General features: G+C 44.2%; 52 protein-coding genes, 1 pseudogene and 1 riboswitch (2 of these 54 only partly in view). Of the genes and pseudogenes, 37 read left to right on the top strand and 16 right to left on the bottom strand.

Translation table 11 applies throughout. The features are described from left to right. Together MHI27_RS29815 and MHI27_RS29810 are read left to right on the top strand one after the other, a co-directional pair. Positions 1-557 carry the 3' portion of a helix-turn-helix domain-containing protein gene (locus MHI27_RS29815; protein WP_405176819.1) on the top strand. Its footprint begins 214 nt before the window's first position, so only the last 557 of its 771 coding nucleotides appear in the window; the start codon falls outside the window, past its left edge; it ends in the stop codon at positions 555-557. Between the two features lie 96 nt (positions 558-653). Then, entirely contained in the window at positions 654-2069 is a 1416-nt protein-coding gene (locus MHI27_RS29810; protein WP_405175268.1) for a hypothetical protein, read from the top strand. A 62-nt stretch (positions 2070-2131) separates the two neighbouring features. Here the strand turns inward: MHI27_RS29810 and MHI27_RS29805 are convergent, their stop codons facing one another. Then, positions 2132-3622, bottom strand: coding sequence for a peptide MFS transporter (locus MHI27_RS29805; RefSeq protein WP_405175267.1), 1491 nt, complete (start codon positions 3620-3622; stop codon positions 2132-2134). 361 nt (positions 3623-3983) lie between these two features. On the opposite strand from MHI27_RS29805, the gene MHI27_RS29800 reads away from it, so the two are divergent. From MHI27_RS29800 to MHI27_RS29785, 4 genes are all read left to right on the top strand, one after another. Then, the gene (locus MHI27_RS29800; protein ID WP_042192814.1) at positions 3984-4340 is read left to right on the top strand and encodes a nucleotide excision repair endonuclease; all 357 of its coding nucleotides are present in this window, start codon (positions 3984-3986) and stop codon (positions 4338-4340) included. 128 nt (positions 4341-4468) lie between these two features. Next, complete coding sequence (locus tag MHI27_RS29795) at positions 4469-5131, top strand: glycosyltransferase (RefSeq protein WP_143759242.1); 663 nt, start codon at positions 4469-4471, stop codon at positions 5129-5131. Between the two features lie 177 nt (positions 5132-5308). Continuing rightward, positions 5309-6031 (top strand): hypothetical protein, encoded by a 723-nt coding sequence (locus MHI27_RS29790; protein ID WP_042192810.1) that lies wholly within the window; start codon positions 5309-5311, stop codon positions 6029-6031. Positions 6032-6036: 5 nt separating this feature from the next. After that, complete coding sequence (locus MHI27_RS29785; protein ID WP_405175266.1) at positions 6037-7332, top strand: polysaccharide deacetylase family protein; 1296 nt, start codon at positions 6037-6039, stop codon at positions 7330-7332. Positions 7333-7355: 23 nt separating this feature from the next. Here MHI27_RS29785 and MHI27_RS29780 read toward each other — a convergent pair whose 3' ends face one another. Continuing rightward, complete coding sequence (locus MHI27_RS29780) at positions 7356-8417, bottom strand: endonuclease/exonuclease/phosphatase family protein (RefSeq protein ID WP_405175265.1); 1062 nt, start codon at positions 8415-8417, stop codon at positions 7356-7358. 156 nt (positions 8418-8573) lie between these two features. Here MHI27_RS29780 and rlmN point away from each other — a divergent pair, with 156 nt between their 5' ends. From rlmN to MHI27_RS29760, 4 genes are all read left to right on the top strand, one after another. Continuing rightward, positions 8574-9644, top strand: a complete 1071-nt coding sequence (gene rlmN / locus MHI27_RS29775; protein ID WP_042192804.1) for a 23S rRNA (adenine(2503)-C(2))-methyltransferase RlmN — start codon at positions 8574-8576, stop codon at positions 9642-9644. Between the two features lie 77 nt (positions 9645-9721). After that, a complete protein-coding gene (locus tag MHI27_RS29770) occupies positions 9722-10009 on the top strand; it encodes a DUF6509 family protein (protein WP_042192802.1) in 288 nt (95 codons plus the stop codon). Positions 10010-10226: 217 nt separating this feature from the next. Next, positions 10227-10706 (top strand): transcription elongation factor GreA, encoded by a 480-nt coding sequence (gene greA / locus MHI27_RS29765; protein WP_042131553.1) that lies wholly within the window; start codon positions 10227-10229, stop codon positions 10704-10706. Positions 10707-10857: 151 nt separating this feature from the next. Beyond that, positions 10858-11787 (top strand): AEC family transporter, encoded by a 930-nt coding sequence (locus MHI27_RS29760; RefSeq protein WP_076298012.1) that lies wholly within the window; start codon positions 10858-10860, stop codon positions 11785-11787. Between the two features lie 76 nt (positions 11788-11863). On the opposite strand, the gene MHI27_RS29755 is transcribed toward MHI27_RS29760, so the two are convergent. From MHI27_RS29755 to rpiA, 4 genes are all read right to left on the bottom strand, one after another. Next, positions 11864-12706, bottom strand: coding sequence for an aldo/keto reductase (locus MHI27_RS29755; RefSeq protein WP_076298011.1), 843 nt, complete (start codon positions 12704-12706; stop codon positions 11864-11866). Between the two features lie 58 nt (positions 12707-12764). Next, positions 12765-13973 (bottom strand): MFS transporter, encoded by a 1209-nt coding sequence (locus MHI27_RS29750; protein ID WP_076284942.1) that lies wholly within the window; start codon positions 13971-13973, stop codon positions 12765-12767. 235 nt (positions 13974-14208) lie between these two features. Further along, on the bottom strand, positions 14209-15177 hold the full coding sequence (locus MHI27_RS29745) for a Gfo/Idh/MocA family oxidoreductase (RefSeq protein ID WP_340973404.1): 969 nt from the start codon (positions 15175-15177) through the stop codon (positions 14209-14211). Positions 15178-15210: 33 nt separating this feature from the next. Further along, on the bottom strand, positions 15211-15879 hold the full coding sequence (gene rpiA, locus MHI27_RS29740) for a ribose 5-phosphate isomerase A (RefSeq protein ID WP_405176818.1): 669 nt from the start codon (positions 15877-15879) through the stop codon (positions 15211-15213). A 142-nt stretch (positions 15880-16021) separates the two neighbouring features. Between rpiA and MHI27_RS29735 the strand changes: the two genes are divergently transcribed. The 3 genes from MHI27_RS29735 to MHI27_RS29725 all read left to right on the top strand — a co-directional run bounded on the left by MHI27_RS29735 (position 16022) and on the right by MHI27_RS29725 (position 19288). Next, positions 16022-16969 (top strand): sugar-binding transcriptional regulator, encoded by a 948-nt coding sequence (locus tag MHI27_RS29735; RefSeq protein WP_405175264.1) that lies wholly within the window; start codon positions 16022-16024, stop codon positions 16967-16969. 116 nt (positions 16970-17085) lie between these two features. Next, positions 17086-17189: riboswitch (purine riboswitch) on the top strand. A gap of 171 nt (positions 17190-17360) precedes the next feature. Continuing rightward, a complete protein-coding gene (locus MHI27_RS29730; RefSeq protein ID WP_339799366.1) occupies positions 17361-17975 on the top strand; it encodes a xanthine phosphoribosyltransferase in 615 nt (204 codons plus the stop codon). Next, positions 17969-19288 (top strand): nucleobase:cation symporter-2 family protein, encoded by a 1320-nt coding sequence (locus MHI27_RS29725; RefSeq protein ID WP_076121591.1) that lies wholly within the window; start codon positions 17969-17971, stop codon positions 19286-19288. Before MHI27_RS29730 ends, MHI27_RS29725 begins: the two co-directional genes overlap by 7 nt. Positions 19289-19414: 126 nt before the next feature. Here the strand turns inward: MHI27_RS29725 and MHI27_RS29720 are convergent, their stop codons facing one another. From MHI27_RS29720 to MHI27_RS29710, 3 genes are all read right to left on the bottom strand, one after another. Next, positions 19415-20551 carry a glycerate kinase gene (locus tag MHI27_RS29720; RefSeq protein ID WP_405175263.1) on the bottom strand — a complete coding sequence of 379 codons (1137 nt, stop codon included), beginning with the start codon at positions 20549-20551 and terminating at the stop codon, positions 19415-19417. A 41-nt stretch (positions 20552-20592) separates the two neighbouring features. Next, the gene (locus tag MHI27_RS29715) at positions 20593-21861 is read right to left on the bottom strand and encodes a GntP family permease (protein WP_341051195.1); all 1269 of its coding nucleotides are present in this window, start codon (positions 21859-21861) and stop codon (positions 20593-20595) included. A gap of 161 nt (positions 21862-22022) precedes the next feature. Beyond that, positions 22023-23189 carry a sugar diacid recognition domain-containing protein gene (locus tag MHI27_RS29710; protein ID WP_405175262.1) on the bottom strand — a complete coding sequence of 389 codons (1167 nt, stop codon included), beginning with the start codon at positions 23187-23189 and terminating at the stop codon, positions 22023-22025. A gap of 281 nt (positions 23190-23470) precedes the next feature. Between MHI27_RS29710 and MHI27_RS29705 the strand changes: the two genes are divergently transcribed. From MHI27_RS29705 to MHI27_RS29615, 19 genes are all read left to right on the top strand, one after another. Next, entirely contained in the window at positions 23471-24826 is a 1356-nt protein-coding gene (locus tag MHI27_RS29705; RefSeq protein ID WP_256716183.1) for an MFS transporter, read from the top strand. Between the two features lie 67 nt (positions 24827-24893). Continuing rightward, positions 24894-25109, top strand: a complete 216-nt coding sequence (locus MHI27_RS29700; RefSeq protein ID WP_042192779.1) for a hypothetical protein — start codon at positions 24894-24896, stop codon at positions 25107-25109. Between the two features lie 27 nt (positions 25110-25136). Continuing rightward, entirely contained in the window at positions 25137-25823 is a 687-nt protein-coding gene (locus tag MHI27_RS29695; protein ID WP_405175261.1) for a hypothetical protein, read from the top strand. Continuing rightward, entirely contained in the window at positions 25820-27022 is a 1203-nt protein-coding gene (locus tag MHI27_RS29690) for a glutathionylspermidine synthase family protein (RefSeq protein ID WP_076284934.1), read from the top strand. The genes MHI27_RS29695 and MHI27_RS29690 overlap by 4 nt, the downstream gene beginning before the upstream one ends. Before the next feature lie 39 nt (positions 27023-27061). After that, positions 27062-27655 (top strand): hypothetical protein, encoded by a 594-nt coding sequence (locus tag MHI27_RS29685; protein WP_179085796.1) that lies wholly within the window; start codon positions 27062-27064, stop codon positions 27653-27655. After that, the gene (locus MHI27_RS29680) at positions 27652-28044 is read left to right on the top strand and encodes a DUF350 domain-containing protein (protein ID WP_042192771.1); all 393 of its coding nucleotides are present in this window, start codon (positions 27652-27654) and stop codon (positions 28042-28044) included. The genes MHI27_RS29685 and MHI27_RS29680 overlap by 4 nt, the downstream gene beginning before the upstream one ends. Before the next feature lie 123 nt (positions 28045-28167). After that, complete coding sequence (locus tag MHI27_RS29675; RefSeq protein WP_405175260.1) at positions 28168-29181, top strand: potassium channel family protein; 1014 nt, start codon at positions 28168-28170, stop codon at positions 29179-29181. A gap of 138 nt (positions 29182-29319) precedes the next feature. Next, complete coding sequence (locus tag MHI27_RS29670) at positions 29320-31368, top strand: catalase (protein ID WP_341129419.1); 2049 nt, start codon at positions 29320-29322, stop codon at positions 31366-31368. A gap of 173 nt (positions 31369-31541) precedes the next feature. Then, positions 31542-32681, top strand: coding sequence for a glycosyl hydrolase family 8 (locus MHI27_RS29665; protein WP_405175259.1), 1140 nt, complete (start codon positions 31542-31544; stop codon positions 32679-32681). Between the two features lie 31 nt (positions 32682-32712). Beyond that, the gene (locus tag MHI27_RS29660; protein WP_405175258.1) at positions 32713-34263 is read left to right on the top strand and encodes a hypothetical protein; all 1551 of its coding nucleotides are present in this window, start codon (positions 32713-32715) and stop codon (positions 34261-34263) included. Next, complete coding sequence (locus MHI27_RS29655) at positions 34260-35816, top strand: hypothetical protein (protein WP_405175257.1); 1557 nt, start codon at positions 34260-34262, stop codon at positions 35814-35816. Before MHI27_RS29660 ends, MHI27_RS29655 begins: the two co-directional genes overlap by 4 nt. Positions 35817-35844: 28 nt before the next feature. Continuing rightward, positions 35845-37095: a glycosyltransferase gene (locus tag MHI27_RS29650; RefSeq protein ID WP_042192761.1), complete on the top strand. Its 1251-nt coding sequence runs from the start codon at positions 35845-35847 to the stop codon at positions 37093-37095. A gap of 52 nt (positions 37096-37147) precedes the next feature. Then, complete coding sequence (locus tag MHI27_RS29645; protein ID WP_405175256.1) at positions 37148-39244, top strand: cellulose biosynthesis cyclic di-GMP-binding regulatory protein BcsB; 2097 nt, start codon at positions 37148-37150, stop codon at positions 39242-39244. Further along, positions 39234-40088 (top strand): diguanylate cyclase domain-containing protein, encoded by an 855-nt coding sequence (locus MHI27_RS29640; RefSeq protein ID WP_042192759.1) that lies wholly within the window; start codon positions 39234-39236, stop codon positions 40086-40088. The genes MHI27_RS29645 and MHI27_RS29640 overlap by 11 nt, the downstream gene beginning before the upstream one ends. Positions 40089-40295: 207 nt before the next feature. Then, the gene (locus MHI27_RS29635) at positions 40296-40544 is read left to right on the top strand and encodes a type B 50S ribosomal protein L31 (RefSeq protein WP_042131530.1); all 249 of its coding nucleotides are present in this window, start codon (positions 40296-40298) and stop codon (positions 40542-40544) included. A gap of 132 nt (positions 40545-40676) precedes the next feature. After that, a complete protein-coding gene (locus MHI27_RS29630) occupies positions 40677-41198 on the top strand; it encodes a YcxB family protein (protein ID WP_405175255.1) in 522 nt (173 codons plus the stop codon). A 92-nt stretch (positions 41199-41290) separates the two neighbouring features. Beyond that, positions 41291-42865, top strand: coding sequence for a diguanylate cyclase (locus tag MHI27_RS29625; RefSeq protein ID WP_405175254.1), 1575 nt, complete (start codon positions 41291-41293; stop codon positions 42863-42865). An 18-nt stretch (positions 42866-42883) separates the two neighbouring features. Next, a complete protein-coding gene (locus tag MHI27_RS29620) occupies positions 42884-43591 on the top strand; it encodes a DNA alkylation repair protein (RefSeq protein WP_081393116.1) in 708 nt (235 codons plus the stop codon). A 245-nt stretch (positions 43592-43836) separates the two neighbouring features. Beyond that, positions 43837-46557, top strand: coding sequence for a CHASE3 domain-containing protein (locus MHI27_RS29615; protein WP_405175253.1), 2721 nt, complete (start codon positions 43837-43839; stop codon positions 46555-46557). A 100-nt stretch (positions 46558-46657) separates the two neighbouring features. On the opposite strand, the gene MHI27_RS29610 is transcribed toward MHI27_RS29615, so the two are convergent. Continuing rightward, complete coding sequence (locus tag MHI27_RS29610; RefSeq protein ID WP_076297995.1) at positions 46658-47698, bottom strand: copper amine oxidase N-terminal domain-containing protein; 1041 nt, start codon at positions 47696-47698, stop codon at positions 46658-46660. A 157-nt stretch (positions 47699-47855) separates the two neighbouring features. Here MHI27_RS29610 and MHI27_RS29605 point away from each other — a divergent pair, with 157 nt between their 5' ends. Further along, entirely contained in the window at positions 47856-50423 is a 2568-nt protein-coding gene (locus tag MHI27_RS29605; RefSeq protein WP_405175252.1) for a DUF2339 domain-containing protein, read from the top strand. Between the two features lie 33 nt (positions 50424-50456). Then, positions 50457-51170 (top strand): HAD family hydrolase, encoded by a 714-nt coding sequence (locus tag MHI27_RS29600; protein WP_149645438.1) that lies wholly within the window; start codon positions 50457-50459, stop codon positions 51168-51170. An 86-nt stretch (positions 51171-51256) separates the two neighbouring features. On the opposite strand, the gene gdhA is transcribed toward MHI27_RS29600, so the two are convergent. Continuing rightward, positions 51257-52642 (bottom strand): NADP-specific glutamate dehydrogenase, encoded by a 1386-nt coding sequence (gdhA, locus tag MHI27_RS29595; protein ID WP_042192743.1) that lies wholly within the window; start codon positions 52640-52642, stop codon positions 51257-51259. Between the two features lie 239 nt (positions 52643-52881). On the opposite strand from gdhA, the gene MHI27_RS29590 reads away from it, so the two are divergent. The 3 genes from MHI27_RS29590 (at position 52882) to MHI27_RS29580 (ending at position 53967) form a co-directional block, all read left to right on the top strand. Further along, a complete protein-coding gene (locus tag MHI27_RS29590; RefSeq protein ID WP_042192741.1) occupies positions 52882-53160 on the top strand; it encodes a hypothetical protein in 279 nt (92 codons plus the stop codon). Between the two features lie 257 nt (positions 53161-53417). After that, a complete protein-coding gene (locus MHI27_RS29585) occupies positions 53418-53618 on the top strand; it encodes a cold-shock protein (RefSeq protein WP_019914790.1) in 201 nt (66 codons plus the stop codon). Positions 53619-53736: 118 nt separating this feature from the next. Further along, the gene (locus tag MHI27_RS29580) at positions 53737-53967 is read left to right on the top strand and encodes a cold-shock protein (RefSeq protein ID WP_042131520.1); all 231 of its coding nucleotides are present in this window, start codon (positions 53737-53739) and stop codon (positions 53965-53967) included. Positions 53968-54071: 104 nt separating this feature from the next. Here the strand turns inward: MHI27_RS29580 and MHI27_RS29575 are convergent. The 5 genes and pseudogenes from MHI27_RS29575 to MHI27_RS29555 form a co-directional block, all read right to left on the bottom strand. Continuing rightward, a pseudogene (locus MHI27_RS29575) lies at positions 54072-54533 on the bottom strand (VOC family protein). Positions 54534-54577: 44 nt separating this feature from the next. After that, positions 54578-55045: a VOC family protein gene (locus tag MHI27_RS29570; protein WP_405175251.1), complete on the bottom strand. Its 468-nt coding sequence runs from the start codon at positions 55043-55045 to the stop codon at positions 54578-54580. Then, positions 55042-55605 carry an NADPH-dependent FMN reductase gene (locus MHI27_RS29565; protein ID WP_405175250.1) on the bottom strand — a complete coding sequence of 188 codons (564 nt, stop codon included), beginning with the start codon at positions 55603-55605 and terminating at the stop codon, positions 55042-55044. The genes MHI27_RS29570 and MHI27_RS29565 overlap by 4 nt, the downstream gene beginning before the upstream one ends. A gap of 151 nt (positions 55606-55756) precedes the next feature. After that, positions 55757-56449 (bottom strand): response regulator transcription factor, encoded by a 693-nt coding sequence (locus tag MHI27_RS29560; protein ID WP_042192733.1) that lies wholly within the window; start codon positions 56447-56449, stop codon positions 55757-55759. A 16-nt stretch (positions 56450-56465) separates the two neighbouring features. After that, on the bottom strand, positions 56466-57671 hold the 3' portion of the coding sequence (locus MHI27_RS29555; RefSeq protein WP_341059219.1) for a GAF domain-containing sensor histidine kinase. Its footprint extends 471 nt past the window's final position; only the last 1206 of its 1677 coding nucleotides appear in the window; its start codon lies off the right edge, out of view; the stop codon is at positions 56466-56468.

Raw genomic sequence — 57671 nt, 5'->3', positions numbered from 1 at the left:
TAGTAAATGTACTCGAAAATACCACAGAACAATTTTTAAATCAAAATGAGCTTTCAGTAGCCGAAATTTCCGAAGTTGCCCCCATTCTTCTTACGGAACATGTGAACGAGGTATTTGAATATGTGAAGGATCCAGTATCGATACAAGATCTGCTATCCATCGCTCCATTTATAAGCGAAGAAGTACTAGATGAGTGCGCAAAAGTTACCTTTGAGCGAGAAGGAATTCATGCGCTGTTGTCTATTGCTCCGTTTATAAGCGATGAGATGCTGGATGAGTGTGCAAGAAGTACCTTTGAGAGAGAGGGAATTCATGCGCTGTTGTCTATTGCTCCGTTTATAAGCGATGAGATGCTGGATGAGTGTGCAAGAAGTACCTTTGAACGAGAAGGCATTAACGCATTATTGTCTATTGCTCCTTTTTTAAGTGACGAGGTACTAGATGAGTGCGCTAGAAGAGCTTTTGAACAAGAAGGGATAAAAGCCCTCGTGTCTATCGCACCATTTATTAGCGACGAGGTGATGGATACATTAGCAAAAGCGTCTCTTTCTATTTAAATGATAAACATTTAAGCGCCCATTTCTACCGAACATTAGCCTACAACCCTGCATAACATATAGCACTTGTAAGCAGGAGAAGGGTGTGGTTCAGAGATGGGCATCCAATTAACAGCGCTCCATTATGTATATTTGGCATTCATCGTGTTCATTATGGCACTTCTGATTAAGCGGCGGGATACAACGATGATCTGTATTGCAGGCATCTTTGTATTAGGCTGGCTCGCGACAGAAACGATTAGTGGTTCGGTCACAGGCGTATTCAACTCTTTTGTATATGCAACTAAGGAGCTAATGGGTACGATTATGATTATTTCGATCATTGTAGCCATGAGCAGAGTATTAACACGTACCGGAATAAACGAGACGATGGTTGCTCCGCTTACCCGTTTTTTACGTACGCCGTTTATGGCATTTTGGGGCATTGGCTTGATTATGATGGTGACATCATGGTTCTTCTGGCCTTCGCCAGCAGTGGCCCTGATAGGGGTTGTGCTGCTGCCCGTTGCTATTCGCGTAGGGTTGCCTGCACTTGGAGCAGCGATTGCGATGAATCTATTCGGTCATGGGATTGCGCTGTCGAGTGATTATATTATTCAAGGTGCACCTAAATTGACGGCAGATGCGGCAGGACTTCCGGTAAGCAGTGTCATGGAAGCGAGTATTCCGCTTGTTATAGTGATGGGTGTAGTCACTACGGTAACAGCCTATTGGATGATGCGACGAGATCAGAAGAACGGTACTTGGCGAGACGGACTTATTTCCGGGAAAAATGCCGCGAGTGCGCTAGCTGCAGACAGTGACGCGGTCGAGGGTCAAGCGGTGATTCCTCCCACACTGAAGAAATGGCTGGCGATTGTTATCCCACTCCTGTTTCTAGCTGATGTAGCAGGCATGTTTCTGCTGGATTTACAGGGCGGAGACGCAACGGCCTTAGTTGGCGGGACTGCTGTATTTATCTTGGTTGTAGTAACATTGCTCGCACATCGTAATAAGGGACTGGAGCAAGTCACCTCATATCTAATCGATGGACTTACATTTGGCTTTAAAGTATTCGGTCCAGTGATTCCAATTGCGGCATTCTTCTATCTGGGAGATTCGGCCTTTGCTGAATTGTTTGGCAAAGTCTTACCTGCTGCATCTCAGGGAATTGTTAATGATCTAGGGGTTGCTCTGGCGCATAATGTACCTCTAAATGGTGCTGTAGGTGCTGTGACCGCTACCATAACAGGGGCCATTACGGGCCTTGATGGTTCAGGGTTCTCGGGAATCTCACTTGCGGGGTCCATCGGAAAATTGTTCGCTGTAGCCACACATTCCGACGCAGCTACTTTAACTGCACTCGGTCAGGTATCTGCCATTTGGGTTGGCGGGGGAACGCTAATCCCATGGGCATTGATTCCAGCCGCTGCTATCTGCGGCGTAAGTCCATTTGAGCTCGCTAGACGCAATGTTAAACCGGTGCTGATTGGGCTGATAGTTACAACGATTGTTGCTATGTTTCTGGTGTAGACCTGGCTTAGAATATTGACTCAAAAAAAGGCTGCCGGGAATATCCCGGCAGCCTTATATATTTATCGTATACCCTTCATGAAATTTTGAATCTTAGAAGAGAACAGGAAGAGAATTAACGCGAGCACAATGGCGACTCCGCCGATGACTCCGAAGTACAGCATTTCGGTATCCGGGGTATAGAACTTCACAATCTGAGCATTAATAGCTTGTGCAGCAGCATTGGATAGGAACCACATGCTCATCATCTGAGCAGTAAAAGCAGCTGGCGCCAGTTTGGTTGTTGCTGATAAGCCAACAGGTGACAAGCATAGTTCCCCAATGACGACGATAAAGTAGCTGAGAACCAGCCATAATGGATTCACCAGTGAATTGGCTCCACCGAAGTAAGCCGGTACCAGAATCACTAGGAAGGACAGACCGGCAAACAATAAACCAAGCGAGAACTTTTGTGGAATCGTTGGTTGGCGGTTACCGAGCTTTAACCAAATCCATGCAAATGCAGGTGCAAGAGCGATAATAAATAGCGGGTTAAGCGATTGGAACCAAGCTGGAGAAATGTGTATGCCTGCAAAGTCCAATTGGGTACGCTTATCAGCAAAGCTTGCTAGAACTGTTGAAGTTTGTTCCTGAATCGCCCAGAACATAATTGAAGCAATAAATAAAGGGATGTACGCGAGAATCCGTGATCGCTCTACAGCTGTTGTTTTGGGACTGCGGTACATCACAATGAAGTACATTGTAGGAATAAGTAGCCCTAACACCCCTACGATTTTAATGAATGTCTCAAAGGTGAGTACTCCAGTAAGAATGCCGACCGTAACTAATACAGCAAGCACAACTAGTCCAATGCCAATCCAAGTAAATAATTTTTTCTTTTGTTCGGCTGGAATCGGGTTGCGTACAATCGTACCTGCCAGACCTAGATTTTTGGTGCGAGTCACTACGTAAACAACTAATCCAATAAACATGCCCACCGCGGCAATCGAGAAACCGAGATGGAAATTATTCATACCTACAGCGCCTACAATCAGTGGAGAGATGAATCCGCCGAGATTAATACCCATATAAAAAATGCTGAAAGCAGCGTCGCGGCGGTTATCTTGTTCGCTGTAGATTTCGCCTACAATACTTGATACATTGGGCTTAAGAAGTCCGGTTCCAAGCACGATCATAATCATCGAAGCAAAGAATAGTGTGGCATTCCCCGGTATGGCCAATAAAATATGCCCGAGCATAATTAGAACGCCGCCGTAAAAGACTGCCTTCGAAGTCCCGAAAATTCGATCCGCAAGCCATCCACCTATAATTCCAGACATATATACGAGTGATCCATAGATAGACATAATCGAAAGGGCCATATCCTCTGGAAATCCGAGCCCGCCTTTGCTTACTTCATAATACATGTAGTAAACAAGGATCGCTCTCATGCCATAATAGGAAAAACGTTCCCAAAATTCAGTAAAGAAGAGTGTGAATAGTCCCTTAGGATGTCCGAAAAATCCGGTTTGCGGGACACTATCTACAATTTTTTGCCTGTCTGTTGCTGACATGAATCAAATCCTCCTAGATGCTAATTGCTCTTTTCATGAAGTTAACACAACTCTACACTACCTTAATATTTATAATACCCTCATGAGGAAAATCACAACCCTTTGGTGAGAAGGTTCTGAATAATGTCATATTTTTTAGTAATATTTCCAGTGGGAATTTATAATTAACTTTTATTGTATTTTTCATTCAGGATGAGACGCTGTATTTAACCAAAGAACCTGTGGTCCTAAACGGTGGTAAATACGAGCGTTATTTGGGTTCAATTCCCACTAATCCATTTGAACAAGGGTGTGAAAGATAGAATAAAAGGCTAACTTATGATACTATTTACTCCTATATAGAAAGAGGACGTGAGCTAAAATGATCAACATAACTATGCCCAATGTGGATGTTAGTATTACTAAACAAATCAACCCGCAGTTAAGCAATATCTACGGATTCACTGATTTCCATCTGATTCCTAGAGATTACGGCGGTATCTTTATGTTCTACAATGACCAAGATGAGTTGTTGTTTGTAGGTAAAGCGAGAAAGCTAAGACCCAGAATCAAAAAACATTTTGAAGATACCGTATCTGATATTAAGCTGCATCGGGACGAGGTCACCAGAATTGATGTGAGTTTAATCGAGAGCCCCGTTCATAGAGAGATCTACGAAACGTATATCATTAATGAATTGAAGTCTAAATACAATGTAGATAAAGTGATGTTCAGATAAGTTTAAGGAAGAGGCGCCGTCTAATGACGGTGCTTTTTTTTTATGTACAAGAAGATAGGAATGAAATAAGAGTATCGGTACACACTATACAAGATTGTTAATAGATGCTTAAAAGGAGATAGGTCATATTGAAGCCTAAGTTTTTGATTGCGAAGTTAGTTTTTGTGTGTATGTTCCTTGTTGTTAGTGTAATGCCTGTAACTGCCGATGCTGCAGCCAAAGAGAAAAAGAGTTCACACAAGCAATGCTTTACGCCCTCTGTAATAGAGCTTAAGGATAATCTCAGGAAACTATGGAGCGACCATGTGATATGGACGAAAAACTACATAGTTAGTGCCTTTGCGAATTCCGAGGACAAAGAGAAGGTACTGGCAAGGTTGCTACAGAATCAGCAGGAGATAGGGAATGTTTATAAGCCGTATTACGGTGAGGCAGTAGGTGATAAGCTAGCTCAATTATTGCGGGAGCATATCCTTATTGCCGGAAAGGTAGTTGCTGCTGCACTAGCAGGTAATCAGGCGGATTTGGAAAAATACAATAAAGAGTGGTATGACAACGCTGACGACATTGCTAAGTTCCTTAGCGCACAGAATCCCAAATATTCGTATGAACAATTGAAAGAGATGCTTCATGAACATTTGGAGCTAATAACGGATGATGTGACAGCTAGAGCTAAAAAGGATTGGGATGCCGAGATCGTCGCTTTCGATAAAGGGCTCGAGCATATGATTATGTTTGGAGATATACTAACCGAAGGTATTGTTAAACAATTCCCCGATAAATTTAATTAAAACCAGAGCACCCGCAAGGGTGCTTTTTTCTTGTTATTGGCAAGAATTTAGGTCTTTTGATCCAATTCAAAAAGTTAGATATAAAGGCTCACTTACAGACAACACAAGTAAACTATAATAGACTCGTGGGCACTCGACATTTTTTGACATTTTTTTATAATTGAGGTGATAAGATCAATGATTTCTCCCTTTTTTAAAAAGAAAGATTCAGTGGATAAGCAGTCCAAACCGGGTATGGTTCAAAAGGTGCAATTATCAGAAGAGCAGGGCGAGGAAGTAGAGGAACAGATTGCTGGCGAGACTTTAGCAGGAGTGGTTACTACAGGGAAAGCGCCGCTTGATAAAAAATCACTCGATTTGATCTTCTCCGTGGAGCAGATCATTCAGGCCAGACAGCATGCTGAGACGAATATTAATGAACTTCAGGATCGGTTGACTCATTCCAGCAGCCATGTTGAACGTTTGAACCGGGATATGAAGAATCTCAATAAAGTGATTGAGGAAAGAGAGAAGAACGTTCGAGAGCTTGAGCATAAATTGATTGAGAAGAATCTGAAAGTCGATCAAGTGCTGGAAGATTATCGGGAGCTTCAGACTACCCTCACTGCAGAGATTGAAGAATTAAAGAGTACGATTGATCTGGAGCATCAAAAGTATGTAAATCTGATCCAAAAGCATAACGAAGCTCATGCAGAGAAGCTCAAGAAGATGAATGATCTGGAAGAGAAGCTCGGACGGATTGAAACTGAGAACGCGCATTTAAGACAGAAATACGATACGATCCGCCAAGAAAAAGCATATCTCTCCGGTATGATCAGCGATTTTACAAATCGTATGACCGTTCCTTTTGGGAATGGAAGCACACTGGCGGGACGAAATGACGAAAACGGAGATACATAAGATTCATGGCAATGAATGAACCGAGCACTGTTCTAATGATTGAGTTGCTGTCGCTTGAGCATGAACAGGCCGGTTATCAGATTGAAGTAGGTTTAACCCGTGATATTGGGTATGCCAGACGCATGCTAAACATAGACGAATTTACATATGAACAACTAAACGCGCTGGCTCCCTTTTTCGGGGAAAGAATGAGATTGTCATTGTATCCGAAGTGGGATCCATTTCGTAATAGTTATTACAGCACACTGATTATTATGAACCAAACCTTCAGCGAAACTATGTATTTTGCCTGCTCTGAATATTATGTGTCTCAGCTTCTTCAATTAAAGCAAGTGAACGATCCCCATGTACAGGAAGAGATTACTGTTGAAACTACGTCACCCTCTATACCTCCAGCACGCAGGCTAAGAAAGAAGAGCAAAAAACGGGTTGGAAGACTTAGGCTGCAGAGTATCATGTTCGCTTGTTTAGTAGTTGTATTGTTGTCTCTTCGAATGGGTGGTCATGTTATGGACCGTGCAGAAGGATTGGAAGGTCCCTCACTAGGCGCCAACGCTGAGGGGATCGAGAAAATAGTCTCTCTACCGTTCATTCCTCCTATGGGTAAGATAGAAGCGACCCCTAGCCAGCAAGAGGAGTCTGAGCCTACGCCAGAACCTTCTAAACCTACACCAGAACCTACAGAGCCTCCTCAAGAACAAACACAGCGGTATGAGGAGATTAAATTAACCGGGAATAAATACACCTATAGCCTGCCGAAGGGTTACGTGGCCTTGTCATTTGATGATGGTCCGTCGAAGTATACGAAAGAAATCGTAGATATTCTAGTAGAACATGAGGTGGCAGCCACCTTTTTATTTGTTGGGAATAAGGTCGCTCATAATGTGGAAGCGGTTAAGTATGCGAGTGAACATCAGATGTCGATTGGAAGTCATTCGTGGGATCATAGCAAGATGACCGACAATGGGGCTAACGAGAATCAGAATAATTTGGCGAAGGCTAACCAGGCATTGGAGCAAATCATTCAATCGCCGATTACTGTTTTTCGGCCGCCATATGGTGCGATTAATGATAAGTTAGCAGCCAAAGTGACAGAACAGCAGATGAAAGTATTGTTATGGAATCGTGATTCCGAGGATTGGAGACGCAAGACCCCAGAAGACGTCATTCAATTTGTTCATCATACTGATCCGTCCGGTGCTGTATATCTTTTTCACGAAAAGAAGATTACCGTAGAGGCATTGCCTGCTATCATTCAGTATCTAAAAGGGAAAAACATGAAATTCGTCATTTTTAAATAACATCAATGATCCATGATTGGGTCTTATCTTAGAATAAGAGTAGCTGTTACAGGGTTATGATCGCTGTGTTCAAAAGATAGGTCATGGCCCTGTACGCCACTTATTGTGATATTCGGTGAAACTAGGAAGCCATCAATTACAGCCCGGAAATTTACACCTTCTGAATAAGCTACATCAAGTGTCCGGACGGACGGCACTTTAGCATCGACAGCCCATTGAAAGCCCTCCGGTTTGAAATCTTCAGGGAACTGCTGCAGCCATTCTGGCCAAGCTTGTGTAGTCTCAAAGGCCTCAGGGGTTGTGCCCGGTAAAGAATGATTCCAGTCTCCGCCTAAGATGAGGTAATTGCCTTTATCATTCTCTCTCTGAATATAAGTAGAAAGATATTCTAATTGCTGCTTGCGAATCGTTCCCCCTTGGTCAAAGGCTGATAAATGAAGGTTGATCAGGATCAGTTCTTTCCCGTTATCGACGGGGAATCTGCTCTCCAAAAAGGCGCGGTCAAGTTCAAACAGTTGACGAGGCCAGCTTTCTTTTCCCGGAAGATCATATCTAACGTTACTTGTGCTACCGAATTTAGATAAGGTTAATAAACCGCTATTTACTGAGCCCATCGGATCAAGAACGGGAATCGGTACCCAAGGCACCTTGTAGTTCGTTGCGAATACGTTGCTGTAATCAGAGAAGGTATTCGATAACAAGGAGACCTCATCTATATGGTTGCTACGAGAAGAATCGAGATCTACCTCCTGCAACATAAATAAATCTGAGCCTGAAGTAGTCATTAGAGAGGCTATTGCCTCAAGATTTGTCTTCGTTTGTTCCTCGCTGCTTGAACGTGATTTGGTCCCGCCATCCATAAAGAAATCCTGATCCTTATCCAGCCCAGCATAGCCAATATTAAAGGTGGTTATTGCAAAAGGTTCTCCATGCTTCATCATTTGTTCCTGATTATGGTTTACCGTTAGTGGAGTAGTCTCCTTCGGCTTATAATCGGTAATGGTAATATACAGTAAAAAGCCACCAAAGATTAGAACGGCAGCTAGAAGGGCAAAACCGATGATTTTTATTGTGGTTGAGCTCATTTGATTCGATCTCTCCTCAGATGTAATTTCATAGAACGGACTTCTAATGGTGTAAACTTCGACGCTTCGCTACAACTCCCCTTGTTTAAATAAAAAAAATTTGAGACAATGAGTAGTGATGGACTGAACTTTAATGTTTTGAAAAGAGGATAACGAATGAATATGGAATCCATTTATGGATTAACTTTTGATCAACTGGCGGCATGGCTGTTAGAACGTGGACATAAAAAATTTCGAGCTACACAGGTCTGGGATTGGCTTTATCGGAAGCGGATTACAGAATTCTCAGAAATGCTCGATGTAAATAAAGATTGTGTAGAATTATTGGAGCAGCACTATGTGATCCATACGTTGGAAGAACATGTGAAGCAGGAGTCTGCGGATGGGACGATCAAGTTCCTGTTCCGTTTGAAGGATGGCAACCTGATCGAGACGGTGCTCATGAGACAGAAATACGGTTTGTCCGTATGTGTCACTACTCAGGTTGGATGTAATATCGGCTGCAGCTTTTGCGCTAGTGGACTGTTAGCGAAGAGTCGTGATCTTTCCAGCGGTGAAATTGTAGAGCAGATTATGAAGGTTCAGCAGCATTTGGATGCAGCAAACCTCGAACAAAAGGTTAGTCACGTTGTAGTCATGGGAATTGGCGAACCGTTCGACAACTTCAAGAACCTGCTCAATTTCTTATCGATTATTAAGGACCACAAAGGATTAGCCATCGCAGGAAGAGGTATTACTGTATCGACGAGTGGGCTTGCTAACAAAATCGTTGAATTTGCCGATGCGAATACACAGGTGAACTTGGCAGTATCGCTTCACGCGCCTAATAATGAGCTGCGGACGAAGATTATGAAGATTAACAAGGCCATTCCAATTGAGAAGCTAATGGAGTCCATAGATTATTATTTGGAAAAAACAAATCGCAGAATTACGTTAGAATACATTCTGATGAAGGATGTAAATGACGGCAAGGAGCATGCGCTTGAGCTGACCGAACTAATCGGCGACCGGCGCCAGCTCGTCAATGTGAACTTGATTCCTTATAATCCAGTCGATGAGCACAGTCAATATCAAAGAAGCGAGCGGGAGACCGTACGAGCCTTTTTTGATACCTTGAAGAAGCAGGGCGTCAGCGTAAGCACTCGTCTGGAGCATGGTGTAGATATTGATGCTGCTTGCGGACAATTGCGAAGCAAGCAGATCAAGAAGTCGAAAGCTATGGCTTGAGGGACGGGCGACCCCTTCATGCAGCTTTTTGTGATACAATGACGTGGCAGGTATTAGGAAAAGAGGTTGATTGAGCAATGTTGACATTTACAAGCTACAACGTGGAGAATGTTAAAGATCCTTTTGGTATACTAACCGGTAAACGGTATGAATTCGTGGTTCAACTGGATGTTCCAGAAGATGATGAGCTCTATGTAGAGAACGGAGTATCCGCTAGAGCGATTATTAAAGTGGATGAAGATCAAGTTAGCATCGTGAGTTATGATCTACAGGAGACAACAACAGGCCAGCTGCTTGACTTTGATATGGAAGAGGACGAGGAAGCAGCATTACTCCTTTTCTGTAAAGAGCATTTGCCAGAATAATGATGCAGCATTGACATCCTTGCCCAATGTTCAATTGTGGCAGGGATTTTTATTTAAATATAAGAAAGTATAGGTTTTGCACCTATACTTTAATTTTTATATTTCTCGCTTAAACGCTTACCGTCCTTACAAGGACGCCGAAGACGTTTATGCTTGTCGCATGAATGTGAAATATAGGTTAAAATATTAAAAAGCATCCAAAATAGGAGTTGTATACATGTCTAATGAAGAAGTGTTCTTGACCAAAGAAGGATTGGCTCAATTAGAGGAAGAACTGAAGGAATTGAAGGGCCCAGGGCGCAAGGAATTGGCAGCACGGCTCAAATTGGCGATCAGCTATGGAGACTTGAAGGAAAATAGCGAGTACCATTCGGCCAAGGACGACCAATCGTTCATGGAGACTCGTATTATGATTTTGGAGAAAATGCTGACCAAAGCCAAGATCGTAGATGAGAGTCAGATGGATCTGTCAAAGGTTAGTATGGGTTGTATCGTTACCCTGAACGATATCGAATACTCCGAGAAGATTGAATATAGAATTGTAGGGGCTGCTGAAGCAGATGTCCTAAACAACAAGATTTCCTATGAAAGTCCGCTGGGCAAGGAATTGCTGGGTAAAAAAGTCGGGGATATCGTTAGTGTAAACGCACCAATGGGTATCATCAAATATGAATTGCTTGAAATCAAAATGATGTAACACATGATAAAAAGGTCTCAACCTCGTTATAGGGGTTGAGACCTTTTTTAATTATAGGTAATGGCTATTGTGTATATTGATTTCATATCTTAGACGTCTTGCTCTGTTGCGCTTATAGTTTAGAGTAACTTAGAGCAGAGGAGTACTGTTCATGATCCAGAGCGTGTTATCAACGTTGTATCAAGTCATCGTGCCATTATCCATTCCGGTGATCGTCGGTGCACTGCTTGGACGGTTTAAGAATTTGGATACCAAGCCGTTATTGACGCTCTATTTATACTTTTTAACGCCGGCTATTATTCTTAATACACTGGCTACGGCCGAGATTTCTATGGATGATATTTACAAGACGCTCGCTTTTTCGCTGCTAAATCTGTGCTTTTTATGGGCGATTGCAAATATCATCGGAAAGTTATTGAAGCTCGGCCCCTCTGAAATATCGGGATTGACTCTGGTCTCGACATTTACGAATAGTGTGAATTATGGACTTCCCTTGGTGTTGCTGGCTTTCGGACAGCTTGGGCTCGATAAGGCTTCTGTTTATGTGATTGGGCAGATGATTATCGTGAATACTGTGGGCGTTTATTTTGCGGCTAGATCGCAGTTCTCGGTGAAAAATGCGGTAAAGTCCGTGTTCTCTCTCCCTGCCATCTATGCAGCTATGCTAGCACTTTTTCTTAGAATATTTGACCTGCATTTACCTTCTGAGCTTGCTACAGGGGTCTCCATGGTTGCCGGAGGTTATTCACCAGTCGTACTGGCGATTCTGGGTGCACAGATGGTCAAAGTACGAACCATGTCATCTGAACGTAAGGGTCGGTCTACTTTTTGGACAGGGATGATCATTCGATTAATCTTAGCTCCATTAGTGGCATACCTCGGATTATCTATTCTACATATTGATGGTATTTTATTCTCTGTGCTGCTGATTCTGGCCTCCATGCCAGTTGCCGTCAACGCGGTGGTATTAGCGGAACGATTTGAAGCCTCTCCAGAGCTGGTATCCAAATGTATTTTATGGACGACGCTTGCTTCCTTTCTTGTGTTGCCGATCCTTATTGTGCTAGTGCAAGGGGCGTAAAGACAAAAAGGACCCCTCTTTCATTTCTGAAAGATAGGGTCTTTTTTTACTGTTACTTAACCTAGCGGTTAATCTCTTAGAAGTCGAAATTATCAGGGTCAGGACCTACCCGTTGATCTTGGTTCAGAGCGTTGATTAGATTCATATCCTCTTCTGTTAACAGAAAATCAAACACATCTACGTTTTCGATGATCCGGTGCTCTTTAGTAGACTTTGGAATGGTAATAATTCCACGCTGCAGGTCCCAACGGATAATCACTTGAGCTACGGATTTACTGTATTTAGCTGCAATTTGTTTCAGTACAGGCTGATCCAACAATTGCCCTTGCATTAATGGAGACCAAGCCTCCAGTTGAATTCCTTGTTCCTGGCAGAAGCTAAGCAGCGCTTGCTGACTCAAATAAGGATGGAGCTCCACTTGGTTTACCATCGGCTTAATTTCCGCATCCTTCATCACATCTTCAAGATGATGGATCTGGAAATTGCTGACCCCAATCGCTTTTACACGTCCCTCTTTATACAAGGTTTCAAGTGCTCTCCAAGTCTCTTTATATTTTCCTTTTACAGGCCAGTGGATAAGATATAGATCAAGGTATTCAAGTCCAAGCTTAGCTAGGCTAGCTTCGTAGGCGGCAATGGTTTCTTCGTAGCCCATATCTGCAGTCCAGACCTTTGAAGTTACGAAGAGCTCTTCTCTGGACAGGTTGTTGTCCTGCAAAGCTTCTTTGATCGCTTGACCTACGCCAGTCTCATTCTGATAGATCGCTGCTGTATCGATGCTGCGGTAGCCGTGTGCAATAGCAGATTTGACCGCTTGGATCAGCTCAGAGCCTTCTTCGACTTGAAATACACCAAGTCCAAGCCAAGGCATGTTTACCCCGTTGTGTAATGCAGTTGTATCCTGTAGATGTTGAGCCATAATAAAATTACCTCCTGAGATATTTAAAAGTTTGATTGGTATGTTAAGGCAAGGCTGATTAAGCAGCCTCAGACTGGAGAAGAGTCTCATCTTTCTTCTCCAGCGCACGACTCCAAGCGGTTAGGAATACAGCGGACAGAACCATTATAGCACCCACCCAAGTGGTATGAATCAGTCCCATATGATCCGTGACGATACCGCCAAGATAGGCCCCGATGGCAATGCCAGCGTTAAAAGCAGCAATATTCAGCGCAGATGCCACATCTCGCGCACTCGGAGCATATCGATCTGCAAGTGTAACTACGTGTACTTGTAGACCAGGTACGTTCATGAAGGCTAACAATCCCATAAAGAAGATCGTAAGTAGTGCAGCCACTTTAAAGGGTGCGGTAAAGGTTAAGACGAACAGTACAACAGCTTGTATAGCAAACATGTAGAAGAGGGCATTCATAGGGTTACGGTTGGCTAATTTGCCTCCAATGACGTTGCCGATGGCGATCGCTATGCCATAAACAAGAAGGATGATGGCAACGGTACTCTCTTTGAAACCGCTGATTTCATGGAGAAGTGGAGATAAATAAGTAAAGACTACAAAGGTACCTCCATACCCTAAAGCAGTGATTGCGAAGGCAAGCAGTAACCGTCCGTTCTTCACGAGTTTGACTTGTTCGCGAAGCGGTGTTCGGGTTCCTTTGCGCAGCCCTGTGGCAGGGACCAAGATCAGATTACCGATGAGCGCTATAAGCCCGATGGCAATAATGGCGATGAATGCAGCTCTCCAGCCTAACTGTTGCCCTAGAAAGGTGCCCAGTGGCACACCGGTAACAGTAGCTACGGTTAGCCCTGTGAACATGATCGCAATAGCGCTGGCTTTACGATTCTCAGGCACAAGGTCGGCGGCAATGGTCGAAGCAATCGACATGAACAGACCATGCGAAAGGGCAGATATTACTCTAGCTATTAGCAGAATTGTAATACTGTCCGCAGCCGCGGCAAGGCTATTGCCGATAATAAATACAATCATAATGATAAGCAATAATGTTTTGCGCGATATCGCCGTGGTCAGCGACGTTAAGATTGGGGCGCCAAAGGTTACCCCTAAAGCGTACAAAGTAACAGTTAATCCAGCTGTGGTCAGCGGTATATTCAGGTCATCAGCGATTAAAGGCAGCAACCCTACACTGATAAACTCGGTGGTTCCGATCGCAAAGGCGCTAATGGCTAAAGCCAGGAGTGCCAGGGTACTTCTTTTTTGGTTTAACAACATGTCTCTCACTCCTACACTCTGATAATCACCGGCCGGTAAGTGCAATTATGAAGGCATGAGTCATTTAAGTATAGTACGTACTTTAAAGTGCTATAGGTACTAAAAAGTACCTATAAGAAATCACCTAAGGATATTGTCATCCATTCCTAGAAAATTATCCGCAAAAAAGCGTTGGGCTTCCTTCAGTTGAAGGGAATACCAACGCTTTGATGATTGATCTATTGTGTTCAGTATGTTATTCGAAGCTGTATTTGATTCCCCATTGTTCTCTAACATTACTCATAATGTCCATGACATCTAAGGAGAGTTTGAGGGTTTCCTGGTTGCCTTTTGCCGCGATATAGCGCTGCATATCCTCGATTTCGTATTGTAGCGCTTTGGAAGTATCGCCGGCTTCGATCGTTTCTAGGGTGCCATCTAAATATTGAATTGTAGCTGTAGAGGCCCGTGGGAAATTGTCTACAGTAATAAAGCCAAGTTCTCCAGCAACGACGCCGCGTTTAGGCATTTTGGAGCGCATGGTAAGGGAGATGATCGCCATTTCATCCGCATCGTTGTTCAGAATGATTCCGGATTGTTCATCGACGCCTGTCTCAAAACGTTTCACTGTCGTTAGAATTTCCTGTGGCTGTTTGGACAGGAAGAATCTTGTGAAGGACAAGGCATACGTCCCAATATCCAGCAGCGCCCCTCCAGCCAAATCTTTGCTGAAGAAACGGTTGTTCACATCATATTCTTTATGGCTGCCAAAGGAGACTTGCACCATTTTGAGGCGTCCGATCTTACCTTCATCCACGATTTTCCGTAGCTTTTTGTACAGTGGCATATGGTAGATGGTCATAGCCTCTGCGACGACTAAGCTTTTTTGTTTAGCAAGCTCGGCGATTTCCTGCAGTTGTTTGCTATTTACGGTGATCGCCTTTTCACAGAGGACATGTTTGTTATTCTGCAAGCTTTCTATGATGTATTCGTAGTGGTTACTATGTGGTGTTGAGATGTAGACGACATCAATTTCTGGATCTTGCAGCATTTCGCTGTAATTGCCATAAGCCTTCTCCGCTCCATATTGGCTCGCGAACGCCTGGGCTTTCTCTAAGGTTCGTGATCCTACCGCATATAAAGTTCCGCCGATGTCATCTAGAGCAGCCGCAAATTCATTAGCGATACTTCCCGGGCCGATGATTGCCCACTTCAGATTGTTCATGGTTAGCACCTCGCCTGTTTTGATTGTTTGAGCTTACTTAGAGATTACCTTGATTCCATTTGAACCAGCCACAAGTGCTGAGGTAACTTCTTTCGTGAATAGGGAGGTCTCAATGACCCCGTTAATGGCTTTGAGTTCAGTTTGAAGAGTAGTGCTATCCTCTACCTTTTCAAAAAAGACATCCAGCAGCACATTGCCGTGATCACTGACCGTATACCCATCCTTACTTGCGCTTGTTCCAATCTCAGGCTTGCCGCCCAGCGATTTCACGGAATGTTGAACATAACTAAGAGCATCCATAAGAATTTCCAATACTACGGGATGCTTGAAGGTTAGCTTGTTCACAAGTTTAGTTTCATCTACCAGCAATATATAATGATCCGCCATACTAGCAATCAGTTTTTCTTTCGTATGAATGCCGCCACCACTCTTAAGCGCATGCAGTTGCTCATCCACCTCATCACAGCCGTCAAAAGCAACAGCTATTCGGTCAACGGACCAAGTGGGTACAACCTGCAGTCCATTTTGGACACAGAGTGAAGCTGTAGTGAAGGAGGGAGTCACTACCTTTACCCGAAGATCTGCTTTTTTAATATTGCCGATTAAATAGGAAATCGTACTACCCCCACCTAAACCAATGGTTGTGTCATTCTCAATATACTTTAGAGCTTCTGCGGCACAACTTTTCTTTCTAAAGTCCATATTCAAAGCCGGTCATCTCCATTAAAAAATTGATAATCTGCACATTTGTGCAATATAATAAAAAATGTGCGAAATAATCGTCTACAGTATAGCTAGGGGTTATGGATTCGTCAAATCCTTGAAAAAAGCGAGGCGTTCTATCATGGATCGAAAAGAAGACAGAAAGCTGCTCATTAAGATTGCACAAATGTATTATGAGCAGAATTTAACGCAAAGTGAAATTTCTAATGAACTTGGCATATATCGCACCACCATAAGTAGGATGCTGAAGAGAGTCCGTGAAGAGGGCATCGTTACAATCACCATCAATTACGATATTGGAGATCATTGTACACTGGAGCAGGAATTGAAAGAACGGTTCGGGCTGAAGGAAGCCATTGTTGTAGAGGTAGACCCAGCCCAGTCCGGGGTGATCAAGCGTAAAGCCATTGGACAGGCTTGTGCAAGATGGCTGGAGCAAGTGATTCAGCCGAAAGATACGATAGGCTTCTCTTGGGGAAGCAGCTTAGCTGCCGTTGTAGACAATCTGACCCTCGGACAGAGACCTTTTGTAACCTGTGTTCCTACGGTGGGTGGTCCATCTGGAAAGATGGAGAGTGGATACCATGTCAATAATATCTGCTACCAAGCTGCCTTAAAGTGGGGTGCGCGCTCATTAATGATTGATGTGCCAGCGATCACGGAGCAAAAGGAAACCAGAGATCAACTGATGCATTCGCAGTATTATCAGACCATCGCGAAGGCATGGGATCGCCTGGATATCGCTATATTCGGCATTGGATCACCGGAAATTAAAGGCGAAGAGGCATGGCGCGGATTTTATGGCGATGCTGTGATTGATGAGCTGGAGGACGGGAAGGTAGCTGGTGATATTTGCTCGCGTTTTTATGACGGCAATGGATTGCCTGTACGCACAGCAATATCGGACCGAACGTTGACCATTGAGCTGGAGCAGATCAGGCGAGCGAGGTACGCTATTGGTGTAGCGGAATCGCTGGAGAAGGTTTCGGGGATCTTGGGCGCGCTAAATGGCGGGTATATGAATGTGCTCGTAACGACCGAAGAAACGGCGCAGAAGATCTTGGAGTAACCCCTACTAAATGTAAACAATTGAATTTCGTGAAAATAACCTGAAAATGGTATGCAAAACACTAAAAATTTTGCTTGTAAGCACCAGACAGAGCGTGTAAGATATACAAGGTATTCATATCGAACATTAATAAAACTCATATAATCTTGGGGATATGGCCCATAAGTTTCTACCGGATAACCATCGTAATTATCCGACTATGAGTGAAATAGCGCATCTAGGGTTCCGTTTTCTTCTTTGGAGGAAAGGTCTGGACCGAGCGATGCGGACACTATGTAGTGTTACACCACTAAGGGACAAAAGCCCAGAAGGACAGATTCACTTGAGAGAAACGACTCAAGGGATTTGTCCTTTTTTTGTTTTTTTAATGAAGAGGAGAGATTAGTTCACGATGAAAGTACTTCAAGAGCGCATTAGACAAGAGGGTCTTATTTTATCAGATACGGTACTTAAGGTAGATTCATTTCTGAATCATCAGGTCGATACGGAGCTAGCGCTGCAAATCGGTCAAGAGTTCAAAAAGTTGTTCGGTCATCAACCGATCACTAAGGTGATTACGATTGAAGCTAGTGGGATTCAGTTCGCCATGGCTACTGCGATTGCATTAGGTGTACCGTTTGTTTATGCGAAGAAAAAGAAAGCAGTGACGCTCTCAGAGGCTGTCTACTCAGCACCTGTTCATTCCTTTACTCGCCAAGAGGACTATCTGGTCAGCGTCTCCCAGAAATATCTTGGAGCGAATGACAAAGTGCTTATTGTGGATGATTTCCTCGCTACTGGTGCTGCACTTGTGGGATTGGTTGATATCGTAAAAGAGGCAGGAGCAGAGCTCCTTGGCGTCGGCTGTGTCATTGAAAAGAGCTTCCAAGAAGGCCGGAGCCTTCTGGAGAACAGAGGCATAGAAGTCCATGCCTTGGCTCGTATTGCATCTATGTCACCAGGTGAAATTCACTTCATTGATAATGAAAGCTCATTAGAGAAAATCAAGGAGAGTGCGGGATGTTAAGCAAGCAAAAGGTATTTACGTTAGGTCTTCAGCATGTCCTAGCCATGTATGCAGGAGCAGTAATTGTACCGCTGATTGTTGGGGGTGCCTTGAAGCTAAATGGGACTCAAATGGCTTACCTCATCGCAGCCGATTTGTTCACTTGCGGATTGGCTACACTGCTGCAAATAATGGGCACCAAGTATTTTGGTAGCAGGCTCCCGGTTATTCTTGGATGTACCTTTACAGCCGTTGGCCCGATTATTGCGATTGCCTCGACACATAATCTGGCGACTGCGTATGGTGCGATCATTATTTCCGGTTTGTTCGTTGTTCTTGCGGCCCCGCTTTATGGGAAGCTACTGAAGTTCTTCCCGACCATTGTAACGGGTTCTGTCGTGACCATTATCGGGTTATCTCTTATTCCAGTTGCTATGAATAACGTTGCTGGCGGAGAAGGCAGTGCTGATTTTGGACAACCCCGTAATTTGCTGCTTGCACTGATTACACTACTTGTCATTTTAGCAGTTAACCGTTTCGCCACTGGATTCCTGCGCTCGATCTCAGTTCTGGTAGGTCTTGTGGTGGGTACAGCGATTGCTTATGGAATGGGTATCGTTAACTTTTCTACGGTAGGTGACGCTTCTTGGGTAAGCATCGCACAACCGTTTTACTTCGGATGGCCTGAATTCAGTCTTACTGCAATCTTCACTATGATCATCGTTAACATTGTTAGTATGGTGGAGTCTACTGGGGTTTATTTTGCAGTAGGTAAAGTAATTGATCAGAAAGTTGAACAGAAGCAGATCGTAAACGGACTGCGTTCCGAGGGAGTAGCAATTATGCTGGGCGGAATTTTTAATGCTTTCCCATACACTGCTTTTTCTCAAAATGTGGGTTTGATTTCGTTGTCTCGCATTAAGACCCGTAATGTTATTTTTGCCGCTGGCGGGATCATGATTGTACTAGGACTCCTGCCTAAGCTGGCTGCCTTGACGACGATTGTACCGAATGCCGTACTTGGTGGAGCCATGATTGTCATGTTCGGATCGGTTGCCGTTTCCGGGATATCCATTCTATCCGATGTGGATCTCCGTAAGGATGGTAATCTACTGATTGCTGCTTGCAGTATTGCTGTTGGCTTAGGTTCAGCGACACTTCCTGCAATGTTCGCAGAGCTGCCTGAATTTGCGCGGATGCTGCTACAGAACGGTATCGTATCCGGTTCGCTTACAGCGATTGTACTGAACATTGTCCTCTCCAAGACAAAGGATGATGTGCAGGTAGCGGATAACACCGTACCTGTTCTTGCTAAGGAATCTCAAGTGTCCTAAACTTAAGCTTAGATTAGCTTGCAAAAACGAAATAAAAGATCTGACTCAGCTTCATGGCATGAGTCAGATCTTTTTTTTAATATAATAATTAATTCCACGCGACGCAGAAGGCGTCTATACTTGCGATTAACGTTTACTATGTTTGATTAATGTACCTATATTGCGCGCGGTGCGCTCCATGTTGAAGGAAGCATCGGTGAGCGCTTTATCTAACGTACATACTCCAGGCACGATGGAGAAGAACATATCGATACCATGCTCGTACACGGCTTCTACGCCAGTACCGAGGGAACCCGCTAAGGCAATAACAGGTACACCGGCGGCTTGTGCTACTTTGGCAACACCAATCGGTGTTTTGCCATAGACGGTTTGGCTATCCATACCCCCTTCGCCTGTGATGACATAATCGGCATCTTTCACTTTATCCGCAAGCTTCATGGCATCGACGACGATGTTCACGCCTCGCTTCAATTTGGCTCCTAGGAAGGCCATCACGCCAGCACCTAGTCCACCTGCTGCACCTGCACCTGCTGTATCATTCACTTCTTTGCCGAGATCGCGCTCAATGATGTTTGCTAAACGTGCAAGATTTGCATCCAATTGCTTCACCATGTCGGGTGTTGCACCTTTTTGCGGACCGAAGATGGCGGATGCCCCGCGCTCACCAGTTAACGGATTGTCTACGTCACATGCGGCTACCACTTGTACACCGTGGAGTCTCGGATCTACATGATCACTATCAATACGGGTAACTTCACTTAGCGATCCTCCACCGTATCCAATCTCCGTTCCATCTTCTCGCAGGAAGCGGAATCCAAGCGCTTGTGCCATGCCTACACCGCCATCGTTGGTTGCACTGCCACCAAGACCCATAATAATAGAACGTACGCCTGCATTCAGCGCATGAACGATAAGCTCTCCTGTACCCTTTGTCGTGGTGATCAACGGATTACGCTCTTCCTTCGGCACAAGCCCAAGTCCAGAAGCAGCTGCCATCTCAATAATCGCGGTCTTTCCATCTCCCATAATGCCATAAAATGCATTCACAGGGTGACCGAGCGGCCCTGTTACGTCACAATGTACAATTCGTCCGCCTGTCGCATCGACGAGTGACTGAACCGTACCTTCGCCGCCATCTGCCATCGGAACTTTAATATATTCTGCATCGGGAAAAGAGGAACGAAGTCCTCGTTCTATGGCCTCACAGGCTTCCATTGCTGTCATACTTTCTTTGAATGAATCTGGTGCCAAAACAAACTTCATGCTCTTCACATCCTTTTGTGTTGTTTATGCTTCGACAGTTGTTATAGGAACCATTGGAATACACCGAATACTAATGTCGAAACGATCGCTAGTGTTAGACCAATTGCGGTTTCATAAGGAATCAATTTCAGACGCTCTTTCATCTGCATGTTCACACTGCCACCAGTTGCGTGGAAGAAGCTGCCGTGAGGCATGTGGTCTAATACAGTCGCACCAGAGTGAATCATTGCCCCTGCTCCAAGCGAAGCTACGCCAAGTCCCATGATGGTGGAGCCGAACACAGAGCTTGCTACGGCTGTGCCTGCTGTTGTCGATGCTGTTGCAAGAGACATTAACGCACCACTGATTGGAGCAAGCAAGTATGCCGGTAGGCCAGATGCAGTAAGGCCGTCGATAATAACATCCTTTAATTGCGAATTTGCAATGATACCAGCTAGTGTACCTGTCCCGATTAACATGACGGCTACACCCGTCATTTTACCAAGACCAAATACAGCGAACTCATTTAACTTCTTAAATCTTCCCATTGCAATGGCGCCTACGATACCTCCTACTGGAAGCGCGATAACTGGATCGATTACGATGCCTGCAATTGGACGAAGGGACAACAAGATAATGGCTACAAGTGGAGCTAGAAAGGCTGTAAAGAAGCTTGGAAGCTGCTCATTCGGATTATTCGTTACCTCAGAAGCTTCTACTTTACTGCCTTTATTGTTTAAACGCTTTGCGATGAAGTACGTTACGATAATCCCGAATACAGCTGGGATTATACCTGCTGCCATCAACGAAGTTAATGGAATGTGAAATGCATCTGATGCGGCAATCGCATTCGGGTTTGGTGACATGATGTTACCGGCTTTACCGCCGCCGATCATAGCGATCAGGATTGCCAATTTCGATAGATTCGCACGTTGTGCAATAGCTAATGCAATGGGTGCTACAGTAATAACAGCTACATCCACGAATACACCGACCGCTGTAAGAACCATTGTTGCTAAGGCTAATGCGAGTAATGCCCGTGTCTCGCCGGCCTTCTGAACCAACGTCTCTGCAATCTTTTTCGCCGCGCCTGATTCAATCAATACACCTGCTAACACACCTGCTGCCAAGATGCGAAGCACGGCAGGAATCATCCCTTTGGCACCATCCATCATCAGCGTAATGGTATCCACCATACTCACGCCGCCGATTAAACCACCTACTAACGCACCGATCATCATGCCGTAGGCTGGCGGTACTTTTTTCAATATTAGAACGATTGCCACAACCAATGCAGCTAAAGCACCTAAAACGCTTACACTCACTGTCATGAGTTATTCCTCCCCAGTTTTACACAGAGTTGTATATATCGATATGTGGTTTGAGCTCATACCTATACTTTAGCGAATATTTGTAAGCGTTTCATTAGGCGGAGAAATAAATATTTCGCATCAATTGATGTCTTTTTTTGTGCATATGCACATATATCCTCTTATTCATCACAAGACATAGCAGAATGCTCCAACAAATATAACCAACGCGCACTCATGAGTAGGAACAGCTCCTGATAATTTCTTGGATCCTTCCCTGTGAGCTCGGTTATACGCTGGAGTCGGTAGCGTAACGTATTCCGATGAATGCGCAGTCGTTCAGCGATATGCTGTTGCTCCCCACTTTCGAAGTAAAATAGATCTAATGTCTGCTGAAGCTCACCACTACGATCCTCCTCCACAAAATGCGCCCATAGCTGCAGCAACTCCTCCGACATCCAATTATGTACACTTGGAACGACCATCGTCTCCAGTTGCAGATCCGTTGCATAATAAACCGGCTCATCCGGATATATTGCATAGCCTGCACGCATCGTATCTTCTGCGGATTGAATGGACTTCATCATCCCTTGAATCCCTGTAAAAGGTTTGCCTACCGCGATACGTAGTGGAGAAATCTCCTTTACATCTAACCAACGTCTTATCTGGTGAATTCCTTCACATATATCCGTATGCGGCTTCCGCTCATGGAGATGCTCCTTGACCAGAACAACTTGTCTGGCATTACGAATGGTAATCAATTGAACAGCCGGGCGTCCTTCTAATACATCAGTTACCCGCTTCATTGTTGCCATTAGATCCTCTTCATTACGATTAATTAATTCAATGATGCATGCGATATGAGGCTTATCCACCTGAAAATGAATCTGCTGTGCTTGATGTCGCAATGTTTGTACGTTCCCCTCATCGCCATTCATCACCGCGAGCAGGAAATTCTCCTTCATTCGTTTGTCCCATTGAGCCTGCTCTAACAGCTTCATATGCTCAAGATACATTTCCGCTGTCATCTTCACCAATTCACCATACTTCGTCACTTCCTTGGGATCACCAGTAATCCCAATAACACCAACAATCTCATTCTCAAACTCAATAACAAGGTTCGTGCCGGGCAATACCCCCTGCAATCTAGCGGCGCTCTCCTGATCAATCTCGAATCTGCCACGACGCTCTATCGCGAGTAATGCACCCTCATGTGATTGCCCTAACCGCTTACCATCTCCAGACCCAATAATTCGTCCTCGCTTGTCCATAACATTGACGTTGTACCCAATCACATGCATCGTACGTCGAACAATTTCCATCGCAACTTCTTTTGTCAAACCCCTCATGGCTACTACCTCCTATTTAGAAATTCTCTATGCGAACTCTTGTGAACACTCTTTTCCTAGTTCATGCGCGATATAATATACCTCTAAGATCTTATCATTATCACAAGCCGGGTCTGATTGAAACACTACAAGTATATATTGCGGAGAATGGAGATCATAATCGAACTGGTATGTGGATTGATGTGGCGCAAGTAATTCCCTCTTCTAATTGCCAACCTCTTTTTATAGGCATAAAATTAGTTGAGCATGTATAGATAAATTAGGACAGGGATGGAGTAGGAATGAATGAGAAAGTAGGAATGAATGATAAAATTGTCATGCCATTATGGACGATGTGCCTCTTTATTGTAGTGATGAACACAACGATGTTTAATGTATCGCTTCCAACCATTATTCAGGATCTCCAAATTTCTGCTGACCTAGGCTCATGGGTCATTTCCAGCTATTCGATTGGATATGCGTTGTCGACGGTTATTTATAGCCGGTTATCCGACTTGGTGCCGATTCGCAAGCTCTTGACCATTGGCTTAATTACGCTGGGGACAGCATCAGTGTTTGGATTGTTCGCACATGACTTTAATATGCTATTGATTACAAGAATCCTACAATCTGCGGGCGCCGGATCTATGGCTGGATTGGGGCTTGTACTCGCCAGTCGCTATGTTCCGATTGAAAGACGCGGCGCTGCTATTGCGATGATCTCGGCGGGGAGTGCAATGGCCTTTGGTTTGGGTCCTATTGTGGGAGGTGTCATCAGCCAGTACTTTGGCTGGAACGGATTGTTCGGCATAACTTGCCTTGTGCTTATTGTGCTGCCGGTACTGCTGCGGTTATTGCCTAAGGAACAGCCACAGCCTGCAAGCTTTGACATCCTGGGGGCGGCGCTGACCGTTGTAAATGCGGCAAGTTTACTGGTAGCTGTAACTACCCAGTCGCTTGTATGGCTAGCGGTGGGTGTAGTGTCTATTATCGTGCATGCCGTACATCTGAAGAAGGCCAAGGAATCATTCATTAATCCGCAGCTGCTTACCATGCCGGGTTACTTGAAACTGGTTGCCGTAGGCTTTTGTATTCTGGTGCTGAACTTAGGGAACTTGTTCCTGATGCCGCTTGCGCTCGCTAATCTGTTCGATAAATCAGCGCTGATGATTGGTTTGTATATCGCACCGGGAGCGTTATTATCTGCTTTTCTGACCCGTTATGTGGGACGTTTTATTGATCGGTACGGTAATATACGCTTCTTAGTGATTGGACATTGTATACTTGCAGCCGTTATGGCTGTGTTTGCCCTGAATCTTTCTGTATCACCTGTAGTACTACTGCTAGGTTATCTATGCTTCTCTCCCGCTTTCTCAGCTACGATGGCATCCTTAAACAATGAAACATCTATAGTTCTTCCAAGGACTTGGATTGGTTCTGGTATGGGGCTTTTACAACTGGTTCAATTCTTCGGAGGCTCTGTATCTGTTGCAGTCTGCGGGCTTTTACTGCATGCTCAGCGTGATATCTCCCCTGCAAAAGCATATCAGCATGTATACGGCGTGTTGCTCCTCGTTTGCTTGTGCTCGTTAGGAATTCTTCTTTTATATAGACGTTCTAACGCCAAGAGTAAGGTTGGGCAGTCTATGCACACCTAGAACTGAAACGAAAAGGTAATAAAGACGTATCAGATGCTATAGCAGAACTAAGGAAGGAATGGTAATAATGGACAATGGGATGAATGTAATCTTATTTGAAAAAATGCCGGAAGGCGGGCTGCGAGTCATTGAGGAACGCACGTGGAGCATGAATATGATCGCAGCGCTAGAGCATGTCAATTATATTGTGGTTGGCAGTGTTGAATATGAAACGGTTGAAGGACGGCTGAATGTAGATGAAGGCAAGCTGGAGCTTTTACTTGTTCCGATGCACAACGAATGATTGAGATAAGGGAAGGAGAACCTTACGATGTCTAAAGATGAAAAGGATAAGGAATTAGCGGTATCCAAATTATTCACTTCTGATGGTAAGCCCATTCGAGTATTATCTACTTCGCTAGGCATAGCTTTGTTAGCGAATGCTATGTTTATTCCTGGCGGCGCAGGGGCTAGTGCAAATACTTCTGGAGATGAACCACAGCTAGTGTCCTGGTCTACCGAAGAGGTTAAAGCCTATTTTGACAAAAATGTGGATTGGAATATTCCATATCCGGAAGGTGCACAAGAGGTAGAACAGGGAGGCCAAGGTGTTGTAACCAATAATGGAACGACGGTAGTGAATAACTATGGTGGGTATCATTCAGGTTTTGGTTGGGATGACTTGCTGCTATATCACATGCTGTTTAACAGTGGTGGCAATTACTCTTCCAGAGGATGGTCTAAGGACCGTCCAACTTATTATGGAGGCACGAGAACAACTTATAAGCCGCCTACCTATAGCAGTGAGAAATTCCAGAATAAGAAGGTTCCCGGTTCTGTTGTAAAGCCCAAAACATCGACTTCCTCCACAGGCTCCATTACGAGAAGAGGTTCTTCCTCAAAAAATGGAATCGGTGGCACTTCCAGCGGATTAAACTCTTCGAAGAACTCTAAATCTAGCACAGGCTCGAAGTCCTCTTCGAGATCAGGCTCAAGTAAGAGTGGTTTTGGCGGATGAGTGAGCAGCAGAGTGTATTTGAAATTCTAGATCAGTCTGAGCTTGAAAGAGGTCCACGGGTCAAAGCGTTATATGAACTCGGGTTCACTTGGGCTGATCTTGAGGATGAAGAGTACTGGTTGGATGCAATTGCTCTAATGCACAGGGACACTTATAAGGAGCTTGAAGAAGCCTCATCAAAACTCTGGGCCATCCTCGATAAAGCGGTTCGCTATGTCCATCTAAAGCGAGATTTGTATGAACTGCTTGGGATTCCCCCTGTACTTTGGGAGATGCTTGACGGGTGTCCTATGCCAGAAGAAGGATTCATTAGTCGGTATGCCAGATTCGACTTTGCCATAGCCCATGATGGGACGATTAAGCTGCTCGAACTGAATGCGGATACCCCAACAGGTTATGTGGAAGCCTCGATAGCTACACCATGGATCTGTGAGCAAGCTGGAATGCAGAGTCCAAATCAAGGGATGAAGGCACAAGTTGCAGCAGCTTGGCAGGTAGAACGTCCGGATACCGCAGCTTGTGTGGCTTATGGATCTCATCTTGAAGATTCAGGTACGATAGAAGCATTAGTGAAGCACAGTGGTCTCGATATCCAGTGTGTGGATTGTCTTGATCTATGGGTCGACAACGGAATTCTCAAGGATGGGGAGGACCGTGTGATCGAGCGGATGTTCGCTCTATATCCTAAAGAGTGGATGGCTGTGGATGAAGGCGGCGATGCCCTGGCCTATGCGGTAGAGCAAGGGAATCTTCAGCTCTTTAATGGTCCTCACAGTATATTGCTCCAATCCAAGGGGCTGGTTGCAGCGGTGTGGGGAATGTATGAGCTGGGCCTGCTATTCGACAAGGAAGAGCGAGAGACGATCTCGCGCTATATTTTGCCTACTTATAATAAGCCTGTATTCTCAGGGAACTTTGTGTCCAAATCTGTTTTTGGTCGTGAAGGGGGTTCGGTGCGCATGTTTGATGATAGCGGTGCGCTAGAGCTTGAAGATGAAGACGGTTATGACAGTAGTCAGCTCTTCCCCACTGTGTATCAAAAAAGAGCCGATTTAGCACGGATAACGACATCAGAGGGTGAATTTCATCTACTGACAGGCATGTTCGTGATTAACGGGAAGCCTTGTGGTATGCTCGGCCGAGCGGGCGGATTGATTACAGGCAATGCCAGTCATTTTATTGCGTTGGGAGTGAGATAATTGGATAAGAGCAAGAAAGCCCGAATCGGAGTCTTATGTATGATGCTTTTGACGGTACTGTTGCTAAGCGCATGTTCCAGTAATCAGGGCAGTGTATTTGATTCAGGAACAGCTCAAACTTCAGATAGTGTAGCACGGGTACCGTGGGACTACCGGGTGGTAGAGAGTACCGTAGGGGATTTAATTGGGAGTGACATGACGGTTTTGCCGGATAATGAACTGCTCCCGAATGATGGGAATTATGCTACTGGCGATAAAATTTGGACACTTCAGTTCATGGACGCCGAGCTAATCACGGATGCCGATCAGAAGAATGAAGTTCGCCTGTCTTCATGGAGCACGATTAAGTCTTATGCAGATGAAAAAACGGCAGCAGAGGATCTTACCAATCTTAAAGTATCGGTAACCACTGATGTTGATCTTGTAGGAGTATACAAGACTAAGTATAAGGACAAGACAAGAAATTTTGCGGTGCTAGAGCTCCCTTCAGGTAATCGGATTAAGCAGCCGATTGATGATGAACGCTATACCGCATTAGAGAAAAAGAAAACCGCTTCCGTAGTCCTTGAGGAAGTACATGATTTTGCCGACTATGATTCGGCTTATGCGAAATTTCGGGGGTGGGCGAAGTGACGATGGTGGTTAATTTGGTAGTGAGTGTGTTTGTGATTATTCTTTTGCAAGTGTTAGGCATGGTGATCTTTGGTTTGATGACTCCGTTTAAAGATATGGAGGAGCTGAAGAAAGGCAATGTGGCTGTAGCCTTGGCTTTAGGCGGCAAGTTTCTGGCAACGGCTATTATTATTGGCGTAGCGGCATATACGAATACCTCCATTCTGCACATGATCATTTGGTTTGCGGTAGGTTATGTGTGCTTGATTGCGGCTTATTGGATCTTTGAATTGGCAACCCCAACCTTTAAGATTTCAGAGCATCTGGAGAAGGGAAATGTGGCAGTAGGCACTATGCTTTGCTTGGTGTTTATTGGGACAGCATTTGCGATTAGCAGTTTGATTGTTTAGTTCGAGTATGAAATAGGGTTGAGACAAAGGTTGCCCCGATCCATCCATCGAGTGGCAGCCTTATTGAAAATCTAAGAAAGTATAAGTTTTACTTTTAGCTTGATGTGAAGAAGGGGTGGGCAGATGCATCTGTTTCTGAGAATTTCCACCAAGATGATGCGGTTACGTAAACGGACTATAGGGTTAATTATTCTGATCTTTATAGTTCTTAGTGCGTCGATTGCTTACCTGATTGAGCCGGGTACGTTTCACAGTTGGTTTAATGCATTCTATTGGGTTATGACAACGATGGCGACAGTGGGGTATGGGGATTATTTTGCAGAGACCGTAGTTGGAAAGCTGTTTACCATGTTTCTATATATCTTTGGTATCGGCCTCCTCAGCTTGGTTATTGGTAAGGTCATTGACTCCATTGCGGAGGTGCAGAGAAGGAGGGGAGCGGGAACGTTGAGCTTTCGGGGAAAGGATCATGTGATTCTGATTAATTGGAGTAAGAAAGCACAAGCTGCCGTAGAGGAGATTCTATGCTATTCGCCAAAATGCCACATTGTCATCATTGATGAGACAGGAAGTCATCCTCTGGAGCATATGGATCAAGTTCACTTTATAAGTGGCGATGCCTCCAGTGATGAGATTCTAGTTAAGGCTAACATCCATGAAGCAAGAGCGGCCATTGTGTTCGGGGACACAAGGATTGATGAAGCATCGCTGATCGACGGTAAATCTTTGTTAATTGCCTCTAGCATTGAGCGCATTGCGCCACAAGTACATACGACTGTAGAAATAATGCAAGAGAAGAATATTCAGAATTTCAGGCATGTCCAAGTAAACGAGTTCGTTCTTTCGCATGATGCCATCTCCAGACTGGCTGTTCGTTCTGCACTGCAAGAGGGCAACTCTGAGGTGATAACGCAGCTGCTGAGCCGTAAATATGGTGATGATATTTATGAGATTCCAGTGAATACTACGTGGAAGACTTATGGGGACGCGTTTCAGAGCCTGCTTCTGCAAGGTGCAACCTTATTGGCGGATCGTAGCGATCTAAGTATCAATCGAAAGCTGGATCAGGCTATTCCTAAGGATGCTAGATTGTATGTTGTTTCCGATGAAGCGACGTATCGCAGGATTAAGGGTTAGGTCAGAATTAGATGGAATAGGCGGATTTTCGGGAGCTATGGCTTCGCGGAATTCCGCCTTTTTTTGTTTGCCAAACTTTCCTAAAGGGTAAGAGATACATGATAATATTTACTTTACCTTTGGAAGGAGCCATTGTTAATGAGTGAACATCAAAAAGTGAACGGAAACAGCAAGAATGAGCAACTGGAACAGTTTCGCAGTAAGGATGAAGGTCACACCTTAACAACGAACCAGGGTTTAAAAGTATCAGAGGACGAGTTCTCCTTAAAAGCGGGTGATCGGGGCCCAACCTTACTGGAAGACTTTCATTTCCGGGAAAAAATGACGCATTTCGATCATGAGCGAATCCCTGAGCGAATCGTGCATGCACGTGGATTTGCTGCTCACGGTGAGTTTGAAGTATATAAATCACTGAAAGAATATACAAAGGCGAAATTCCTTCAAGATCCCTCCGTGAAGACACCGGTGTTTGTCCGATTCTCGACGGTAGCCGGATCACGGGGATCAGCCGAGACGGTGCGGGATGCCCGCGGATTCTCTACCAAATTCTATACAGAGGAAGGCAATTACGATTTAGTCGGAAATAATATGCCCGTCTTTTTTATCCAGGATGCAATCAAGTTCCCAGATTTAGTACATGCGCTTAAGCCTGAGCCGCACAATGAAATGCCTCAGGCCGCATCGGCTCACGATACCTTTTGGGATTTTATAGCCAATAACCAAGAATCGGCCCATATGGCAATGTGGCTGATGTCGGACCGTGCTATTCCACGTAGCTTCAGAATGATGGAAGGGTTTGGGGTGCATACTTTCAGGTTGATTAATGAGCAAGGAAAAGCCCATTTTGTTAAATTCCACTGGAAACCGGTGCTCGGTGTACACTCTTTGGTGTGGGACGAAGCTCAGAAAATATCAGGTGCGGACCCTGACTTTCATCGCCGTGATTTATGGGAATCGATTGAAGCCGGCAACTTTCCGGAATACGAGTTGGGCATTCAACTTCTAAGTGAAGAAGATGAATTTAAGTTTGATTTTGACGTGCTGGATCCTACAAAGCTATGGCCAGAGGAAGATGTACCTGTACAGATTGTTGGGAAAATGACCTTGAACCGCAACGTGGATAATGTCTTCGCCGAAACGGAGCAGGTAGCTTTCCACCCTGGACATGTGGTTCCAGGCATCGATTTTACCAATGATCCACTGCTTCAGGGCAGATTGTTCTCCTATACGGATACTCAGCTAATTCGGCTTGGCGGTCCTAACTTCCATGAGTTGCCGATCAATAGACCGGTATGTCCTTTCCACAACAATCAGCGTGACGGGTATGGACGGCAGACGATTAATCAGGGTTCAGTGAGCTATCATAATAATTCGCTTGCTAACAATACGCCTGCACCTGCAACAGAGGCTGAAGGTGGTTATGCACATTATCAGGAGAAGGTTGAGGGCCGTAAGGTGCGTAGCCGGAGCAAAAGCTTTGAAGACCATTTTTCACAAGCCAAGCTGTTCTGGAACAGCATGAGTGCTCCAGAAAAAACGCATATTATTGAAGCCTATTCATTCGAGCTCGGGAAGGTAAAGAGTAAGTCTGTCCGGCAGCAGGTTGTAGATATGCTCGCGAACGTTACGTTAGAGCTTGCTGTGCCTGTAGCAGAAGCTATTGGGGCGACGCCACCGAAAACGGGCGGTTCCGAGGTGGCTCAAATCTCCCCGGCACTAAGTCAGGCAAATACGAAGAAGCACCCAAACACACGTAAAATAGGTGTGATTATAGGCGACAGATTTGATGAAGACTTGGTGATGCCTGTTCTGGATACGCTTATGAGAGCCGGGATCCAGCCGGAAATAATCAGTGATAAGCTTGGATTTATTAAAGGCTCGAAGGGGACAGAGCTTGAAGTCATTCATACCTTATCCACGACAGATTCGGTGCTCTTTGATGCAATTTATGCAGCTGGTGGAAATTCGGAACATAAGAAATTCCATAAAGATACAGCGCAATTCCTGAACCAAGCCTATTCTCACTTTAAGCCCATCGCGGTGACTACTGAAAATGCTAAACTACTTGAAACGGCCGAGCATAGAAGCAGTCCGGGTGTAATCATTGGAGATGGCGGAGAGGTGTTCGCTGCCAGCCTTGTCGCGGCAATTACTGCCCATCGTTTTTGGGAACGTATGAATGAATAAATAACTGATACAGAGGGGATATCCCGCTCGCCAAAGGCGTAAGGATATCTCTTTTTTGCCCAAAGATAGATACATAACGCTCACAGTTTGATTTAACATTTTGTTGTATATTACCGTTATAGATAATACTAGGCAGTAAGCAGAATAGGAGAATATTAAAAGGAGGTGATCACTTGAGGAAAATAATTATTGCTGCACTAGCGATATTTGCAGGCATTATAGGGTTAACGGCATGCGAAAAAACGGCAGTACCGAATCCGTCCAATAGTGTTCATACTAATTCTCCAGCTCCAGTAGATTCGGAAAATAATACTAAGGTAATCCAGACGCAGGAAGTAACTAACTTAGAGCAGTTTATTACCTCGAAACTCACAGGTGAGTACGGTGTATATACTAATTTTATTGAAACAGATCAGTCGGCGGAAGCGGCGAGTGGACACGAAGTTCTGAGTGAATCGGCATCTCTCCGGATGCTGGCAGCTGTGCGTAGCGGCCAACAAGAGAGATTTACAGAGCAATGGCAACTAGCTAAGCAAACCTTTGATATCAACAGCGGTTTCAGCTACCGTTACAGTCCTAAACAGCAGAAGCTATACCCCTTGAATGCTGCCGTTGATGATTTGCGTATGATTCAAGCTCTTTATGAGGCAGGGGAGAAGTTCGGTGATAAACGTTATACAGCTGAAGCGGATAAATATGGCGAAAGATTTTATGATTATAATGTAAAAGACGGAAAACTTTATGATTTCTACGATATGGAATATTCTTCAACAAACACATTCGTCACTTTGTGTTATATTAATTTGGGCACTTTGCGAAAAATGTCGTTTCCTAGCCAATTTAGTAAGAAACTGACGAATGATTTGAACGTAATATTGGAAAACGGATATTTATCGGATGAATTCCCCTTTTATGAGACACGGTTTAATTATGAGACCGGAAAATATAGTTCGGAAAACATCAATACAGTAGAGTCGCTTTTATCCATTCTAGCCTTAGCTGAAGTGGGCCAGCAGAAAGCCACCAGCATTGATTTTATCAAGCAACAGGTCGAAGCTGGAACGTTATATGGGCAATATTCGAGAGAAGGTAAGCCGCTGAACGATATCCGCTCCACAGCCATTTATGCCACTACGGCTATGATCGGCGCAGAAATCGGCGATGAATCTCTCTACCATAAAAGCATTGAAAGAATGAACGAGTTCAGAGTAACAGATGTGGATAGCCCACTGTACGGAGGATTCGGTGATGTCGCTAGCAGCCAAGCTTATTCTTTTGACAACCTGATGGCATTACTGGCCTATGTCTATTAACTTAAACTTATTGTATTGAAGGTGAACCTGCATGATGGACAACACGGTGAAAACACCTCTAAGGCAGGGGATATCACTTGCTAATTTATCGGTTTCTCCTGCATTTGTTGCTGCATTTGGAGTGCTGCTTATTACCATCATCGCGCTGTTCACAGCTCCGTATGTCGGAGTGGCGGATAACGGTGACTTTTTCCGTAGCATTTATAGTAATGGACTCTATTTCAATCTGCCGGATTATGATAGTCAGTACTTTGGTTATTTTGTGAAGCAATATGGGATCTTTCAATATTTTAATGAGAATGGTGCAATGTTATTTTCCTCTCAGTCCTTATTTATCAAGCTGGCTATAGGACTTAACAAGTTGTTCTTCAGTAGTGAGGTATTCGACATCCGCTTTCAAGCGGCGATTTATACGATTCTATATGTAATCGCAATTTACTTATTAATAGAGGCTATTACATGGAAGATGTCCCGAAAACAGGGATTCATCATTGCAGGTATTGCTATTTTTATATTCGGAGATACCGGGTATACGGCTTATTTTAACTCCTTTTACGGCGAGAGTGTTGTGATGATCACGATGATCTTCATGTTCGCTTCATGGCTGATGTTATATCGAAAAAGATTCAATGACTACGCCATGCTGGCCTTGTTCGTAATTAGCACGCTGATCCTGACTACTTCTAAGCAGCAGAATGCGCCAGTGGGTATGATCATTGCTGTTCTGGCATGTTCACTGCTTTGGATTCGTAGAGACAAGATATTTCGGATACTGACAATGGCGTCTCTTGCTCTGATGCTGTTCGCAGGTGTGTTCACGTATTTGAATATCTCAAATGAGTTCGTAAACATTAACCAGTTCCATGCCATGACCCGAGGGGTGCTGAAGGAATCACCTGATCCAGAAGCCGCTTTAAAAGCGTTAGGGATGGACGAGCAATTCGCCATTCTGAAGAACAGCATTCACTATGAGAAGTACGTGACCATAGACGTGAATTCACCACTTCTCGAGGAGAATTTCTACAGTCGTTATGGATTTGTATCCATCCTTAAATATTATTTAACGAACCCTGACCAGCTTAATTCGATTCTTAATGTAGCTGCTCAAAGTGCATTCTCGATTAAGCCTGCGGCTATGGGGAATTTCGAGCATTCCGTTGGTAAGGAGTTTCGAGCACAGAGTCACTTTTTCACCGGATACAGCCAACTGAAACAAACGCTGGCCCCGCGAACATTCGGGTTCATCTTCCTCTGGATGGTGCTTGTCATCGGTCTCTATATGCCTTCCCTTGTAAAAGCGATCAAGTCCCGTGATTTCAGAGGTATGCAGCGAATGGTATTGATTGTCGCTTCGATTGGCATTGGGCTTTCAGGTATTTTTGTATCGATTATCGGGGCAGGCGATGCCGATATTTCCAAGCATGAGTTCTTATTTACATTATCCTTTGATTTAGTCACTTTTCTGACCCTATCCAGTGTGATCGGGCGTAGAGTTTCTAAAAACAGCAATCGGGTTAAGCAGGTTAACAAGAGCATCCCTTCTAGCCCGTATACAAAGCCTCAAAAGGATGTGAGTGTGTGAGCATCAGAGGAGTTTTAAACGGTATATTGCTACTGACGTTGACCCTAACAGCCCTTCTGATTCCCGTCACACCTGTCCAATCTGCTGCTTCGCCACAGCAGGTCCTACTACTCTACGACAGCCTCGCTAAGGGGACGACGAAGGAAGGCAACGTGACTGAACTCCAGCGACTGCTGGCGGCCTATTCCATGAAGGTCACACTTAGAAGTCTGGATCAATATGAACAAGGGATGCTGAATCATTACTCTAAAGTGATTATGGTCCGTAATGCAGCGGATATTTTGATTACTAATAAATTTTATGTAGAGGATTGGGAGCATTATCAGGGACAGTATTTGCACATCGGGTACAGTCCTCCAGCCTCGCTGAAAAAGAAACTACAGTTAACCACAGATGTCATGTATGACGCGAATCCAGATCTCCAGATCGGACAGTTCTCGGGAATTTCACTTCAGGTACAGGATATGCTCTATATAGCCGGAAGTCAGGGAACCCAGCCCCTTGGAAAGCTGATCTTCCAGGATGATAGCCTGCAAGCACCTTATGCTGTGAGTAAAGAGGATGCTGCTTATGTTCCGTATTTTGAACAAGGGAATGTCAGTGCACTGGCGATGGGGTATGTTCTGAAGGATTGGCTTCATATCAACGCAACGCCTAAAGTGTATCTTGCGATCAAAGAGATCTATCCCTTCTCTGATCTGGGATTGCTGACAGAGACTGCGGAGCGGCTGTATCAAGTGGGGATTCCTTTTCTTGCAAGTGTGCGGCCAGTGTTCAGCAATACCGATTATCCGGCAATGCAGCGTTATTTGGTAGCCATCAAAAGAGTGCAATCGAATAATGGCAGCATTCTGGTCAATGCCCCTATTGCGATGCATTCAACGAGTACTAGTAATATGGATCATTCACTTCAGGTGAAGATGAACGCGTTCATTAATCTGCTGGTGCACAACAAGATTGGGCCGCTTGGAATCGGAGCACAAATGCACTGGGCGTATGACAAGGAATATTCGGAGGCGGGGATGGGGTTTTTCGATTCTGTGATACTGTATCCGGATGAAAATGTTGATTATATGGAGCAGAGCGACACCTCCAAGTCCTTTCCATCCTCTTTGTATAGTGTGCCGATTGATTTTTTGCAGGATCTGCAAACATCCAATACTGTGATGCCAGAACTGCCGATGGACACGGTAATCACTGTGGATATGCCTAAGGATAAGGAAGAACTTGAGGAAATGCTGAAGATGCTGGAACAATACTGGGTTTCTTTTGCAGATTATAAACAAGAAAGGCATGAGGTTGTTACAGACGTCAATACGATCACTTCATCAGAAGGAGTGATTTCTATTAATGGACAACCCCTGAGTCTGAATTATACGCCAGAAACAGTGAATAGCGATTATCGGTATACAGAAGAGCAGAAGAAGAGCTTTACGACGCTTTTTAATATACAGAATCAGTTCTTTATAGTTGCGATAATGATTTCTCTGTTGCTATTTGGCGGATTAATGATCATCGGATACCGATTGTATAGGAAAAAGTATTTGAAATGAGACAACTAATCGTGATTTGGAGGATCCTATGACGATTTCAGACATACTGATGGTAATTGCAGTGATCTGTATCTGGTCTCTATTGCTGGTGAATGTGACCCTCATTATCGCAGGCTATTTATATTACATTAAATCTGAAAATGAGGACATACCAGAGATAGAGGGCGAATATCCTTTGGTTTCAATTATGGTTCCTGCTCACAATGAGGGGGTAGTAATCTGTAAGACGGTGGAGTCTCTGCTAGCGCTTGATTATCCGGAAGATCGATATGAGATTATTGTGATTAATGATAATTCCTCTGATAATAGTGCTGAACTGCTGGCCGGTATCCAAAACCGAAATCCGGGGCGTCAGCTGATCGTTATTAATACGGATGCGATTACTGGTGGCAAAGGGAAATCGAATGCGCTGAATATAGGCTTCACCCATTGCAAAGGGCAGTTAATTGCGATTTATGATGCAGACAACACTCCTGAAAAAACGGCTTTACGTTATCTGGTCGCTGAGATCATGAATGATTCTAGCCTAGGCGCAGTAATCGGTAAGTTTAGAACCCGTAACCGTAACGCAAGCCTACTTACCCGATTTATTAATATTGAGACGTTGTCCTTTCAATGGATGGCGCAAGCGGGACGCTGGAAACTGTTCAAGTTATGCACCATTCCCGGCACTAATTTTATTATGCGCAGGTCTATCGTAGAAAGTATCGGTGGCTGGGATGTTAAAGCGATAGCCGAAGATACAGAAATCAGCTTCAGAATATATATGATGGGTTATCGGATCAAGTTCCAGCCGAAATCGGTCACATGGGAGCAAGAGCCACAGACCTTAAAAGTCTGGTTCAAGCAGCGAACGCGCTGGGCTAAGGGCAACATTTATGTCATTGTCAAAAATATCCCTCTGCTGTTCGATAAGTCCGCCGCAAAAGTCCGATTCGATATTCTTTATTTTCTAGCCATTTACTTCTTATTGCTGATGTCGTTAATCACCTCGGATGTGCTGCTCATCCTGCATGCTTTGGGCTATGTACATACTACCATTGCTGGGCTTAGCAATTTCCTCTGGCTGCTCGCCATCATTCTGTTCGTTGTAGGTACTTTCATAACGTTGACGACAGAGAAGGGCGAGATGAGCTTCTCCAATTTATGGATCGTAATGTTGATGTACGTCTCTTATTGTCAGCTGTGGATGGTTGTCGCCGCCTACGGACTATATCTTTATGTCAAAGACCTCATCTTCAAAAGAGAAGCAAAGTGGTATAAGACTGAACGCTATTAATAAAGAACAAAGAAGTAATGTGAGAAATATGTGATCACAGGAGAAACAGAACATGATGATGAAAAAACAAATGGTTATACTGTTAACCTGCCTCTCTCTTTTTCTAATTCAATTGAATGTTGCAGCCGCCGAGGCTCCGCCTCAGGATACTAGATTAACCTACACAACCTCTTTTACAGGAACAGATACTGCGTTAAAAGGTTCGAGTGCCCAGCAGCAATATTTTGAGGTCATGGATTATTGGAATGTGGATGAGATCAGAATTAACCTGCACTTTCAAATTTCGCAAATTACCAAGGAGCAGATTTCTAGCGTTACCTTAACACTAAATGGCAGCCCATTCTATACATTTAGACCCTCTCTAAAAGATAATGGCGAACAACAACTGGTCCTTCAGGCACCTAAAGGGTTTCTAAAAAAAGGAACCAATACGCTTGGAATTCAGGGCTACTTGCAGTCGAACTATACAGATGAACAATCTTGTTCTGTCGATTATGATTTTGATAATTGGCTGCATCTGTTTAATACATCCAGTATTAGCGTGATGTATGCGCCGAAGCCCTTGACTGGAGGGATTAGTGACTTTAGCGAGCGCTTCTCTGGCGTTGATACCTTAACGAAGAATCATAGTGTGCTGACCGTACCGGATAAAAGCACAGGGGCTGAATTGGAGTCGGCTACTTATGCGCTCTCCGGGCTTGTGAAGGGGAATACATTGGACAATAGAACGATTCCAATGCTTCCCTACCGGTCAGATGCGGTGAAGAATAAAGCTGCGGTTGTACTGGTAGCTATGTATGACCGAGTACCAAGTGGGCTAAAGGCTCAGCTAAGCACCTCTGAAGATTTAAGTACACATGCACTGCTGCAGTTAGTGAATAAGGATACTCAGCCGACACTTGTCGTAACCTCGAAGGATGAGAACTTACTGATTAAAGCAGGCCGTTTTGTTGCGAATGAAGAGTTATTGGGTCAAATCAGCAGTGATTTAAAGGTGGTCGATGACGCTACAGAAGTATCTGCTCCCCCCCTTTCGATTAGCTCCAATATTACGCTTACAGAAACGGGTGATAAACTCACTGGGGCACGTCATCAGGAGCAGACATACTTTGTTTCACTGCCCTCTAATCGCTCGATTGCAGATTCAGGCAGAATCAGATTGGATTTCCGTTATGCACAGAATTTAGATTTCGACCGTTCATTAGTGACTGTCAGCATCAACAACACACCCATTGGCAGCAAGAAGCTGACCAAAGAGCTGGCGAATGGCGATAAGCTGGATCTTCCAGTTCCCCAAAGCTTGAATATCTCTGGTAATTTCACGGTAACTGTAGCCTTTGATTTGGAGCTGAAGGGAGCCGAATGTACTTTAGATAAGGAACAAATGCCGTGGGCGTATATCAGTAAAGATTCTGTAATGCGTCTTAATACTAAGGATCGTACGGATCTTTTGTTTAATAACTATCCGTATCCGTTTATACGTGACGGGCTTTACAATCAAGTAGCAGTTGTTTTGCCGCAAGAAATGGATGATTACTCATATTTGAGTTTAGCTAATGTATTTAATCTACTGGGAAAATACGCTAGCGGAAATATAGGTAACATTCAGTTCTACACGGATAACATTAGCGCTGATCATTTAAAGAATAATAATGTCATCGCCATAGGCACGTATAAGAATAATAAGATCATCCGTGATCATAATGATAAGCTCTATTTTCAATATAACGGGAACGGAACAGCGATTCGCTCCAATGAGAAGATGAGTATTGAAGATCATTACGGATCTCAAATTGGTACACTGCAGCTGATTGAATCGCCATTTGAGGCGGGACGGGGGTTGCTTGCTGTTACGGGAGCCCACTCTGAAGAGTACTATTTAGCGTCGAAGTTAATCGCAACAGAGCGGGACAAATGGAAGGTGTTTGGCGATGGGGTAATCGTTGATAAGGACGGTAATGTCAATGCGCACCGTTTCAAGATCATTACTGGAGCAGCAGAGGATTCCGTGGTTAAAAAAATAGCGGAACGAACGGACGTGCTGAGTTTCATTATCGTAATTGTGCTGGTGCTGACACTGGTGATTCTATCGCTGATCCTGCTGCTTCGTAAACATATGAAGAAACGTGGTGATAAGCGTGAGACGTAATCGCAGCGGTTTAGTTTCGGATATCGCTCTCTTATCGTTCCTAGTGCTTCTTTTTATTTGTATTGTCTTCATTTCAGGGGCACCCGATGATTATATCCAGAATATTATCATTTTAAATGTGGCTTTTATTCTGGCGATTGTTACGTATTTTACAACGGTGACTGCAGGGTTGGTCTTGAACCTGGTGTTTATATTTGCTTACGGCTTCTACACGATGTATCAGACGATATCTTTGGGAGAGACAATTGGACTGAATACTTACTTCTGGCTAATTATGACCCCATTGTTAACAGTGGTACTGTGGATATTTACACTAAGCAATCGTGAGCTGCAGGCTGAGAATCAGCGTTTGGAGAATAAGACTGCCAATATGGCCATCATCGACGAGAACACAGATCTGCGTAACAGTATTTCTTTTCAGAAGGATGCTGCCTTATTTACAGGCATTTCGACTCGATATCAGATTCCACTCACACTGCTTGTAGTGAAAGTGAAATACTGGAATGAGATTAGACGTATTATTCCCGAAGATAAGCTGGCTGAGGCCATTCATGACGTGTCTCAGCTCAGTCAGGCCAGCATTCGTACCAATGATGCACTGTATCTGCTGGACAAAGATGACGCAACATGGGGCCTGCTGCTGTTCACCGACAACGATGGAGCAAAAATCGTGATCGAGCGGATTAAATTGAAGCTTCAAGAGCTTAATGACACTGAATTTGTCAAAAAGTATAAAGTTAGCCTCGGTCTCAAAATAGGTGCTGTAGAATATCAATCCAGCACTATTGAGAACCCGTTAGATTTTATTGTTCAGGCTAAAAAACAACTGGAGTATGATGTATAAGTCAGTTGAACGTAAGGGAATATAAGGAATATCGGATAGTAGTTGACTTTACATGTCGATTTCACGTATGATGGAGTGGTGGTCTAAATCGTAAGATTTACGAATTTTCCTACGTTTATTAGGTTATACTTATAGATAAACCTACAGATCATTTGGTTAATTTACCATAAAGGCTCCACTAATTTGTTCAGAAGGAGGACGATCAGAATGAGAGAAGGCATACATCCAAAGTACAACAAGGTTATTTTCATGGATGCAAGCGTAGGCTTCAAATTCTTGAGTGCATCTACAAAATCATCCAATGAAACAATGGAATGGGAAGATGGTAACACTTATCCTGTTATCCGCGTGGACGCAAGTTCCGCATCCCACCCATTTTACACTGGTAAACAAAGAGATACAGAACAAGGCGGCCGTGTTGACAAGTTCAAACAACGTCTTGCACAAAAGAAATAAGAATCCTTACGGATTAAAAAGGGACAACCCATTTAGAAGCGATCGCTTCAGGGATGTCCCTTTTTTGTGTTCAGGCATGTTAGAATGAAATGGAATTGATAAATTTCGATAGTGGCAGGGGAGCGATCAGTAGTGGAAAATGAAATAAAAGTAGATACCGTCCTTAAGAGTGAGGACGTCCAGGAGTTTAACCTATGGTTCAGCTTGAATAGCCGTATTATACTTAGCTCTTTCAGTGTGGTTGCTTATTTTGTGATTTTGCTGTTAATTACTAAGGATTACAGTATTAAAAATATTTCAATCCTTGCTGTGACTGCTGTGATTCTTGCCGCTGTTTTATGGTATATGACCAAATCAAGTTTGACCAAAAAATCTAAAAAAGCCTTCGCAACAGACAGTTTAGCCCAGCAACCTCAGGGCTATTCCGTATCAGATGAGGGTATAAAGTACGTATCTGAGGCAGGTTCCGGGCAAGTGAAATGGGAAGAGATACATAAAATAGGTGAAACGATGAACCTGTTCGTGTTTTTTGTGTCTTCTAATCGAGCGCTGATTATCCCTAAACGGTACTTTCAGTCGGTACAAGATAAAGATGCATTTAAGGACTTGGCCAGAAAGTATATGTTCTCCCATCGAGTAAAGTTCAAATCGTAAGATGTACAGATGTGCTGGTATTTGTTGATTCATTTGTAGGATTGATTAGGATATAATGATAGGAGCGACTTGAAAAATAGGAGAAATATGGCATGCCGTGGATTCAAGGATATCCGTATTACTTATTAATGGGCAGTGTTCTAAGCTTTTACATGGGCATCAGCTCCTATCGACATCGAAAGTCGGCAGGAAGACGCTATTTATGGATCTTAATGCTGCTGGTCAGCCTCATATTTATTGCAACGGCGGGAGAGGTCATGTCATCCTCTTTTCAGGCTAAGCTGTGGTGGAAGAATATGCAGCAGGCTCCGCTTTTTTTAAGTGCGTTATTTACTTATGCTGTCGTTAAAGAATATGTGTCTCCTTCCGCGGAACGCCTACCTGTAAAACTTGCTATTTTCTCGATTCCAATTGCTTTGGACGTACTGCTTATTTTTACGGATACCTATCATCATCTAATGCGTAGTGAAGTGGGCATGGCCACTGTTGCGGGTGTTAGTGGAATTACTGTAAAGCCTACGCTTCTTAGCATGGCTTTTATTGCTTATGATCAGCTATTTGGTCTATATGCGGTCTGCTTGCTAGGTGTTTCCTTAATGAATAGACCGAGAGCTTTTTTGCGACGTGCGTTCTTACTATTTGCCGGGTTACTGGTTCCGGTCGTTTCTGTTTTTTTGCTTCCCTTGTTGAAGATCACGCTTACAGGCTTTACGGCCTTCACTTATCTACCCGCAATTATAGCGGCTTATTTGTGTTTATTTATTGACTCCAAATCTACGATCTATCCTTTAACTAAAATTAAAATCCTGGAGCATATGAAAGACGGCGTAGTTTTGACAGACCGGAATGATATTATCATTGGTATAAATGAGGCTGCAACCTCCATTTTGTTTGAGATTACCGGGATATCGAATGAGACCTGGATGGGGAAAAATATTGATCTTTTTATGAGGCATCACAAGGACATTGGCGCTCATTATAGTCAAAGGACCGAAGGACAGTTTGAGATTGTATGTACTGGAATAAGAGAGGTTTGTTATGGGGTTTCCTTGATAGCGACTGAACATCAGGCAACAGAGAACAAGGGGATGCTAATTGTTTTTAGTGACCATAGTGAAAAGAAGCGGTATGAACGTGAATTGGTCTATCAAGCAACGATAGATGATTTGACGGGACTTTATAATCGCAGGCACTTTATGCAAATGGTGCAAAATCAAACGATTCCGGACGGGCTAGGACTGGCGCTGTTGTTATTTGATATCGATGATTTTAAGTTAATTAATGATACCTATGGTCATTTAGCAGGAGATCAGGCATTAGTTGATTTCTCGAATAAAATACTTCAGGTGTACCAAAACAAAGGCATTGCCGGAAGAGTCGGGGGCGAGGAGTTTGCTGTATGCTTTTTTGCTGAGGATAAACGTGCAGCCTTGATGGAAGCAGAGGATTTTCGCACTACGATGAGTGATTATAAAATAATTTTGAACGAACACGATAGCATTCAGCTTACCGCTAGCATCGGAATTTCTTTTACAGAGCGCAGAGAGGTGACTTTCGAAGATTTATATCGGGAAGCGGATGAAGCGTTATATCGTTCCAAGAATTCGGGCAAGAATAGAGTAACGTTGGGTCGTGAGCCCATTTTAAGAGAAGCGATGAAGGGATAAAGAGGTGTTCTAATGAATCTGACAATTAATGAAGTGATGAGTAAGCTTGAGGAAATGGGTACAGAGCAGACGAAGCGTACCTTCATACGACATGGTGCTAAGGAGCCTTTATTTGGAGTAAGGATAGGGGACATGAAGAAGCTGGTAAAGGATATCAAGAAAGACCAAGGTCTAGCTCGCGCTTTGTATCAGACGGGGAATTATGATGCGATGTATTTGGCAGGGCTTACAGTTGACCCCAAGACGCTTACGAAGGAAGAGCTTCAAAGCTGGGTAGTGGCAGCTTACTGCTCTGGATTAGCGGAATATACGGTAGCGTCTGTCGCTGCAGAGAGCCCTTACGCATTAGAACTTGCAAGAGAATGGATTTCTTCATCGGATGAAATGGTGGCCACCTGTGGCTGGAGTACTTATGGGAATTACATTTCAGTTACGCCGGATGATCTGCTAGACATCGCTGAGATCAGAAAGCTACTACAGCAAATACAATCTACCATTCATCAGGAACGGAATCGAGTTCGTTACACGATGAATATGTTTGTAATTATCGCCGCCAGCAGCGTAACCGAACTGCATGATGAGGCAACGCAGATTGCTGCAAGCATTGGAAAGGTCCAGGTACAAATGGGACAAACTGCATGTAAAGTACCGCTGGCAGTAGATTATATTGCTAAGGTTGAACAGGCTGGAAAGCTTGGTGTGAAGAAGAAGACTTGTATTTGTTAATATACCCCGTGTAGTATCGCCTTCAAGTAGTCACTCCATGTCCCCTCATATTCTATTGAGGAGCGAGTGAACTTGGAGGTTTTTTATGGCAAATAAAGAGTGTTTCAACGGTATCCAAAAGTGTTTAATTTACAAGCAGTAAAAATTCACATAGATGTCTACATAGGGTATTGGAGCAGGAGAAAAAGCTATTAATATAAGGATTTAGGCAAAGAGCTAGTTAGATGACAGGACGGAGGCACTTTGTGAAAAAACATCGATTTACTTTGCAGTATAAAATACTATCCGTTACAGTTTTGATCGTGATCTGTCTATTAGGATTTGTTATGATCATGCATGATAGAATTAATACGCTACAGCGGGAAACCAGCTTTATTTCCCATCAGGACCGAGAGATAACTAGTTTGGCAAACAAGATCGAGAAGAACATTCTTGATATGGAAACAGGACAGAGAGGTTATATTATCACCGGCGATGAAAAATATCTGGAGCCCTATAATTTGGGAAAAGCACAATGGAAGGCAAGCTATGATAAGCTCTCCGTGCTGAATGCTAATGATTCCTTGCAACTTCAGCGTCTGGTGGACATCGAAAATAGTATCCAGCATTGGATCGAGCAATCCGGGGATTATGTAATAGAGTTGAAAAAAGAGGGACAGGAAGCCGAAATCTTACGATATTTCAATTCGGATGATGGCAAGGACCAAATGGACCGGATTCGTAGTCAGTTCAGTACTTACCGCGAGACGATGAATGAGAACACTAATACTCTGATAGCCGAACAGGCAGATCGAAACAAATTGCTGCTAGATTTCCTTTATATTGCTTGGGCAATTATTGCTATTACCTCTGTGGTCGCCTCGTGGATCATTTCACATGCTATCGTTAGTACGATTCGTAAGGTTACCCATACGATTGCTGGTTTAGATTCTTCTGTAGATATGAAGACAAGAGTGGAGATTACCACGAATGATGAAATCAGCGATCTCAGCGTCGCTACGAATCATCTGATAGATACGCAACAAGAGCGGATATGGATTCAGGATCATGCTAACGATTTACTGTCAAGATATCCAGGCATCACACATGTCTCACAACTGGGAGACATCTTTTTAAGTAAAACGGCAGAAGTTATTGATTATCCATACAGTGCCTTATATATACGGACACAAGAACATGATCAGGACTTGTTTAATAGAACCTCCACGTTTGGTGGGAGTAGCAACATTACAGATCATCGGATATTTCATATCGGAGAAGGTTTGGTTGGTCAATGTGCTAAAGAGGCGCGCTTGATGCATATACAGGATCTTCCGGAGCATTATATCAATATTCAGTCTGGGCTGGGCGTTTTTGCGCCGAAAAACCTTTTATTACTTCCAGTTTCTTTTTCAGGTGAAGTAGTTGCTGTGGTGGAAATTGCGACCTTCTCTCCGCTTACGGAGCGGCAGATTGAATTCTTGGATTCTATTTCAGATGCGTTCGGCGCTGCAATTAACAGTACGATCAGCAGTATGAGAATTGAGCAGCTTCTGGAACAATCCCAGCGTTTAAACGAAGAACTTCAGGTGTATACCGAAGAACTACAAACTCAATCTGAGGAGCTGCAAATCCAGACAGAGTCGCTACATGCAACGAATAGAAAGCTGGAGGAGAAGAATCTCTTAGCCGAACGAAAGTCATTTGAGGCTGAACAAGCTCAAATCGAGCTTGCTCAATCTGCGGAGTTATTGCGGCAAAGCTCTCAATATAAATCGGAGTTCTTGGCCAATATGTCTCATGAACTCCGAACCCCGCTTAACGGCATATTGTTACTCTCCGAATTTCTCATGGAGAATCAGTCGGGAGCTTTAAGCGAGGAGGATATTGAATTCTCACAAGCTATACATTCTTCTGGACAAGATCTGCTTAGGCTGATTAACGATATTTTGGATTTGTCCAAGGTTGAAGCAGGGAAGCTGAATATTGAAATTGAAGCAATAAATCTAACGGAGATCCCGGAGGCTATGCTTCAGAGCTTCAATCAGCTTTCTCGAAAAAAAGAGATTCCTTTCCATATACAAATCGGGGAGGACTTACCTCCATTATTTTATTCGGATGCTCAAAGGGTACGGCAAATTATTATAAATCTGCTGTCCAATGCGTTTAAGTTTACAGCTAAAGGCTCAGTAACGCTTGAAATACGCTTAGCGACTACAGACGAGTTAGTGAAATTAGGAAATTTGGAAACAGGGTTATTTATTGCTTTCGCCATCAAAGATACTGGAATTGGGATCCCCTATGAGAAGCAGTCCATTATTTTCGAAGCTTTTCAACAGGCGGATGGAAATACAGAACGTCAATATGGTGGAACTGGGCTTGGGTTATCCATATCCAGAGAACTGGCAACACTGCTCGGCGGTAGAATTACAGTGGAGAGTCAAGAAGGAATGGGTAGTGTCTTTACGGTGTATTTGCCATTGAAGCTTCAGGATCCTAGCCTTGAAGAAATCACTGAGAAAGTAGTAGATCTTAGTCATGAGGAAGAAGGTTCGGTTGCTCTTGCCGCTGCAACCAGTGAGAATATTAGTAGCGATTTCACCTCGCTAAATCATAAGCATGTTCTAATTGTGGATGATGATGAGCGGAATCTGTTCGCGCTGTCTAACATGTTAAGGAAGCGTGGACTGCAAGTGACTACAGCTGCGGATGGAGAGAGAGGCATACATGCGCTGGAGCAATCTGCATCCATAGACATCGTTCTTATGGATATCATGATGCCGGTAATGAACGGCTATGAGGCTATCAATCGAATCAGAGAAATACCGACAAAGAAGCAAATTCCAATTATAGCGCTGACTGCGAAAGCGCTGAAGGAAGATAAGGCGAAAATCTTACAAGCGGGAGCAACAGATTATCTCAGCAAGCCCATTAACTTAGACCGTTTATTAGCTTTGATGCAATTGCTCTTAACTAGTGATTCATAGAGTGCTAGATTCTAGAAAAATCAAACAAGCGCGCGCCAATACTTCATTGGCGCGCGCTTGTTTAGTTTGTGCGATATGTCTATTAATAACGTTATGCTTCTTATTGTTGAGCGGAATCTACTACGACTTTAGCAGCTGTGCCGATTGGTGGCAGGCTCTTAGTCAGCATAGGGCTGTAGAATCCTATAACTTTTGCGCCTTTTACAAGCTCGCTGCTGTTTACAGCTTTGCCATCGGTATTAATTAGCGCGGTATCTTTGCTAATGCGAAGTACTACTTCTTGTTGTGACTGTTCGTTCAGGCCACTGCCTTTAACGGTGATGCTGATGTTTCCTTCATCGTCTTTTTGAACTTCTTCAATGGTACCTGCAGTACCCAAAAGATCATTTTGTTTCTGCTCATCTAGAACAGTGATCTTGTAAGTTGGAGTTTGCGGTGGCAGGCTCATGGTCATGATCATGGAATGCTCTGCTTTTACGGTCATACCGATATGAAGATCTTTTAGAGCAAGCTTAGTACCGTCTGCCATTTCGATAGTCGTATCTTCACCTACATTCAGTACGATGCCATCTGTGCCTACACCCTGGATCTGAACGGATTGGTATTTGCCCTCATTATTGACAGCTGTAATCACGCCAGTCTTGGTCATATGCTCTTCCTGATTAGCAGCAGTGATCACGATGGAATCTCCCTTCACTGTCATGTTGTGGTGGATGATTTCACTTACAAAGGAAGCTGGAACGTACAAAATGGAGTCAACCAATTGTGGTGCAGTTCCAAGCGTAGTATTCATTTTATTAATGCTATAGCGATCTTCTCCGGCTTTCACTGTAGTGAACACAGCACCATTGATAAGATCAACGGATTTAGTTTGTCCATTCCAAGTCAATTCAAAGCCAAGTGCTTCAGTAACCGAACGAAGTGGCACCATAGGCTCTTTGCCATTTGTAGTTTGGAAGCCTGTTTCTTTCAGAGCGGAACCGTTGATTTCAATCGCAAATGTTTTTTGGTTAGCGCTAACGGTAGTTTGAGCAGCATCATTTTTGGCAGAAGTTGTTGTTGGTGCGGCATAGGCTGCTCCTGTTGATAGTGCTAGGGACAAAGTTAAAAGAACTGTACTTGTTTTTAAAATGTTGTTCATAGTTGTGAGCTCCTTTTAATTTCATTTGTTAGTGTTGTTATTATCTAGACGGGACATCCCTCAAATATGTTGCAGTTTTTTGCATAAAAAAGAGTAAGAGATCCTTCCGTTTGTAGTAAAATGGAAATATTAACAATCGCTCACATTAGGAGGCGCTATGGAGTCATTCAAAGATCGACTTAGATTCATGAAGGTCCAGCAGGACGGGCTTATTAAGGAATATGAAGCTCTGATCGCGGAATATGAAAGTCACGATCTGGTCAACGAGAATGAACACTTAAAGAAGCAATATGAGAAACATAAGCTTGCTTTAGTGGAGTTAAAGACTCAGGTAGGGAAGCTTCAAGAAGAGAATACAGAGCTAAAAGTTACGCTAACGGAACAAATTTTAGATGAGAAGCTTGGCATTCTTAGTCTGTCGAGACAGAAGCTGCAGACTTATTTTGCCTCTAAAAGCCTTGCCCATACGGACCGGCTGACGGCTTTTGAGATGGACACAAAGCGTCATATTCAGCAGCTGTACCAAACAGCCGCGAGGCAGCTCGGTGAGGATAAAGCGGAGTTATCCAGTCGACTTGGAGCGTTGTCGGCGGAGTTAAATGAGCGTGTACTAGCGCAGCGACAAAGACTGAGGGAATCCGAAATTGCTCTGAACTCCAGAATGGATAACGGATTACATGATTTTGCCTCAGAAGAGATCAGTGAAGAAGTATTGGAACGTCGAAGAAAACAAAATCAGATCGAAATGAAAATTGGACTAGGCTGGATTAACAAGCTTGGGATCTTGTTGCTGATCTTGGCCGTGGGAGCAGCATTCAGATACTCCTATTCCAATTGGTTCACCGGTTATATGAAGGGAGGCGCCTTTTTCCTACTGGGTTTACTGATGTTAGGGGGCGGGGAGTGGCTATACCGCAAAGGAAAAGGGACGTTCGCTTTAGGGCTACTTGGCGGCGGGATTTCAGTGCTGTACGGCTCTATTTTCTATAGCTATTTTTTACTGGATATTATCAGTATTTATGTAGGGCTGTCCTTATCCGTGCTCGTCACTTTGACTGCGGTACTCCTGTCTTTAAGGTATGAATCACGAAGTATTTGTGCTTTGGGCTTAATCGGAGGGTACCTGCCACTATATTCTTATCTTGGGGCTTTCGGACTTTCAGGCAACGCAGTTTATGTGGCAATGGGCTACTTGTTTCTTCTGAATTTATTCATTCTACTGATCTCCTTCCGCAAACGCTGGAACGTGGTCAATTACATCAGCTACTTATTTAATACACCCTCCATGCTGATATTAATAGCGTTATCGGATAGCAACGGAATGAATATGATTTATGCGGTGCTGACTTTTGCGATGTATTTGGGCATTACGTTATGGTACCCGTTCAAGTATCGCTCCAAGTTGTCTTGGTGGGATTTCTCTCTACTGGGATGCAACACGTTTATTAGCTGTCTTACCTTGTATCTTCTATTTCTGGATGCAGGGCTCAAGGATTACAATGGTGCGCTGGCGCTGCTCTTCTGTCTGCTGTATCTAGGGCTTGGACGAGGGCTTGAAAAGCTGATGCCACAAGAAAAAGAAAGCATGCTGCTGTTCTACGCTACTTCGCTGACCTTTGGTATTCTGATGATTCCGTTCCAATTCGGAGCGGCTTGGTGGTCCATTGGCTGGTTGGTTGAAGGCGTTGTGCTTACCTTGTTTGGTAATCTGAATCGGTTTAAAGGGATGGAAAGGGCAGGCTGGGGGATTTTAACGCTTTGCCTTGCGGTGTTCTTCGGATTAAATGTACCAATGCAGCTCAGTATAGCCAATGAATGGTTGAATTCCGCAGACGTCTATTTTCCGCTAAAATATGTCTTCATTACTGCAGGCATGCTGATCATTGCCGTATGGTACGCCGTTCAGCATAATCGAAAGGATGTCCTACAGCGCAGTGAGCCTTACGAAATCACCTTAGCTCTGTGGTTTAAATACGCGGCATTATTGAATTTCTGGATCTATGGTTTGTATGAATCGAGAAGACTGTATCGTCTGGCTGTACCGGAGGATTTCTCGCATAGAACCTTCTATAGTTTGCTGTTGTCCGCTCTGTTAACTATTGTTCTGGCCTATGCATTGCCAAAGGTGAAGGTGCTTTATGACACGATTGTTAAGTATTTTGTGAGACTTCTCTTTGGGATCGGCTACGCTATTTGTTTGGTGATTACAGTAGGCTTGCCAAGCCTGCAGAATGATCTTTCACGTAATACTGGTGCTGATTATATTGCGCTGAGTGTACTTATCATCTTCAATATCTTCGTATGGTTTAGTGGACGTGATCTGTTGATCACCTTGCTCAAACGTGAGTATAAAAGTATGGAGATCTATCCTGTTTTCATGGGAGTGTATCTACTCGGAATCATCACCGCTTTTCTAGGGGTACAGCTGCAATTAAGCGATGCGGGATTAATATTTAGTCTTGTGTATCTGTTGATAGCAGTTCTGTTCATCATGTACGGCTTTCGCAAAAGATATGTGTATATCCGGCGCTTCGGCCTTGGATTAACGCTTCTGGCGACAGGTAAGCTGCTGCTATACGATCTGGGACTACTGAATACCGGAAGTAAAATTATCGCTTATGCCAGCTTTGGGATTTGCCTGCTCGGGATCTCCTATCTCTATCAAAAGGTGTCAAACAAAATGGAGGAGGGGCAGGCAGCGACGGAGAATGTGACTAAGGGGTAACTTACAATGTGAATCATGGGAAGGAAGACGGGGATGTATCAGACTTATATTTTCGATCTGTACGGTACACTGATTGATATTGAGACAGATGAGGAGCAATCTCAGGTATGGGAAAGGTTAGCTCTCCATTTCGGATATCAGGGACTCTCTCTATCAGGTGGTGAACTGCAAGAACGGTTTTTGCGGGAGCGAGATCTTCAACTTGGTGAAGCCGCACGGAGCTGCGAGTATCCAGATTTCGTAATGGAGGAAGTGTTTCGGTCTGTGGCCCGTCAATTAGGTGGAGAACCGGATCAAGCGTGGTTATATGAAACCGTGAGGTGGCTACGGACGTTATCAATGGTCCATATCTCTCTATATGAGGGTGTGACTGAAATTCTACAAACGTTAAGAGAACGTGGCAAAAAAGTATTCTTGCTCTCCAACGGGCAGAAGACATTTATTGAGGCAGAGTTAACTATGCTCGGAATCATACATCTATTTGATGGCATTGCGATCTCTTCGGAAGCAGGGGTGAGCAAGCCTGATCCGCTATTTTATCGCTATTTAGTTGAAAGGTATGGAGCGGATTTGAGCTCAGCCATTATGATTGGAAATGATCCTCGTACGGATATTGAGGGTGCTCTGAAGGCAGGGATTGATTCCTGTTACATTCACACGGCTTCTTCACCGTCCGATATGGTTGTGAAGAGTACGTATTCTATATGGGATGGTGGTTTGCGGCAAATCCCAGGTTGGAACTCATAGTTGAATTAAAAAGTCCCCGTCCCCGGCTTCTTACTCACCGGTTACGGGGACTTCGTATGATCACAACGCCGTTTGTTTATGCTTGATTAGATTACGCCTTCAGCCAACATAGCATCGGCTACTTTCTTGAATCCAGCGATGTTCGCTCCTGCAACGAGGTTGCCGGACTGTCCATACTGCTCGGATGCATCTACAGACTGTTGATAGATGGAAACCATGATCTCATGCAGCTTCGTATCAACTTCTTCAAAGCTCCAGGACATACGCATGCTGTTTTGGGCCATTTCAAGCGCAGATACAGCTACGCCGCCAGCATTAGCAGCTTTGGCAGGTGCGAATAGCACGCCAGCTTGTTGGAACTGGTGAATAGCTTCAAGGGTGGATGGCATGTTGGCGCCTTCGCCTACTGCTTTAACACCATTCTCAATCAGTTTCAATGCCATGGCTTCATCAATCTCATTCTGAGTAGCACTCGGAAGGGCGATATCACAAGGAATAGTCCAAATTTGCGTGGAATCTTCGGTATACACAGCATTAGGGTGTTCATTCACATATTCACTTATCCGTTTTCTTTCGACTTCTTTCAGGCGGCGGACAGTTTCGAGGTTAATGCCGTTTTCGTCATAGATATATCCAGCGGAGTCACTACAAGCTACGACTGTTGCACCTAGCTGTACAGCTTTTTCAATCGCATAGATCGCTACGTTACCAGAACCGGAAACAACAACGCGACTTCCTTCAAAGGAAAGGCCTTTTGCTTTTAGCATCTCGTTTACGAAATAAACTGTACCGTAACCAGTAGCTTCTGTCCGAGCCTGACTTCCGCCGTAACCAATACCTTTACCAGTCAATACGCCAGCCGGATATCCTCCGCGGATCCGCTTGTATTGTCCGTACATGTAGCCAATCTCACGACCACCTACACCGATATCTCCTGCAGGAACGTCTTGGTCAGGACCGATGTAATTTTGCAATTCAGTCATGAAGCTTTGTGCAAAACGCATGATTTCGCCTTCGGATTTTCCTTTAGGATCAAAGTCGGATCCACCTTTACCTCCGCCGATGTGTTGGCCGGTAAGAGCGTTTTTGAAGATTTGCTCGAAGCCGAGGAATTTGATAATACTAGCATTAACGGATGGGTGAAAACGAAGTCCACCTTTGTAAGGTCCAATGGCACTGCTGAACTGTACACGATATCCACGGTTAACTCTGACCTTGCCTTGATCATCTGTCCAAGGAACACGGAACATAATCAAACGTTCTGGCTCAACCAATCTTTCCAGAATGGCATTTTCCTGATACTTAGGTTCAGCAGCCAGGATTGGAAGCAAAGATTCAAGGATTTCCTTTACAGCCTGATGGAATTCGGGCTCGAAAGGATTACGCGCAACAACCTGTGCGTATACGTCTTCGATATAACGATGTGCCTTGTTGCTGTTTGTGTCTAATTGCTGGGAAGATACAGAGCTCATGAATTCAACCGCCTTTTCTAGTATTCAATTTGGTCCAACACTTTTTTTATATTTTGGCACAAGTCAATGTTCCTCACAACTGTTTTTATTAAATAACTTACCTGAAGTGGAATGTTGCAGAGCCTGTGATAGCAAGAAAAGTGTGAACAAACCGCGGTATACTTCGCGTAATGACGCGTTAAAGCGTGAAATATGCTACAATGGAGATGTAATAATTGTAGGGAGATGAAATTTGAAAAATGAGTGACAAATTAAACGAGCAGGAATTAGTAACCGTATTATCTGCCAAAACCAAAGTAGATCCTAAATTAATTCGTTTAGTATTGAAGCATGAACAGACCTTTATCAATAACGCCAAGGCTAATGCCAAAGGCGAGGTAGACATCGACAATGATGATCTGGTTGATTATGTTGTTGGCCAGCGTGATGTGAAGCTGGATGAAATCACAGTGGAGACGATTCTTGATGCGGAGATGGATTACTTAATGGATAAAGGGTTGGCAGGATACATCGATTAACCCGTGCACATTTCCGGCTCTAAAGCCTTTAATATAGAGGATATTGAGCCGGAATGAAAAAAGTAGGCATTTACATTGCATTCAATGATTTAGTGTGGTACAATGAAGTTAATCATAAATTTAACCCTTAATTCACATATTGTAAAAGGTTATCATTTGTGCGTATGAGTCCTTTTCCAATGTGTGAATTTTTATTTGTTCGTACACTACGTAGGAATAAAAGGACATGTGTTAAATAAAATATTGGAGGTAATATCATGCAAACAGGTACAGTTAAATGGTTTAATGCAGACAAAGGATTTGGTTTTATCGAGGTTGAAGGTGGAAGCGACGTATTCGTACACTTCTCCGCAATCACAGGCGACGGATTTAAATCTTTGGACGAAGGCCAACGCGTTGAGTTCAACGTAACTCAAGGCGCTCGTGGACCACAAGCCGAAAACGTTGTAAAACTGTAATTCGAAAATTAGGCTGCCCTTAACACAAGTTGAGGGCAGCTTTTTTATTTTTCATCTTATGAATCTGCCCCTAATAGGGTGGCGAAATCGTCTCGATTCGATCCAAGGAGGGGTACTTATGTATTTTCGTAAAAAAGCACTGGAGGATCTTCCGCAGGAAGACACAGCCATTTGGTCTTGTACCAAGGAAGGTTGCACCGGTTGGATGCGCGATAACTTTGCATTTCAGTACGTACCTACCTGCTGGCAATGTAACTCTCCCATGACGAGAAGTATGAAGATACTGCCAATGCTTGTGAACACGAATTCAGATATGAAGGCTATGAAGAAAGGCATCACGATTAAGTAACAGCCTTTACTAAAACCATGCAAGAGATGGTTAAATAGAAGCAGCTAACATACTCAAACAGCTGGACCCTTGATGGTGGGCAGCTGTTTTTTGTTTGAGTATTTTTATTTATGGTCGAGCAGTTTCTCCCACTCGGTAAAGATGATATTCTCTGAGAGATGTTTCAAATGTTGAGGAACCTCTACATGGCACATCAATTCCAGGCTGTTGCCGTCCGGGTCGTTGAAGTACACAGAAGCATTCCCTTGATAAGCTCGAATAAAAGGCTCAACGGAAGTTCGATTACGGAACGGAACAGCGTCTACCCCAATGGATTCCAGCCATTGCAGTGATTGCTTCAGATCCTCATAAGTTACGCGGAAGGCAATATGCCGTAAAGATGGGTGGTATGGCGTTGCTACTTCCTTTCCTTCCCAAATGCCGATCCAACTCCGACCTTCCTCAATCCAGAAGAATGCAGTTTCCTCATCCTGCCAGGCCATTTTTTATCCCAATTTCTCATAAAATTCGATAGATACCTCAAGATTACTTACTGGTAAATGTGCTTCGTATAGTCCTTTTATCATATTCTCGTCTCCTCGTGCAGGCTTAGCCTGAATTTTATCAATAACTACCAATTTCTTTCATGTATTAGTTCCCATTCTTTCCAGGGTACCATTCCTAGCTCAGGTCTGGGTGAATCAGGCAGTATAGCTAGGAACTCTAAGGAATGACCATCTGGATCACTGAAATACACGGATACGGCTGGCATCCAGCCAAATACATACAATTGTCCCTTATCATCATCGAGGAAGTTGGAGCTTTCAATCCCCTTGCCCTTCAGGTAGGATACTGACTGCTTCAAATCCTCAAGCGTTACTTGGAAAGCAAAGTGCTGACGCACAACCTCGGAAGGTGCCTTCTCCCAAATCCCCAGCATGGCCTGATTACGATCTTCTCCAATCCAGTAAAATCGCCGCTTGCGGCCTTCAGTATTCTCCGAATGTGCTAAGGGTAGTCCCAGAACATGTTCATAGAAATGAGCAGATTGTTCAAGGTTAGTCACGTTCAGATGGGTTTCAAACAGTCCTTTGATCATAGGGCGGCACCTGTCGGGCTATTGATTTTGCGAGCTAAATTTAGGAATGATTCTAAGACTAGGCGAATGCGATCTTCAATTTCTTGACCGCCCTCGTACCCGTCGTATTCAACCTCGAACTGCTTGCGCTGCATCCCGCCGATGGAGATCCAGTCTGGCGTATTAATCCCATGTAGATTGCGTACAACCGCCTGCAATTGAAGCAATGAGCTTACACCTACAGCTCCACCTGCAGAGCTAGCAGACAATACCACTTTGCCGTTGAAGTGCGTCTGGCCTAGATGGTCGAGAGCATTTTTCATCACGCCGCTCATGGAACCGTGGTATTCCGGGGTAATCAGGATGATTGCGTTCGCAGTTAGCATCTCTTGATGGAGGGCGCTTAGATGCTCATGCTCCGCGTAAGACTCATCTGGTGAATAAAAGGGCAGTGGGCGTTTATGGAGATTAAACAGGGTGACTTGTTCGCCTTGCTGATTAATAAAATGTGCGGCATGCTCTGCCAACTTCGTGCTGGTCGCTTCTTTTCGATTGCTGCCTGTCAGGATCATGACTTTCATCTGTATCCACTCCTATAAGGTCGATTGCTATAAACCAATGATAGCTGAATCGACATTTGTTGACGTCAGCACATGGAATGAACCTGCATAATAAAAACGCTCAGCAATTGTGCTGAGCGTCTAAGACTATAGTTGTAGATGAGCTGTGGCGCTATGAGTTGTAGCCGCTTTTCAATGCAAAAATGGCAGCTTGAGTCCGATCCGATAAGTTCAGCTTTCCCAGTACATGACTGACATGTGTCTTAACAGTCTTCTCGGTGATGACCAGCTTACTGGCAATCTCTTTGTTGCTCATACCTAGTGCAATGAGGTCTAACACTTCCTGCTCTCGCGGAGTAAGAAGCTCAGATCCGGTGATTGTAACCGATGTAGTACTGGATCCATTCAGATCTGAGTTGCTAACATTCAGTTGTTCTGGTGTAGAAGCTGCCATTAGATTCATCAGTTGACTGGCAGCTGCGGAATGCAGCTCAACTTGACCACTGTGTACCTTGCGGATGGCGACTACCAGCGCTTCTGGTTCTATGTCTTTTAGCAAATACCCTTTGATCCCTACGCGGATAGCAGGGAGTACATGATCCTGATCTGAAAAGGAGGTCAACACAATGATTTTGACCTGTGGATGGGAGACCCGCAGCTGTTTAGCCGTCTCGATGCCGTCCATAACGGGCATGTGCAAATCCATTAATATGATATCCGGCTGGAGCTCAGCCGTTCTCTCTAGTGCCTCGCGGCCGTTCGACGCTTCTCCGATAACCTTGATGTCCGGTTGTGTCGAGAGAAACACTTGTAGCCCTCGACGAACCATTGCATGATCGTCAACCAGTAATAAACCTATTGTCATTTGTGATCACCCGACTTCATGTGGATTGGAGGGGCAAAGGGATGGTTACCTCAACCGTTGTGCCTTGGTGCTCCTCACTGTGGATCTGAATATGGCCGTAGAGCGCCTCGGCTCTTTCCTTCATAATATGCAGGCCGAGAGATTCATTGGTGTCTGTGTTACAGCGCCGTTTGGCACCGCCCTTGCCCTGATCGGCAATGCTCAGTATCACCTCGGTAGCGTTCAAAAGTAGAGATACTTCAGCTTTAGAAGCACCGGAGTGCTTTCGTACATTATTAAGTGCTTCTTGACCAATGCGCAGCAGTCCTTCTTCCACATTGCGGGGAAGTTCGAGTACACTGCTGCGTTGAGTCTGTATTAACAGCCCTAGTTGCTGACCATGAGCCTGCAGCGCGGTCAATAACCCGGCTTCCAGTCCTGCAGGGCGAAGCTGCATGATTAAAGCACGCATTTCTTTGAGTGCAGATTGAGAGAGCTCTTGAATATCGCGGACAGCCTCAGCAGCCGGATGGGAGATGTGCTCTTGCTGCAGCATGCTTTCTACACCTTTGGCCGTCATCGAGAGGGAGAACAGAATCTGGTTCACCGAGTCGTGGAGGTCACGGGCCAGTCGATTCCGCTCGTCCAGACGCGCGATTTCGCGGCGCTTCTCTCCGAGCTGTACACTTTCCAGTGTAGCTGAAATATGCTCGGCAATCGCTTCGAGTACTTCTCCATCTGCGGTTGCGGAGGCGAGTGCTTTAGGCGAGGTGATGAGTAGAATGGCTGAACCATGTGCAGTAATCTGCCGAAAGGGGACGGCAAGCATTACAACTCGCTCTGTAACAGGCTGTTCGGAACAGCATGAGTTCGTAATTTCCTGTTCTTCGTCAGAGGTTAATGTTGCGAAGCGCTGTCCTTTTGCAATATCCCTTAGACGATTCTTAAAGGAATAAGAGAGCTCAAAAGGGGCTAATTCAGGTGTTATATTAGCTGCATGAGCGGCTGCATGTACTTCGAATTTGCCCGCGTGTTGTCCAATAATCGCTGCAAAAGGCCAATCGAAATATTGGCCAATCAGGGCGGTGGTTTTCTCCACAAGAATGCTTGGGGAGATGCATTCACTAGCCGTTATATTCAAAGCAGCGCTGAACTCCCCTAATTTGGCGTACAGATTGGCACGGCGCTGCTCGGTGCTATATAACTGCATGCGTTCAATGGCACTGCCAATTTGCAGGGCCAC

It is taken from the genome of Paenibacillus sp. FSL H8-0261 (genome assembly GCF_045040645.1).
Lineage (GTDB): Bacteria > Bacillota > Bacilli > Paenibacillales > Paenibacillaceae > Paenibacillus_AQ.
The sequence above is the reverse complement of the archived record's forward strand: the minus strand, read 5'-3'. Positions and strand labels throughout refer to the sequence as shown.

Bases quoted from the DNA above. Each gene is read 5' to 3' on its own strand.
- MHI27_RS29810 (WP_405175268.1), top strand. From the start codon at position 654: ATGGGCATCCAATTAACAGCGCTCCATTATGTATATTTGGCATTCATC.
- MHI27_RS29805 (WP_405175267.1), bottom strand. From the start codon at position 3,622: ATGTCAGCAACAGACAGGCAAAAAATTGTAGATAGTGTCCCGCAAACC.
- MHI27_RS29800 (WP_042192814.1), top strand. From the start codon at position 3,984: ATGATCAACATAACTATGCCCAATGTGGATGTTAGTATTACTAAACAA.
- MHI27_RS29790 (WP_042192810.1), top strand. From the start codon at position 5,309: ATGATTTCTCCCTTTTTTAAAAAGAAAGATTCAGTGGATAAGCAGTCC.
- MHI27_RS29785 (WP_405175266.1), top strand. From the start codon at position 6,037: ATGGCAATGAATGAACCGAGCACTGTTCTAATGATTGAGTTGCTGTCG.
- MHI27_RS29780 (WP_405175265.1), bottom strand. From the start codon at position 8,417: ATGAGCTCAACCACAATAAAAATCATCGGTTTTGCCCTTCTAGCTGCC.
- rlmN (WP_042192804.1), top strand. From the start codon at position 8,574: ATGAATATGGAATCCATTTATGGATTAACTTTTGATCAACTGGCGGCA.
- MHI27_RS29770 (WP_042192802.1), top strand. From the start codon at position 9,722: ATGTTGACATTTACAAGCTACAACGTGGAGAATGTTAAAGATCCTTTT.
- greA (WP_042131553.1), top strand. From the start codon at position 10,227: ATGTCTAATGAAGAAGTGTTCTTGACCAAAGAAGGATTGGCTCAATTA.
- MHI27_RS29760 (WP_076298012.1), top strand. From the start codon at position 10,858: ATGATCCAGAGCGTGTTATCAACGTTGTATCAAGTCATCGTGCCATTA.
- MHI27_RS29755 (WP_076298011.1), bottom strand. From the start codon at position 12,706: ATGGCTCAACATCTACAGGATACAACTGCATTACACAACGGGGTAAAC.
- MHI27_RS29750 (WP_076284942.1), bottom strand. From the start codon at position 13,973: ATGTTGTTAAACCAAAAAAGAAGTACCCTGGCACTCCTGGCTTTAGCC.
- MHI27_RS29745 (WP_340973404.1), bottom strand. From the start codon at position 15,177: ATGAACAATCTGAAGTGGGCAATCATCGGCCCGGGAAGTATCGCTAAT.
- rpiA (WP_405176818.1), bottom strand. From the start codon at position 15,879: ATGGACTTTAGAAAGAAAAGTTGTGCCGCAGAAGCTCTAAAGTATATT.
- MHI27_RS29735 (WP_405175264.1), top strand. From the start codon at position 16,022: ATGGATCGAAAAGAAGACAGAAAGCTGCTCATTAAGATTGCACAAATG.
- MHI27_RS29730 (WP_339799366.1), top strand. From the start codon at position 17,361: ATGAAAGTACTTCAAGAGCGCATTAGACAAGAGGGTCTTATTTTATCA.
- MHI27_RS29725 (WP_076121591.1), top strand. From the start codon at position 17,969: ATGTTAAGCAAGCAAAAGGTATTTACGTTAGGTCTTCAGCATGTCCTA.
- MHI27_RS29720 (WP_405175263.1), bottom strand. From the start codon at position 20,551: ATGAAGTTTGTTTTGGCACCAGATTCATTCAAAGAAAGTATGACAGCA.
- MHI27_RS29715 (WP_341051195.1), bottom strand. From the start codon at position 21,861: ATGACAGTGAGTGTAAGCGTTTTAGGTGCTTTAGCTGCATTGGTTGTG.
- MHI27_RS29710 (WP_405175262.1), bottom strand. From the start codon at position 23,189: ATGAGGGGTTTGACAAAAGAAGTTGCGATGGAAATTGTTCGACGTACG.
- MHI27_RS29705 (WP_256716183.1), top strand. From the start codon at position 23,471: ATGAATGAGAAAGTAGGAATGAATGATAAAATTGTCATGCCATTATGG.
- MHI27_RS29700 (WP_042192779.1), top strand. From the start codon at position 24,894: ATGGACAATGGGATGAATGTAATCTTATTTGAAAAAATGCCGGAAGGC.
- MHI27_RS29695 (WP_405175261.1), top strand. From the start codon at position 25,137: ATGTCTAAAGATGAAAAGGATAAGGAATTAGCGGTATCCAAATTATTC.
- MHI27_RS29690 (WP_076284934.1), top strand. From the start codon at position 25,820: ATGAGTGAGCAGCAGAGTGTATTTGAAATTCTAGATCAGTCTGAGCTT.
- MHI27_RS29685 (WP_179085796.1), top strand. From the start codon at position 27,062: ATGATGCTTTTGACGGTACTGTTGCTAAGCGCATGTTCCAGTAATCAG.
- MHI27_RS29675 (WP_405175260.1), top strand. From the start codon at position 28,168: ATGCATCTGTTTCTGAGAATTTCCACCAAGATGATGCGGTTACGTAAA.
- MHI27_RS29670 (WP_341129419.1), top strand. From the start codon at position 29,320: ATGAGTGAACATCAAAAAGTGAACGGAAACAGCAAGAATGAGCAACTG.
- MHI27_RS29660 (WP_405175258.1), top strand. From the start codon at position 32,713: ATGATGGACAACACGGTGAAAACACCTCTAAGGCAGGGGATATCACTT.
- MHI27_RS29650 (WP_042192761.1), top strand. From the start codon at position 35,845: ATGACGATTTCAGACATACTGATGGTAATTGCAGTGATCTGTATCTGG.
- MHI27_RS29645 (WP_405175256.1), top strand. From the start codon at position 37,148: ATGATGATGAAAAAACAAATGGTTATACTGTTAACCTGCCTCTCTCTT.
- MHI27_RS29635 (WP_042131530.1), top strand. From the start codon at position 40,296: ATGAGAGAAGGCATACATCCAAAGTACAACAAGGTTATTTTCATGGAT.
- MHI27_RS29625 (WP_405175254.1), top strand. From the start codon at position 41,291: ATGCCGTGGATTCAAGGATATCCGTATTACTTATTAATGGGCAGTGTT.
- MHI27_RS29610 (WP_076297995.1), bottom strand. From the start codon at position 47,698: ATGAACAACATTTTAAAAACAAGTACAGTTCTTTTAACTTTGTCCCTA.
- MHI27_RS29605 (WP_405175252.1), top strand. From the start codon at position 47,856: ATGGAGTCATTCAAAGATCGACTTAGATTCATGAAGGTCCAGCAGGAC.
- MHI27_RS29600 (WP_149645438.1), top strand. From the start codon at position 50,457: ATGTATCAGACTTATATTTTCGATCTGTACGGTACACTGATTGATATT.
- gdhA (WP_042192743.1), bottom strand. From the start codon at position 52,642: ATGAGCTCTGTATCTTCCCAGCAATTAGACACAAACAGCAACAAGGCA.
- MHI27_RS29590 (WP_042192741.1), top strand. From the start codon at position 52,882: ATGAGTGACAAATTAAACGAGCAGGAATTAGTAACCGTATTATCTGCC.
- MHI27_RS29585 (WP_019914790.1), top strand. From the start codon at position 53,418: ATGCAAACAGGTACAGTTAAATGGTTTAATGCAGACAAAGGATTTGGT.
- MHI27_RS29580 (WP_042131520.1), top strand. From the start codon at position 53,737: ATGTATTTTCGTAAAAAAGCACTGGAGGATCTTCCGCAGGAAGACACA.
- MHI27_RS29570 (WP_405175251.1), bottom strand. From the start codon at position 55,045: ATGATCAAAGGACTGTTTGAAACCCATCTGAACGTGACTAACCTTGAA.
- MHI27_RS29565 (WP_405175250.1), bottom strand. From the start codon at position 55,605: ATGAAAGTCATGATCCTGACAGGCAGCAATCGAAAAGAAGCGACCAGC.
- MHI27_RS29560 (WP_042192733.1), bottom strand. From the start codon at position 56,449: ATGACAATAGGTTTATTACTGGTTGACGATCATGCAATGGTTCGTCGA.